Genomic DNA, 52,711 nt, shown 5'->3' with positions numbered 1-52,711 from the left:
TGCGCCGAACGACTTGTCGATGACGACGTTGCGGCCCTTGGGGCCGAGCGTGACCTTCACTGCGTCGGCGAGGATGTTGACACCGCGCAGCATGCGCTCGCGGGCATCGCGGGAGAATTTTACGTCTTTGGCAGCCATTTTTAGCTCCTGGCAGGGGCTTCAATCGAGCCCGGGAATTCAGTTGACGAAAGGGCCTGATATGAGCCGATGATGCCCATGATGTCGGATTCCTTCATGATCAGAAGGTCTTCGCCATTGAGCTTGACTTCGGTGCCCGACCACTTGCCGAACAGGATGCGGTCGCCGGCCTTGACGTCCAGTGGGACGAGCTTGCCAGCTTCGTCGCGGGCGCCGGAGCCGACGGCGATGATCTCGCCTTCCTGCGGCTTTTCCTTTGCCGTATCGGGGATGATGATCCCGCCAGCGGTCTTGGATTCGGATTCAACCCGGCGTACGACCACGCGGTCATGAAGCGGGCGGAACTTCGACTTTGCCATTTTCGGATTTTTCCCTGGTGCGGATGTTGAGGGGTTTTTGTTAGCACTCGCGATGGACGAGTGCTAACGCGATAGTGAGGTAGGCTGTAAGCGGGCACTCGTCAAGACGGACGAGGGCAGGCGAGGAGCTCTGGCCCCCTTCCCGGTGAAGCCCAACGCATACGCGGCATCCGCGTTGATGGCTCCGAGCCCCACATTTCCGTTGAATTCGGCGTCATGACGCCAACTTGCGCGCGCCGCTTCCAAGTCGCCAGTCGTGCTGCCGTCAGCACGAACATAGGGCTGCGCTTCACTTCCCGTCGAAGCCGCGGCAAGCAGCGCCGCCGTCAGCACGCTCCTTTGCAGATGCTTGCCAAAGGTGGAGAGTGAGCGCACCTGCGCCGGGCTGTTGGTGCGAACGTAAGACGTCATTGACAACTCCTTTTTGCAAGTCGAGCCCTTCTCCACCTTCGGCCGCCGTCGACGCGAAGAAGTCCGCATCGCGCTGAAGACGAGCGCTGCGAAAAAGAGAAAGATGTGTTTGATGGCTGCGGCCCCAACGGTGCCTTCCAGATTTGAGATCACTTCCGCCGCGATGCGGCTGAAGCTCCTCGCAACGTCACAATCGAATCTGCTGCCAAGCCTCCAGGAAAGGAGAGCATTGCTCATCTCGCGCTTGTGCATGCAGTCAACCTTCGATCCGTGTTGCCACATCTCAAGTGCAAACGCCGTGCCAAAGCTCACTGGGTAGTGAACGCATGGCTCTCCCTGAAAACCTCCACAAATCCAGCATGGTCGATTGTGCGGAACCCGACATGCGTCTTCTGCCACTGTCAGCTTTCGGACAGGCATGACGCGTTTCGCGCCGCCCACCGGTCGATCGATTAGGGGCCGGTCTGTTCGTCTCATAAGAGCGCGTCACGTTGCGTAGCGGCTTCCCGAGCGCCGCCGCCTGACACTGGACCTGCAGGTAGCACCGGCTTCTCATCCAGCCTTGCTTTGGCCCCTTCGCGTATCAGATTCCCGCTGGCGAGCCCTGCTTTCATCGATCGCACCATGCCGGATGTCTGCTCTGGCGCCCGACCCGCTGGCACGATCTCGATCCGGCATAAGGGCGCAGCATCTTTGCAGGCCGTTTCATTCCCGGCGTCCTGCTTGGCTGACAGACCGCACTTGGCGAGCGGTCTCCATGCTCTCTCCAAGGACCATCCCTGCGGCTGGCTTGTCGACCTATGGGCGGGTCCGGCCGCCCGAAACCCTCGCCATCAGCTTTTTTCCCCGCCGCCTGCGGCGGCTTCCTCGCGCCGCTTCGCTCACAAAAAAGCTGCCCGCTCGGGTCCTTCGCTGTCGCTGCGGCCCTGTCGGGTTCAGGCGGTCCTGACGCGCCCATTACGGTGCGCCATCGCAGGGGATGGTCCCCGGCGAAAGCAAAAAAGGAGACTTCGAAATGACCGCGATCGGTTACGTCAACAAGCAGGAAAACGGCGCCTACAAGGGCCAGCTCAAGACGCTCAGCGTCCGCGCCGACATCGATATCGTCCCCAACCAGGCCAAGAGCGCCGATAACCATCCCGACTTCCGGGTGCTTACGCAAGGGGTCGAAGTTGGCGCCGGCTGGATCCGCACCGGCGAGACTTCCGGCAAGGATTATGTGAGCCTGTCGATTGCAGCGCCGGAGTTCGGACCGCGCAAGCTCTACGCCAATCTCGGCCGCGCCGCCGGCCAGGACGATGACGACACCTACGCCATCATCTGGAACCCGGCCGACTGATCGGCCGAGATAGAGCCTCGCGCCGCAGCCCCGGCGTGGGGCTCATTCCCAGGAGTTCCACCCAAACCCCGTCCGCCCTAAAAGGGCGGCGAAAACTCTCCCCCGACTCTTCGCCCGTCCCCGAGACGATCTCCCTCGCCCATCCTCCCCCTCGCTTGTCCGAAGCGAAACGAGGATCATCATGGACGACGAAAACGAACGCGCGGCCCGCGCGAAAAAGGGCAGCCCGTTTCTCAGCACAGCCCAAGCCGCCTTCTATATCGGGCTCTCCCAGCGCACGCTCGAAAAGATGCGGCTCAAGGGCGGCGGCCCGAAATTCCGCAAGCACGGCCGCTATGTCCGCTATCACATCGACGAACTCGACCATTGGTCGAAAGGACACCCGCAGCACTCCACCGCCGGCGATGGCAAGGCCGGTTCCGGCCAGGGCGGCACGGGAGGCCGTTCATGAGGCGGCGCCCTTCCATCCATCTGATCGGCAGCCGCCTGAGGCGTGTTCGAGCCCGTAAGACGGTCGCCTTGGCCGCGGCCGGTCTCGGTCTTTTGGGCTTCACGGCGCTGGGAAAGCCCACCCCTTGGCTGGTCTGGAACGCCTCGGCCAGCGCGCCGATCGGCCTTTACCGCATCGCTGCGGGAGCGCTGGCGCGTGGCGATCTCGTGCTCGTGCGCCCGCCTGAATACGCGGCGTATCTCGCCGCCGAGCGCAGCTATCTGCCTCGCAATGTGCCGCTGGCAAAACGTCTTGCAGCGCTGCCGGACGATAATGTCTGCGCCTTCAATGACGCCATCATCATCGGCGGCGACATCGTCGCGCGCCGGCTCAAAATCGACGCCGAAGGCCGACCTTTGCCATGGTGGAACGGCTGCCGAGCGCTCGGGGATAACGAGGTTTTCCTGCTCGGCAGCGACAAAAACCGCTCCTTCGACAGCCGCTATTTCGGGCCTGTTCCCACTCAAAATGTCATCGGGAGGCTCGTACCGCTATGGACCGAGTGACCCTCCTCTTGTTGGGCATGATCGCCATTGCGCCATGCGCCTGTTCCGCCTCGACCGGCGCTGAGCCGGTCGCCATCTCCCAAAGTCCGCAGCTGCGAAAGTGGCAGACGTTGGTATCGGAAGCAAGCCGGCGCTTCCATATTCCCCAAGCCTGGATCTATGCCGTCATGGCTGCCGAAAGCGGCGGCAAGACGATGCGCGACGGCCGCCCCATCACCTCCCGCGCCGGCGCCATGGGCCTCATGCAGGTGATGCCCGGCACCTATGAGGAGATGCGGGTCGAACACGGCCTTGGGCCTAACCCGCACGATCCGCGCGACAATATCCTGGCCGGCACGGCCTATCTCAGCGCCATGTATGACCGCTTCGGATTTCCTGGCCTGTTTGGCGCCTACAATGCCGGTCCCGAGCGCTACGACGAGCATTTGAAGCGTGGCAAACCGCTGCCAGAAGAGACCGTCGAGTACCTCGACCAACTCAAGGCGGCCGGAGTTTCGGCGGCCGACATCGAGGCGTTCGAAAGCCAATCTGTCGCTCCAAAGGCGCAAATCGCTCCTCTCGGACGGTCGCTGTTCTTCATTCATGACGGTGTTCACTCAGGCGTGCGAAACGGCGATCTCTTCGTGCCGCTCGGCAAGGACGGCGCGCAGCCGAAGGAGCCGGTGCGTTAGCCATGGGCGGACGGGGGCGCGTCTGGCGGGGCTGGGCGCGTAAGGCAAGATAAAGGTACCGCCTCCAGGAGGCGGTTAAATCTTTGTCTGCACATCGTTTTTCCGGGAGGCTGCCGCCGGTGCCAAGAGGGTTGGACGTGTAAGTATCTGATTTTGCTTGATATGTCTGGGAGGCTCGCATTAAGGATGACGAGTTCAGGCCGAAGCTCGGCAAAATCGGGTCGCGCGGCTCGAAGGCCGGCAAACGCTATGCCGGCCAGGTTCGTGCGGCGATCAACCGGGCTGGCGGCCGGCCGCAACGCGGTGGTCGCTTCACCGGAAGCCGGACAGGGCGCGGCGGGGCGGCCGCCGCACTGCTGAAATCGCGCGACCGGTATGCCGCCTTCCGCCAGCGCCGGGTGATCGTCAAGGCGCGGGTCGTCAAGCTCGCCGGCAAGGGCGCGGACGGGGCGCGTGCCCATCTACGCTATCTTCAGCGCGACGGCGTCACCCGCGAAGGTGAACCTGGCGAGCTCTACGGCGCCGACAGCGGCCGCGTCGACGGCAAGGCGTTCATCGATCGCGCGGACGGCGACCGCCATCAGTTCCGCTTCATCGTCGCTGCCGAAGACGGCATCGAGTACGACGACCTCAAGGCGCTGACGCGGCGGCTCATGGCGCAGATGCAGGAAGACCTCGGCACGAAGCTCGACTGGGTCGCGGTCGATCATTTCAACACCGGCCACCCGCACAGCCACATCATCGTCCGTGGCAGGGACGACCGTGGCGAGAACCTGGTCATCGCGCGCGAATATATCTCATCTGGCATCCGCGAGCGGGCGGCCGAGCTGGTCAGCCTCGATCTCGGTCCGCGAACCGACCGCGAGATTGAGCTTCGCCTGCGCCGGGAAATGGAGCAGGAACGCTTCACCAGCATCGACCGTCGGCTGCTCAGCATGCGTGATGATGACGGCCTGGTCTCGCCGGGCGGTCCCGACGCCATTCGCCAGACGCTGCACCAGGGACGGCTGCGCAAGCTCGAGCGGATGGGTCTGGCCGCGGAGGTCGGCGCTGGCTCCTGGCGCCTCGACGATGAGCTCGAAGCCACGCTGCGCCGCACCGGCGAACGCGGCGACATCATCAAGACCATGCACCGCGAACTGACCGGCAAGGGGCTTGCCCGCAGTGCCGCCGACTGGGTGATCCACGATCGAGCCGGCGAGCCCGTCCAGTCTCTCGTCGGTCGCGTTGTCGCGCGTGGACTGGCCGACGAGATCAATGACCGCCATTACATGATCGTCGACGCCGTCGACGGTAAGAGCCATTGGATCGACATCGGTAGAGGCGAGGCGATGGAAACGATGCCTAATGGCTGCATCGTGCGTGTCGCGCCAAGGAACACCGAGCCGAGGCAGGTCGATCGTACCATCGCCGAAATCGCCGCAGCGCATGGCGGCCGTTACGACGTCGATATGCACCTGAAGCATGACCCATCCGCCACCGAGAGCTTTGCGCGAACGCATGTGCGGCGGCTGGAGGCGATCCGCCGCGCGACCGGCGGCGTCGAGCGAGAGCCGAACGGCACCTGGCTCATCGCGCCGGACCATCTCGATCGCGTCGCGAATTATGAGGGCCAGCGGGCCAGGGCCGAGCCTGTCGTTGCCGACAAGCTCTCCTCAATGGCGCTGGAGCGACACGTCAGCTTCAACGGCGCCACCTGGCTCGACCGGGAGCTGGTTGCCGATAGACCCGAGCCTTTGCACGGATCCGGCTTCGGCCGCGACGTGAGAGAGGCGCAAGCTCGCCGGCGGCAGTGGCTGATCGCGCAAGGCCTCGCGCATGAAGAACAGGATCGGATCGTCTATCGAGCCAACATGCTTTCGATCCTGCGCCAGCGAGAACTGAACCGTGTTGCTGGCCAACTGTCGGAGGAACTTGGCCTGCCCTATGCCGAAGCGCGATCCGGAGGACGAGTAGAGGGTACGCTCCGCCGCTCCGTCGAGCTTGCCAGCGGAAAATATGCCGTCGTTGAAAAGTCGCGCGAGTTCACGCTGGTGCCATGGCGGCCGGTGCTTGAGCGCCATGTGGGCAAGGAGGTCTCCGGTGTCGTGAGTGGGGAGGGGATTTCATGGACCGTCGGCCGGCAAAGGAGCGGACCTGGTGTTTCGTGAGATGGTGTACAGCTTTTTTAGCCAGCGGCGCGGGCAGCCATGCGAGCCCGCGTAGACCTTATGGCCGCACGACCGCAATCGGTCGCATGGACCTGCCAGGCGGGGCGGCTTTGGAGCGTTCGGACCCGACACGCTGCGTGAGTGGCCAGACTTCGAGCGCTCGAAGATGCGGACTGTTGTCTGCTGGCCGGCGTTATTCCGGCTGGCCTATGACCGCGGCGCAACAGTTCACCGCTGAAGTTGCCACGGGCGAACATCGGCAAGAGAAAAAACACCATTGCGCGATACAAATCGCCGTTGAAAGCGTTTAGGTTGCATGCGCTTCGCCAAGTAAACGGATACCCCAGAAGAGAGCCATGACCACGGCCCGCCATATCGTGACGCTGCTTAAAAGCCACATTGCCGGCGACGAGGATCGTTTCCTCTCTATCGCGATGCAGCTTGCTGCGCATGAGGCACGTCAAGGCCATGGCAAGCTTGCTCAGGAGCTCAAGGATCTGGTCGACGCAGCCAAGAGCAGGGACGCCCGGATTGCCAAGAGCAGTCGGCCGGTTCCCCTTTTTCAGCCAAAGGGCGAGCTCGCAGGGCTCCTGCATGTGCGCTATCCGGACCTGCGACTGACCGACATGATTTTGCCGGACAGTCTGCGCTCGCGCCTGCACCGCGTGCTGGGAGAGCAGCGCCAACAAGCAAGCTTGCGCGAGCACGGGCTTGTTCCCCGTCGCAAACTGCTTCTGGTCGGCCCGCCAGGATCAGGCAAGACGATGACCGCATCGGCATTGGCCGGGGAGCTTCATCTGCCCCTTTTCACGATCGTCCTCGATGGTTTGATCACCAAGTTCATGGGAGAGACTGCCGGAAAGCTGCGGCTTGTTTTTGATGCAATGCAGGCGACGCGGGGCGTCTACTTCTTTGACGAATTCGATGCCATCGGCGCGCGTCGAGGCGAACGCCAGGATGTTGGCGAGATTCGGCGCGTGCTGAATTCGTTTCTGCAGTTTCTCGAGCAAGACGACAGCCACAGCCTGATTATTGCGGCAACAAATCATCCCGAGCTGCTCGACAGAGCTTTGTTCCGCCGTTTCGACGATGTCATCGAATACGCCGTGCCCGATCGGCCGATTATCGAGGCGCTGCTTCGGGCTCGACTCGACCGCTTCGACACCAGAGGGCTTGCCTGGAACGAGGCGATCTCTCAGGCAGAGAGACTGTCGCAGGCCGAGATCACCCGCGCGGCCGACGACGCTGCAAAAACCATCATATTGCGGGGGGGAAAGCGGATCACCTCGGAAGCGCTCATCGACGCTCTGAAGGAACGCCGGCAGGCTTCGCTGTCTGAGTAGCGACAGCACAGATCATAATGGCAGACGATTTTCCGCGCGACCGCGCCCATATCCACCTTCGCAACAACGGCATTCGGGAAGCCTATCGGCGGCCCAACCAACTTATACATGCACCGCCGCTGCCGGCGCGTGATCGGGCGTCGCATGCTGCGGCCTTGACGCAATCCATCGAACAAGCGGTCGAAAGTGCACGCCAGCAGATTGCGGCGCGTGACCCCCAGCTGTCGGTCGGCACGCCTGGCTTTTATCTCGAGATCGATCTGCCCATGTCCGGACGGGCGGCCCTCGACCAGTTGGCCGATCGTCGCCAGCACATGGAGCTGGTCGCCGTCCATGAGCCAACTCAACCCGGTGCTCCCATCACAGCGTCGGTGTTCCTGCCGCAAAGCGCGCAAGCCTATTATTTGCGGAAAGTCGAGGCGTATCGAGACGTTGACACTGACCGCGGCAGACCGCGCAACGAGCCGCTCGTCTCCCGCATGGAGACAGTCAGGCTGGCGACTGCACGATTGTTGTTTACCGACCACGACGACCTCTTCCCCCAGGCCGCTGACGAGCAGGTGTGGTGGGAAGTCTGGCTGCGCGACGGTCGCCGCGAGAACTTCGAGCACATTGCCGAAGCCCTGAACATCACTTTGCGCACGCATGCGGTCAGGTTTCCGGAGCGGGTGGTCATGCTGGCACTCGCCAGCACGGCAATGCTCGACCGCATGATTGCGCACAGCGATGTCGTCGCCGAGCTGCGGCGCGCGAAGGATACGCCGTCCTTCTTCATGGGCCTTGGCGGCGCGGAGCAAAGGGACTGGAGCGACGAGCTTCTCGGGCGCGTCAGACCGCCTCAAACCGATATTGCGGTCTGCATTCTCGACAGCGGCGTGCGTCGCACCCACCCGTTGATCGAACCCGCACTTGCCGTTGAAGACTGGCACACCGTCAAACCGGCATGGGGCAGCGACGACACACCTGCGTGGAGCGGCCACGGGACGCGAATGGCAGGTGTCGGCCTGTACGGTGATCTGGTCCCGCTCCTGGTCGGAGGCGATCCAGTTCATTGCCCTTTCGGCTGGAGAGTGTTCGTATCCTTCCGCCAGAAGACGAGGCAAACGATCCAGAACTCTATGGCGCGATCACCGCGGAAGCGATCGCCCGCGCCGAGGTGCAGGCGCCGGAGCGCCGCCGCGCGATCGCAATGGCTGTGACAAGCGCCAGTCCGGCGCGTGGAAGGCCCACATCGTGGTCTGCCGCTATCGACCAACTCTGTTTCGAAGAGGAACAGCGACGCTTGATCGTTCTCTCTGCCGGCAACATCGGCGATGACCTCATGCCGGCCGAGCATTTGACGCGCAACGATCTGGAAGCAGTCGATGATCCTTCTCAGGCCTGGAATGCGCTGACGGTCGGCGCTTTCACAGAAAAGGTCGATATCATTGACACCGACTTTGCGGGCTACGCTCCGATCGCGCCGGTGGGCGAGCTCTCGCCGCGCAGTCGCACTTCGGTCGTTTGGGACAGGCAGTGGCCGGTGAAGCCCGAGGTCGTCTTCGAAGGCGGCAATCTCGCCCATGACGGTGTGTTGCCTGGCGAGCCGATCGACGATCTGCAGATATTGACCACTTTCTATCGACCCGAACTGCGCCACTTCACCACCCTCGGAGATACGAGCGCGGCAACGGCCCATGCCGCACGGATGGCGGGACTAATTCTATCAGCGCGCCCCGAGCTGTGGCCTGAAACGGTTCGCGCCCTGATCGTCCACTCGGCCGAATGGACTCCGGCGATGCGCGCACGCATCGATGCGTGCAACGGAGCGAAGGGCGAGATCCAGGCGCTCGTGCGGCGCTATGGTTATGGCGTGCCAGATCTTGGGCGCGCGCTTCTGTCAACGGTGAACGACCTCACGCTTATCGTTGAAGATGAGCTTCAGCCTTTCCAGCGCGAGGGCGGCGCGGCTGCCAAAACGCGTGACATGAAGCTGCATCGCCTGCCTTGGCCGAAGGAGCAGCTCGCGGCGCTCGGCGCTGCCCAGGTCGAGCTCCGCGTCACGCTGTCCTATTTCATCGAACCCAACCCCGGTGAACGCGGATGGACCCGCCGGCATCGTTACGCGTCCCATGGTCTTCGGTTCAGAGTAAAGTCAGCGACCGAGACAGTCGACGAATTCCGAGCCCGCATCAATCAGGCCGCTCGGGACGAGGAGGAAGGGGCGCCTGCTGGAGGCGGAGAAGAGTGGCTGCTCGGCACCTTCCGCGATCGCGGCTCGTTGCACGCCGATTTCTGGTCGGGCAGCGCCGCCGATCTCGCCGAGCGTGACGCGATCGGCGTGTTCCCGGTCGGGGGCTGGTGGAAGGAGAAGCCTTACCTGGAACGCGTCGACGCTCTGGCTCGGTACGCCCTGATTGTGACGATTCGGGCGCCTGGGGTCGATGTTGACATCTTCACACCCGTCGAAGCAGCCCTGACTGTCGAGACGTCGGTCGAGACCTGATGCAGCACTGTCCAAACCGGCCAACAACGGAGGTTTGACCAGCCTCTGGTGCCATGGCGGCTGGTGCTGGATCATCACGTCGGCAAGGAGGTGTCAGGGATCATGCGCGGAGGACGATAGGCCGGCAAAGGAGCGGGCCAAGCGTGTCATAATGGCGCCCATGGTCACGCCCACAAGCCGCGCCCCCTGCGTCCACGGAGAGGTGCGCGTCTGCTAAGGCGGCCGAGACATCGCTTACCTGATCAACGCGCTCGCCGTATTTGCGCCTATAAGCGGCAATGAAATCGTCGTCGCTACAGATGCAGCGGCCGCTGGAGTCCTTGGCCTTCGGATCGTGCAAGTGAGAGCCAAGGGGGCGCAGAAGATTCACCCGAGTGCTCGTCGTCGGGCTCATGGGAAACCCCGCACTATGTTTGACCAAATCCGCGGCAAGCATAATCCCGGCAAGCACCGACTGAAAGGCCATCGGAACCACAGTTCGAACGCGGCGACTTCCTTCGCTAAGCTGGAACACCAGACCGCCGCAGATAGCCTGCTGATAAAAGGAGCGCAGGGGCTGGCCGACAAACGGGGCTAGCGGTTCAAACGGCACAGCCATCGCTGTAGCCACGCGAACTACAAAGTCGTTGGGAACTCCGGCATTGGTCTGCAGGAGCGTTTTCACCTGCTCGTGTGCTTCCGGTATTCCGAGTTCCTCGGCAATCAGCTGGTGCTCGTCCTTGGATTTTCCGGATGGCAGGTACATGCAACAAAGGCAAGCCTGGCCGTCATCGAAACCATGCCGGGAGATACCGAGATCGTGCTCCTGCGTCCAAGCGTTTGCGATCCATCGCGGCAGTGCACCTTGGACAGCCAGACGGTCGGCGGCGGTGTCAAGCGCCACACCCACTTGGTCGAAGACCCAATTGCCCCGGCGCGCAACATATTCTGCCCACGTCAGAGGGTGCGCCTCGACCTCAAGGGCAGTCGATCTAAGGGCGGTGGCTGCAAGAACCGCCTTGGACATACCAATCTCCGCCTGGCCGGCCAATGCGTAGCGCTGCAGGTTTGAGAGTTCGATCGCTTCGTGATCGATTACATGCAGACGACCCTTGAGATCGGGTTGTCTCGCTAGCGCCCAAAGCGAGCCATGGCCTATCGCACCGAGCCCAACGAGGTGGGTTTCGCCAAGGTCGACTGGGAAGTCGATCGGGCCAGCCTCCCCGGCTTTGGTCTTGTCGTAGCTGCATAGCGAGAGGTCGATGGTTTCGTCCAACTCGGCGCCGGTCAACTGGGCGGCGAAGATAGTTCGAAAGACGTTGGCGGCGCCGAAGCAACTGGCGGCGCCAGCTCCATAAGGCAGCAGACTTGGGCCAGAGCCCACCGGGTCCGTACGCGACAGCTTTGCCGCCCAACCGTCCGATCCCACGAAAAAGATCGGGCACCGGAGTGATGGGCGCGTTACCCCTGCAACGACGCAGACGGTGGCAGACTTGCCGGAACGCCGGATGCCGACTTTTGGATTGATCGACTTTGCCAAGCGCTCCAGCGCTTGGGCTTGAGAGCTCGCCGCGCTGTCCAGCGGGAGTATCGCCAGAACCGGGTAGAGCCTAGCGAGCAATCTCACCGCAAGATCTAGTGTCGCCTGGCCTTCGGCGCAGGAAGCGGCCTGATGGTCGAAGGCGACTGCCACGACCTGCTTTTCAAGAGCTGCTTTGAAGTCTCCCAGATGAAAATCGGCCAGGACCTGAGATGCCGCCGTGGCGGCGCGATCGATGAAGTTAGCGAATGCCATTGTTCAACTCGATATCATGATCATTCGCGACAGTGCCGCGGGAGGGAGCGCATTCCATTTGGCCTTTTCGTCAAGCCGATAGGCGGCGACCCGAGCAAAATCGAAAGGCTCGCGGGCGAAATTCGGCACCACCAGCGACAGACACCCAACCGTGGTAGCAACCGCATAAGCGTCGTCCGTCGTCGAATGGTAGGCGCGGCCCGGATGGCTGTGAATCTGGGCCAAGAGTTTCAGGCCGCTTTTGTAGAGCCAGACATTGAGCCGGTGCAGTTCTTCGGCCGCAACGATCACGCAAACGCCATCGTTTGTTCGAATGTGACGCTGCGCCGGGATAACCGTCTCTGTTACGGCAAAGTGCCGGTCTTCCTGAACGCCGACCCAAAGTGCCATCCCCTCATTGCCCTCGCGACCAACTGAGCGCAGATGCCCATGCGTGGTCGAGATGCAGCCGCGCGGGAGAGTCACGATCGTTACATCTCTCAAACCAGTCATTCTTGTATCGCCTGAGGGGATACCACCATTCCTACGATTGTCGGTTGGAGTTGAATCTGCAACTGCTCTATAGGAACGATTCCGTACTTGATGATCTTGTCCAGGATGAAGGCCAAACAGCCTTCGCCAGAACCCCGATGAAGTAGCCATGGATCACCTGAATGGGCTGGATTGTCGTGGTATTCCCGGACGCCCGCCATGCACAGGAATGGTTCGTCCTCGGGACTGTTGGCCTGGATGAAGTCCGTCAGCGGCACGGCGTTCTGCTGGATGAGAGCTCCTATCATCTCCGGCGGCGTTCCGGGCAGCGGCGGACGTCTAAGCATTTTCAGGTATAGATCTTTCCGGGCAATCGGATCACGCGTAAACGGATCGACGAAGACCACGGACGGTGGTCTTAAGTCGTAGTCGGTGAAGTCGACCTCGCTCGCTGCGCTGACCACCCGTGGCTTTAACTTGGGGCTGGCGAAAATGAAGAAAGCGCGCGGAAAAGTCGCCTCGATCAAGAAGCAGCCCTGAGCCCGATAGACATCAGCATATGGCCGGAACCGGCCGATCTCCCGATCAAACTTCGCTCGGGAGACCTCCGGATCCACACTTTGGGGTTTAGGCACCTGCGACGCCCGCCTTCAGGCTGAGGAACAGGGTCACAGTATTCGGGAAACCGAAATCGCCAAGCTTCTTGTCGACGTCGAGCAAGTTGCCGGCCTCATCCTTGAATTCCCAATTCTCGGCTGGTTGGGCGACATTCTGCGTGTTCTCAAGGGCTTTGGTACGAATGACGTGAAGCGGCTGGTTGGGATTGGCTTCGACCTGCGTGGGCTGGCCGTTCACCACCACCGTGATCTCGATCTTGCCCGGTCCGCCGCCGTGATTATCGCCCTTACCCGAATCCTTCGACATTGTCCTACTCCTGTGGCTTGCCAACCGCCCCACGCCCTGGCACCCACCTGCGAGTGAGACCGGCGGTCTTCAATCGTTCACCCGGCGCCACGGCCGCGAGTACGCGAAAGACAGGGGATAAGCTACCGAATCGGTGCTTGCCTTCTTTTATGGGTGACTTGAGCCGCAAGTAAATGGTCTCAAATTGCTCCTCACAACTATAATCGATTAGAGCAATGCGAAAATATTGGCGACACGCCTATTCATCTGCTCTCTCACTCGCCTGCTCCGTGCTCGGCAAGGGGAGCTTTGATCTGCGTCACGCGTCCCCAAGCAGCTGATTGCGCCGGCAGCGCCATAGGAACCGTCGTTCAGAGTCTTCACCACTCAAGCACCCGCATGGATGCATGCCGACGCTCGTCTCCACAAAACAGCGCAAGTGGTGCCTTGTTGGATAAGGTCGCCTCGTACCTGGTGCAGCATCTCTCGGAACGCATGCCGCTGCGAGACCAGGCCTCATCATCGCGCATGCGCAGCAGCCGGCGGTCGATGTTCGTAACGCGTTCTGCTCATTTCGTGGCGCAGGCGCTGCTCGACTCGCGGACATATGCGGGCACCGAGGCGGAGGCTGACCAGTCGGCGCCGCGTTCGCGGATGTCGCTTGCAATGTGCTCGCGTGCGTTTGCCGCCGGCGACCTTCGTCCTCGCCTGCTAATGGCGAGCCGGCGCAAGCGGCTTGCTCGATACTGCCGGCGGGGCTGCGGGCCGGCTCCAAACGGCCGTTCACAAGAGCTTGCATCAGCAACTGGCAATCGGATCGATAACTTCGCGATCGCCGTTATGGCGCGGAGATGCGGCCTGATGGTCTGCAAGCCGCCTGGGGCGCCCTTGCCGAGCGTGCTCACGGGCTTGGGTGGGCGGCGCGCGAAACGCGTCATGCGTGAACGAAAGCTGACACTGGCAAAAGCCGACATGTCGGGTTCCGCATAGTCGACATGCCGGGATCGTGGAGGTTTTCGGGGAGAGCCATGCGTTTACTGCCCAGTGAGATTTGGCGCGGCCTTTGCAATTGAGATGCTAGCAACACGGATTGCCCTTCCATCGGTTAGAAAGTGAAGTGCCACGACGTCCGAACAACCGCTGCCGACGCTGCCGATGTGGCGCGTAGATCATATCGAGCCCTCGCCCGAGATGTTGGCGTTACGCGCCAACGGTCCGATCCACCGCGTGCGCTTCCCGTCCGGGCACGAAGGCTGGTGGGTGACAGGCTACGACGAGGCCAAGGCGGTGCTGTCCGACGCGGCGTTCCGGCCCGCGGGAATGCCGCCGGCGGCTTTCACCGGATTCGGTGATCCTCGGTTCGCCGGGGTGGCTGGTTTCACACGAGGGGAGCGAGCATGCCCGGTTACGCACGATCGTGGCACCGGCCTTCAGCAACCCAAGGGTAAAGCTGCTCGCGCAGCAGGTCGAGGCGATCGCCGGGCAGTTGTTCGAGACCCTGGCGGCCCAGCCCCAGCCCGCCGACCTGCGGCGCCACCTCTCCTTTCCCCTTCCGACCATGGTCATCTGCGCGCTGATGGGCTTGCTCTACGAGGATCACGATTTTTTTGCCGGGCTGTCCGACGAGGTGATGACGCACCAGCATGAAAGCGGCCCGCGCAGCGCGTCGCGCCTAGCCTGGGAAGACCTGCGCGCCTACATTCGCGGCAAGATGCGGGACAAGCGCCCGGATCCGGGCGACAACCTGCTGACGGATCTGCTGGCGGCGGTCGACCAAGGCAAGGCGACGGAGGAAGAGGCGATCGGCCTGGCTGCGGGCATGCTGGTGGCCGGGCACGAGAGCACCTGCGCACAGATCGAATTCGGCATGTTGGCCATGTTCCGCTATCCGCAACAGCGCGAACGCCTGGTCGGCGATCCATCTCTAGTGGACAAGGCGGTGGAGGAAATCCTGCGCATGTACCCGCCAGGCGCGGGCTGGGACGGCATCATGCGCTATCCGAGGACCGACGTAACCATCGCGGGCGTGGATATTCCTGCGGAGAGCAAGGTGCTGGTCGGCCTGCCGGCGACCTCGTTCGATCCGCGCCATTTCGACGACCCGAAAATCTTCGACATCGGACGCGACGAAAACCCGCACCTGGCATTCTCCTACGGGGCGCACTACTGCGTCGGCATGGCGCTGGCCAGGCTGGAACTCAAGGTGGTGTTCGGTTCGATCTTCGAGCGCTTTCCCGCGCTGCGCTTGGCCGTGGCGCCCGAAGAACTGAAGTTGCGCAAGGAGATCATCACTGGCGGGTTCGAGGAGTTCCCGGTTCTCTGGTGATGCGGACGCCGCCGGGATTCGCGATCTTCTCCGCAATTTTGCCGGCGCCCCTGGCGCACCGGTCTGATCAGCCAGCCAAGAGGTAACTAATATGGACGTCCAAGAAACCACGGCAGCATGCCGGGACGCCTTCGCCGAACTGGCGTCGCCAGCGTGCATCCACGACCCGTATCCGTTCATGCGGTGGTTGCGCGAGCACGATCCGGTGCATCGCGCGGCGTCGGGCCTCTTTCTGTTGAGCCGACACGCCGACATCTACTGGGCGCTCAAGGCCACGGGCGATGCGTTTCGGGGACCGACGCCGGGCGAGCTGGCGCGCTATTTCCCGCGTGCGGCGACCAGCCTGTCGCTCAAACTGATGGCGTCCACGGTGGCGATGAAGGATCCACCGACGCATACGCGCCTGCGGCGGCTGATCTCGCCCGATTTCACCATGCGCCAGGTCGACAACCTGCGGCCGAGCATCGCGCGCATCTTGCAGAGCGCCTGGACGGCATAGCGCCCGCGCTGGAGCGCGGGGATGCGGTGGACCTGCATCGGGAATTCGCGCTGGCCTTGCCCATGCTGGCCTTCGCCGAATTGTTCGGCCTTCCCCAGGACGATATGTTCGGGCTCGCCGCCGGCATCGGCACCATTGTGGAGGGCCTTGGCCCGCACGCCAGCGATCCCCAACTCGCCGCGGCGGACGCGGCCAGCGCCAGGGTGCAGGCCTACTTCGGGGACCTCATACAGCGCAAGCGAACCGATCCCTGCCACGACATCGTGTCGATGCTGGTCGGCGCACACGACGATGATGTCGACACGCTGTCGGATGAGGAGTTGATCAGCATGCTCTGGGGCATGCTGCTGGGCGGCTTCGCCACCACTGCTGCGACCATCGACCATGCGGTCCTGGCGATGCTGGCGTATCCCGAACAGCGGCACTGGGTGCAGGAAGACGCCAAGGGGGTGAAGGCATTCGTCGAAGAAGTCCTGCGCCGCGACTCGCCCGTCCTGTTCAGCGTCACTCCGCGTATCGCCCAGCGCGACATCGAACTGGGCGGCGTGGTAATCCCCAAGAACGCGGACGTGCGCGTGCTCATCGCGGCCAGCAATCGCGACCCGGACGCCTTCGCCGATCCCGACCGCTTCGACCCTGCGCGATTCTACGGCACCAATCCTGGCATGTCGACAGACGGGAAGATCATGCTGACCTTCGGCCACGGCATCCACTTCTGCCCCGGTGCGCAACTGGCCCGGATGCAGTTGGCCGAGAGCCTGCCGCAGATCCAGGCGCGCTTCCCCACGCTGACATTGGCCAAGCAGCCGACCCGGGAGCCCTCCGCGTTCCTTAGGACGTTCCGCGCGCTGCCGGTGAGGCTGCATGCGCAGCGGGGGGCTTGAGATGCGCGTCGTGGTCGACCAGGATCTGTGCGGAACCACCGGGCAATGCGTGCTGACGCTGCCGGGCACCTTTCGCCAGCGCGAACCGGACGGCGTGGTCGAAGTATGCGTGGCGACAGTGCCGCAGGCGCTGCACGCCGCCGTGCGGCTCGCGGCCAGCCAGTGCCCGGTCGCTGCAATTCGGGTCATCGAAAGCGACGCTTGCGATGACGAGCGCGCCAACGCCGACCCTGCGCCTTCTCCGGCGGAGCCCGAGCGGCATGCCGCGAAAGACCAACGCAATCCAGGAGGACACGATGGGACGGTTTGAAGACGTGGTGGTGGCCGACATTGATGGCTCGGCGGCCATCGCCTTCACCGCGCAGATCGCGGCAGAAGCGGGCCAAGCGCTGGCCCTAGCCCTGGACATCGCCGACGCGCAGGCGGTGGCAGCGCTGTTCGAGACGGCGCAGCGGCACTTCGACGCGAGGGCCATGTATCTGACCCCGCACGACCGCGCGATCCTCGACCTGGACCCGGCGGTCTGGGATCAGACCATGGTGACCAAACTGCGCGGCGCGCTGTTCTGCTGCCGGCAGGCCATCCCACGGATGATCGCCCGCGGCGTTGGCGTGATCGTCAACATGTCGTCGTGCCAGGGGCTCAGCGGTGACACCGCGCAGACGTCCTACGCCGCGTCGAAGGCGGCGATGAACATGCTGTCGGCCTCCCTCGCAACCCAGTACGGTCATGCGTAAATCCGCTGCAACGCGGTTGCTCCGGGTCTCACCATGACCGAGCGTCTGCTCGCCAAGCTGGACAAGTGCATGCAACGGCATCCGCGCCGACACCAGGTCCTGCCGCGCGTCGGCCGCCCTGAGGACGTGCCCGCGCTGATGGCGTTCCTGCTCTCCGACGATGCGGCGTTCATCACCCGCCAGGTCGTGTGCATCGGCGGCGACATGCTGGTGCATGTGCCGACATACGCCGACGGTGGCAACAGCCGCGCCATGCCGCCTGCCGGCGACACCGCCGAAGCGGCCGCGGCGCCGCGCTGCTGATGGAGTTGATGGACATGCTGCTCAACCCGCTGAACCGTCGCCACCGGCTTTGGCACGACATCCCGGTCGTGCCCGGCGCGTTCCCCCTGGTCGGGCATTTTCCCGCCATGGTCCGCGACCTGCCGCGCCTGCTGCGGCGCGCGGAACGGACGCTGGGCAGCCATTTCTGGCTGAATTTCGGCCCTGCCGGACACCTGATGATCTGCGTGGATCCGGATGCGTTCGCATTGCTCCGGCACAAGGACGTGTCCTCCGCGCTGATCGGAGAGATGGCGCCCGAATTGCTCGGCGGAACGTTGGTCGCCCAGGACGGCGGCGCGCACCGGCAGGCGCGCGATGCGATCAAGGCGGCGTTGCTGCCCAAGGGACTGACCCAAGCCGGCATCGGCGACCTGTTCGCGCCCGTCATCCGGGCGCGGGTGCAGGCGTGGCGCGACCGCGGCGACGTAACCATCCTGTGCGAAACCGGCGACCTGATGCTCAAGCTCATCTTCAGCCTCATGGGAATCCCCGCCCAGGACCTGCCGGGATGGCATCGCAAGTACCGGCAACTGCTGCAGTTGATCGTCGCGCCCCCGATCGACCTGCCCGGCCTCCCCTTGCGGCGCGGCCGCGCCGCCCGCGACTGGATCGACGCGCAGTTGCGCCAGTTCGTCCGCGACGCGCGCTCGCATGCCGCGCGCACCGGGTTGATCAGCGACATGGTGAGCGCCTTCGATCGCAGCGACGATGAGCTCTCCGATGACGTTCTGGTCGCCAATATCCGCCTGCTGCTGTTAGGCGGTCACGAGACCACCGCCTCGACGATGGCCTGGATGGTGATCGAGCTGGCGCGGCAGCCTGTGCTGTGGGACGCCCTGGTCGAAGAGGCGCAACGCGTGGGCGCGGTGCCGACCCGGCACGCGGACCTGGCGCATTGTCCGGTCGCCGAGGCGCTGTTCCGCGAGACGCTGCGCCTGCATCCTCCTGTCACGCTCCTGCCGCGTCGCACGCTGCAGGAACTGCAACTCGGCCAACGACGCATTCCCGCGGGCACCCATCTAGGCATCCCGCTGCTGCATTTCTCGACCTCGCCGCTGCTGCACGAGGCGCCTGATGAGTTCCGACTCGAGCGGTGGCTGCAACGCACGGAGCCGATCCGGCCGGTTGACATGTTGCAGTTCGGTGCCGGCCCACACGTCTGCATCGGCTACCACCTGGTATGGCTGGAACTGGTGCAGTTCTGCATCGCGTTGGCGCTGACCATGCACAAGGCCGGGGTGCGGCCACGGTTGCTGAACGACGCCGAAAAAGGCCAGCGCTATTACCCGACCGCACATCCGTCCATGACAATCTGCATCGGATTCTCATGAGCTTCCATCGCATGTCCCGTGTGGCTCGCCGTGGCCGCCTCCTGTCAGGTACAAGGAGATGAACAATATGCAGGCCGGTCCCACGCCAAACGACGATCGAACTGGCATTTCCGCGCTCGTCGAATTTGGCGCGCAGGCGCGCGGCGCACCCGGCAGGCTGCTGCCGGAAATCTGGGTGCAGGACAGCGCAAAGCGGGTCGAACAGGCGCTGGCGCGTCTTCTCTGCGCCGAAGGCGACTGTGAGACCGAGCTGATGGCGGCGATGCGCTACGCCACCTTGCATGGCGGCAAGCGAACCCGCGCCTTGCTCTGTCTGGCTGCCGGCGCACTGGCCGACAACTCGGCGCACATGATCGACGACGTCGGCGCCGCCATCGAGATGATGCATGCCTGTACCCTAGTCCACGATGACCTGCCCGCGATGGACGACGACGTGCTTCGCCGCGGCCTTCCGACCGTGCACGTCAAATTCGGCGAAGCCACCGCGATCCTGGTCGGCGATGCGCTGCAGGCGCACGCCTTCCTGACCCTGGCGAGCCTGGATGCGCCGGGCGGATAACCGTATCGCGCTCGTGCGCGAACTGGCGCAGGCGGTGTCCGCCGAGGGTGCCGCAGGCGGGCAAGCCATGGATCTGTCGCTGGTCGGAAAGCACGTCGAGCTAGACAAGATCGTGGCGATGCACCGGATGAAGAGCGGAGCGCTAGTGCGCGCGTCCGTTCGCATGGGTGCGCTATGCGCCATCGCGGAGGATTCTGCGCACGCTGCGCTGTACGATGCGCTCGATCGCTACAGCGCCTGTTTCGGCCTGGCGTTGCAGGTGGTCGACGACATTCTCGACGCGACAGCGGATACCGCGACGCTGGGCAAGACCCCCGGCAAGGACGCGGCGGCGCAGAAGCCGACCTGCGCGTCGATCATGGGGCTGCAGGCTGCGCGCCAGTTCGCGCTTGATCTGTTGCGCGACGCCGGGGAGGCCATCGCCCTGCTAGGGCCACGTGCGGAACGATTGGCGCAGATGCTGCAGCGGGCCAACACGTATCTGTTGGAGCACGCGCCATGCGCTTGAGCGCCCGTCCGAATGGAGTCGCCCCTGTGCCGCTGCGATCGGCCGGCGGCAACGGTGCATGCTGCACTGTTTCCGACTCCGGCGCGCCGATCGCAGCGGTTGCCCAGCACGGCCGCGGCGCACGCGGCGCGCTGCGCCAAGCCTATGCGGCGGACCGGCGCCAGCATCGGGCGCGGCGTCGAGCCGCAGCAGGGCGGCCGTCCGGCGCTGCCCGCGGCCTGGCCGCGACGGGCCTGCGGCGACGTGCGCGGCGTCTGCCCGATCCTGGTTCTCGTCAACCGTCTGCAGAAGGAACATCCCACGTGAACGCGCTGTCCGAACAGCTCCTTTCCGAATTGCGCCACCTGCTGAGCGAGATGAGCGACGGCGGCAGCGTCGGTCCGTGCGTCTATGACACCGCGCGAGCTCTGCAGTTCCACGGCAACCTCACCGGTCGGCAGGACGCATACGCGTGGCTCATCGCGCAGCAACAGGCCGATGGCGGATGGGGAAGCGCGGACTTCCCGCTGTTTCGCCATGCGCCCACGTGGGCGGCGTTGCTGGCATTGCAACGTGCCGATCCTCTTCCCGGCGCTGCCGACGCAGTCCAGGCTGCAATCCGGTTCCTCGAGCGCCAGCCCGATCCGTACGCGCATGCCGTGCCAGAAGACGCGCCGATCGGCGCTGAGCTGATCCTGCCGCAGTTGTGTGGCGAGGCCGCATCCTTGCTGGGCGGCGTGGCGTTTCCCCGCCACCCGGCGCTGTTGCCATTGCGGCAAGCGTGCCTGCTCAAGCTGGGTGCGGTGGCGACGTTGCCGAGCGGCCATCCGTTGCTGCACTCCTGGGAAGCCTGGGGGACGTCGCCGGCCACCCTATGCCCGGATGACTACGGTAGCATCGGCATCAGTCCGGCGGCCACCGCCGCGTGGCGTGCGCACGCCGTGAAACAGGGGAGCACGCCGCAGGTCGGGCGCGCCGACGCGTATCTGCAGGCGGCATCGCGGGCGACGCACAGCGGCATCGAAGGCGTCGTTCCCAACGTCTGGCCTATCAATGTGTTCGAGCCATGCTGGGCGCTGTACACCTTGCATCTGGTCGGGCTGTTCGCGCATCCCGCGCTCGCCGATGCGGTGCGCGTGATCGTCGCCCAGCTCGACGCCCGCCTGGGCGTGCGCGGTCTGGGGCCGGCCTTGCACTTCGCGGCCGATGCGGACGACACCGCCGTTGCGTTGTGCGTCCTGCGCCTTGCAGGCCGCGCCCCGGCGGTCGATGCGTTGTGCCATTTCGAAATCGGCGAGCTGTTCGTCACCTTTCCCGGCGAGCGCAATGCCTCGGTGTCGACCAACATCCATGCCCTGCATGCGCTGCGACTGTTGGGAAAGCCCGCCGCCGGCACCAGCACCTACATCGAGGCCAAACGCAACCCGCATGGTCTTTGGGACAACGAAAAATGGCACGTTTCGTGGCTGTATCCCACCGCGCATGCGGTCGCTGCGCTGGCGCAAGGCAAGCCCAAGTGGCGCGACGAGCGCGCGCTGGCGGCGCTGCTGCAGGCGCAGCGCGACGACGGCGGCTGGGGCGCCGGTCGCGCGTCAACATTCGAGGAAACCGCCTATGCGCTGTTCACGTTGCACGTGATGAACGGGAGCGAAGAGCCAACAGGGCGCCGGCGGATCGCGCAGGCGGTAGCGCGTGCGCTGGAGTGGATGCTCGCCCGCCATGCGGCGCATAAAATGCCGGAGGCGCCGCTGTGGATCGGCAAGGAACTGTATTGCCCTACCCGGGTCGTGCGCGTGGCCGAACTCGCCGGGTTGTGGCTGGCGCTTCGTTGGGGGCGGCGCGTCGTAGCCGAGGGAGCAGGAGCGGCGCCATGATCCAGACCGAACGCGCGCTGCAGCAGGTCCTGGAGTGGGGGCGTACCCTGACCGGTTTCGCCGATGAGCATGGTGAGGAAGCGGTAAGGGGCGGCCAGTATATCCTGCAACGCATTCACCCGAGCCTGCGCGACACCAGCGCCCGCACCGGCCGCGATCCGCAGGACGAAACGCTGATCGTGGCGTTCTATCGCGAACTGGCGCTGCTGTTCTGGCTAGACGATTGCAACGACCTTGGCCTGATCGCGCCGGAGCAGCTCGCCGCCGTGGAGCAGGCGCTGGGGCACGGCGTACCGTGCGTGCTCTCCGGATTCGAGGGCTGCGCTCAGCTGCGCGCTTCGCTGGCTGCGCTCGCCTACGATCGTCGCGACTATGCTCGGCTTCTCGACTATACCCGGTGCTACTGCGCGGCGCTGCGCGCCGGACACGCGCAGGCGGCAGGGGCGCGACGCTGGTCTTACGCCGAGTACCTGCACAACGGCATCGATTCGATCGCTTACGGGAACGTGTTCTGTTGCCTGTCGCTGCTGTGGGGGCTGGACATGGCGACCTTGCGCGCGCGTCCAGCGTTTCGCCAGGTCCTGCGGCTCATCTCAGTGATAGGGCGCCTGCAGAACGATCTGCATGGACGCGACAAGGACAGGTCGGCCGGCGACAACGCGGCGATCCTGCTTCTGCAGCGCTATCCGGCTATGCCTGTGGTTGAGTTCCTCAACGACGAGTTGGCCGGCCATACGCGCATGCTGCACCGGGTGATGGCGGAAGAATGCTTTCCCGCGCCGTGGGGACCGTTGATCGAGGCGATGGCGGCGATCCGCGCGCAGTACTACCAGACTTCGACCAGCCGCTACCGCAGCGACGCTGCAGGGGGAGGCCAGCGTGCGTCGGCCTGAACGCGCCGGAGGCGGCGGCTTGGGCGCCCTGCCGTCGGTTCGATCCGACGCAACGCCGTCGCCCGCTGCTACGGATGGAGCGAGCATGAGCGACACCGCCCTGAGCCGGCGAAAGGACGAACATCTGGACATCGTGCTGGATCGGCGAACGGCGCCGGCCACGGTGGCCGCTGGCTGGGAGTACATCCGTTTCGAACACTGCGCACTGCCCGAGTTGGACCTGACGCAGATCGACCTGCGCGCCTCGCTGCTGGGCAAGGCTATGCGCGCGCCGCTGCTGATCAGCTCTATGACCGGCGGCATGCCACGGGCCGAGGCCATCAACCGGTATTTGAGCGAGGCAGCGCAAGCCTTGGGGATCGCCATGTGCGTCGGTTCGCAGCGTGTGAGCCTGCAATCCCGCAACTCCCAGGGGCTAACGCGCGCGCTGCGCCGCCTGGCGCCAGACATTCCCTTGCTGGCCAATATCGGCGCCGCGCAACTGCGGGAGGCCGACGGCCTGGACCTGGCGCGTCGCAGGTGGACGCGCTGGAGGCCGATGGGCTCATCGTCCATCTCAATCCGCTGCAGGAAGCGGTACAGCCGGAGGGCGACCGCGACTGGCGCGGCGTCCTGGCGCTGATCGCTGGCGCCGCGCGCATCGTGGGGGTGCCGATCGTGGCCAAGGAAGTGGGGGCGGGCCTGTCCGCCTCGGTGGCCTGTGCGCTCGTCGAGGCGGGCGTGGCGGTAATCGATGTCGCCGGCGCCGGCGGCACCAGTTGGGCCGCAGTGGAGGGCGAGCGCGCCCGCAATGCCGCCGACCGTGCAGTGGCGATGTCGTTCGCCGATTGGGGGATTCCCACCCTGACCAGCGTGCAGGCGGTGCGCCGGGCGCTGCCAACGGTGAAGCTGATCGCGTCGGGCGGGATCCGCGATGGCGTCGACGTGGCCAAGGCCATCCGCCTGGGCGCGGACATCGCCGGGCAGGCGGCCAGCGTGCTGGGCGCGGCGACAGTGTCCACCGAGGCGGTTGTCGCGCATTTCGAGATCGTCATCCGCCAGTTGGCCGTCGCCTGCTTCTGCACCGGCTCGGCTGATCTGGCGGCGTTGCGTCAGGCGCGCTTGTTGCCCTCGGCGCATTTGTCCGCCGGTTGATGTCGGCGTCGTCCGCACGCTAGCAGCAGGCTGCTGAAATACCTACGCCAAAGACAGACTATTGATCCCCCTGGCGAGACGGCTCGATGCACGGGAGCGATGTGTTCATGGAGCAGCTGTTCACGATGAAGCTTGGAAGATTTCGTTCCAGCCGATCATCCTTGTGCCCGCACCGGCTGATGATCAATGGAGCGCTGGTGCGGCTAGACGGCATCCTTTCCGGCATGTACGCCTGCAGTGCCAAAGGCGGTCGCCCCAGCGTTGCGCCGGAGAAATTGCTGCGGGCCGTGTGTTGCAGGTGTTCTACAGCGTCCGTCGGAATTGATGCAGCAGGTGCTGCTGTGGCAAGGCCAAGACCCGGGAATGCCGTCAGCTTTGATCAGGCGCTTCGGGTCGCCGGAAACGCGCGAAGAGTCCGGCTCTCGAAAAAGGCCGAACGCCTCAGATAAGGCCAGAACTCCTTGGGTCACCATCAAAACCAATTTGACGCCCCGGGACAATTTCGTCCGGCATTGTCCGGTGTACGACGATGTTGGGGATGCGACATAGGCGGATTGCCGTGTATTTAAACCGCTTTTCCTTTGGCACGCATATTGCGCCCTATCGGTAAACCTCGTCATGGGCCGGCGGCAATCGCTCGGAGATTGTCGAAATAGCACAATGATTTCTGCCGGGGTGACATCCGGCCCGACTAGAGCAGGACCTTTCAGATGATGTAGAAAAGCAAGCGGCCATACTCGCGGAGGAAATAGTCGCGTCAGGGCTGCATGGACGCTCTTTCCTGGTTGTTTCGGCGGCGGACGCCAACTCTTCAATCGGCACCCGACCAGTGCCTGGATGTCCAAGGAGCGCCCCTGTTGCGCGGCCTGGCTGCACCCGCGTGCTGGCTCTCCTCCAAGGCGACGCTCGGCGCTGCTGCAGACCGGCGACGAGAACCCAACTTCAAAATTCGCATTCCGAAAACCGAAAGAAGTGAACAGGTATGTCCAGGATCGGCGCTTTGACGCGCGCGGCACGGGGATCGGCAACTCAGACGCTGGCCAAGGGTTCGAAAAGTTTACACCCGCCGCTAGCGCCGGCCGATTTCAAGCGCGCACTTACGATCAACGATCGATATGGCGGGCTCACTGTCAATGTCCCCAAAATGCCTTTCTGGCTGACCGGGGGTGAAGCCTTAGTCTACCGCCGGACTAGCCACGGCGAGCAGCAGTTCATGCAGGTCGATGCTGCCACGGGTTTCAAGCGGCCCGCTTTCGATCAGGCGCGTCTGGCGGCAGCGCTAAACAAGGTGAGCCATGAGAGCTATCAAGCCGGCAATCTTCCGTTCGACCGTTTCGAACTGAGTGAGGATGGTCGCAGGCTCGACTTCCAGATTGAAGACACCCGGTGGAGCTGCGACCTTGCAAGCTACGACTGTACCAGCACCACGTTCGATGCAAGGAAAGGGGACCCTAGGGAGCTCAGCCACCGCTACACGCCGCCAGCGGAGAACAACCCCGACAAGAGCAACGCGTCGCCCGACGGCAAATGGATCGCCTATATCAAGAACTGCAATGTTTTCCTGCGCAGCGAGGACGGATTGCAGGATGTTCCTCTGAGCCGGGACGGAGCCGAAGGCAATTGCTACGTCTTTTCGACGCTGAGCTGGTCGCCGGACTCGCGCCACCTCGCCGCTTACCTTGTTCGCCCCGGCTATAGGCGGGAGGTCCGCTATCTCAATTCTTCGACGGACCAGTTGGAGCGGGAATATTCAACAATATTCTATCCCAGGCCGGGCGATGTCCTTCCGCTGCCCCAGCCGGTCCTGTTCGACATTGCCGGCCCGCGCCAGATCGTGATTGACGATGCCCTCTTCTCGAACGTCTTCGAACTTTCCGCTCTCCGGTGGTGGGCGGACAGCCGCGGCTTCACTTTCGAATATAACCAGCGCGGGCATCAGCTCTATCGCCTGGTCGAGGTAGACGCCGCCACGGGCCACGGGCGCTCCCTGATCGATGAGACCAGCGAGACATTCGTTGATTATTTGCCGCTGGGGCATGGCCAGGAGGATGCCGGAAAAATCTTCCGTTTCGATGTCGATGACGGGAAGGAGATCATCTGGGCATCCGAGCGCGACGGGTATGAGCATTTGTATCTTTTCAACGGCCGGACAGGCGCGCTCGAAAACCAGATCACCCGAGGTGAGTGGGTCGTCCGGAGGGTCAACCATGTCGATCCGGTCAAGCGTCAGATCTGGTTCGAGGCGAGCGGGATGAACCCGCAGGAGGACCCCTATTGGGTCCATGCTTACCGCATCGGCTTTGACGGCAAGGGACTGACTGCACTGACGCCCGAACCGGCCAACCACCATATCGAGTTCTCGCCTGACAGGCGCTATTATGTCGATCTCTGGTCACGCATCGATCTGCCCCCGCGCATGGCACTCTACCGCGCCAGCGACAATGCCAAGCTCCAGCAGATCGAGACGGCCGACATTTCCGAGCTCGTCGCCGCAGGCTGGCAGCCGCCGCTCAGTTTCCATTCCAAGGGGCGCGACGGCAAAACTGATATCTGGGGCGTGCTCCACCTGCCAGCCAACTTCGACCCGACGAAGAAATACCCGGTTGTGGAGAATATCTATGCTGGACCCCACGGCTCCTTCGTCCCGAAATCCTTCTCGCGGTGGACAGAGCCGCTCACGCAGCTGGGCTTCGTCGTTGCTCAGATCGACGGCATGGGCACCAACAACCGCTCCCGCGCCTTCCATGATGTTGCTTGGAAGAATCTGAAGGACGCAGGATTTCCCGATCGCATTCTGTGGCACAAGGCGGCGGCCGCGCAATATCCATGGTACGACATATCCAACGTCGGCATTTTTGGCGCATCCGCCGGCGGCCAGAGTGCAGTCAGCGCGCTGCTCTTTCACCCCGATTTCTACAAGGTCGCCGTCGCCAAAAACGGCTGCTACGACAACAGGATAGACAAGACCTGGTGGAACGAACTGTGGATGGGGTGGCCGGTCGGCATTGAATATTCGCAATCCTCCGCCGTTGACAATGCTCACAGGCTGCAGGGCAAGCTGATGATCGCGGTCGGCGAAATGGATGATAATGTCGATCCGTTTTGCTCGTTCCAGCTTGCCGATCGACTCATCAAGGCAGGAAAAGATTTTGACATGGTCTACGTTCCTGGTGCCAATCACCATACTCTAGGCACCTACACCGAGCGCAAACTCCTAGACTTCTTCGTTCGCAACATTCTCGGTCAGACCCCGCCCGACTGGAACACCAAACCGATCGAGCTGGAATAGCTTGTGGCTCTTGCAATTGTTAGCTCGCCTTATCGGCTGTAATCAGGGCGAGGCGCGAGCAAATCTTCACCGAAGGACGATCGTGGAGTCTAGGACTTGCGCTGCGTATTGAGGATCGGCTCGCCGCGACGTTGGTCTGCGCAAACTGCTTGATGGGCACGCCTGCAGACCGCGTGTGTGCGATTGCAAGATCCACTATCAGCCTCGTGTGAAGCGTTCAGGGGAAAAGCCGCACACCAACGCCGCTTCCGCTCGCCGTAACGCTACGGCGGTGCCGCCCACCCGATCCGCTCGACGAGCATTGGAACACATAGGTCCCCGAACGGACGATTGCCTTGGCAATAGAAGACCCTCGTCGGTCATCGCCGGTGTCGGTGGCAGCCCGCCGGTCTGGAGCTGCCACGATTCTCATCCTCGCGTCACATAGGAGCTGAAGCTTTCCGGATCGGGTATCCAATCGGCATCCAGTTGCTCGGCGATATGGTTGAATTCTGCCCTCAGGACAAGAGTGAGTAGAGCAGCCCCGCTACGAAAATCCCATCCTGGTTCGTTTGACGCATCGACTATTCAGATTGATTGGCGTGATACCCGGCGCGGCCGCAACACGCGAGGCCGTCAACCGCTGAGCAGAAAACCAGCCTTCGCCTTCCGCGGCGGCGGACCTCGTCAGCCTCTCGAAAGCTTGCCTGAGTAGGTTGCTCATGTGATCTGTGGAAGTGAGGATAGCGTGCACCCGTACAAACTAGACATTCATCGTGGCAGCTTGGCTGCAGGTGCAGCACGCCGTACCGCACGAGCAAGCGGACAGGCCGGCCAAGCCGGTTTTGAGCAGCACTTGGGCGAACTGCAGGCGGCGGACGAGTTGATGGGTGCGCCAGGCGAGGAGGTCCTCGTCAATGGCTCGCATGGTAAAGGTGAGTTGAGACCAACGAAGAGGCAGAGGATCCAAAGCAATCTGCAGCATGCTGTCACTGAGCGGCAACCAGGTGAGGTTGGCAACTCAGGCGCTCGCGTGATGATGCAACTCCCCACCCATCAGGTGGGTACATCGGAACGGGAGGCGCAACTTGTGATGCAGGGGGACGAGCACGAATACACCCCAGCACCGCATCTCGACGGGTCGATGCCCTCGACAGTGCAGCCGGATCGTCCAATTGTGGTCCCCGACGGTGCCGACAAGCGTCCTGTTTATTCCAACGATGCCACCGCCATCGAAGGGCTGAAGTCAGCACTCCTTGCGGGTAAAGCCAGGCCGGACACGGTCACTCGCAGCACAAATTCTCTTTTCGGCTTTAGTCGTTGGCTCTTTCAAAACAACAAGCCAGGGCTTGCTGCTCGGCTTTACCATCCGTCGCTGAGCCAGGATCTCGAGGAGTACGAGAGTAGGGGTGGTTCCTCCACCGTGGCTGGCGCACTGCGTCAATTGATGAAGTCGATGGGCGGAGCCGGCCCGATTGTGGGTCGCGCTGTCCTGAACCCCCATCCTGACGACGCCGCGCTCACCAGACATTTCAGATCCGCGAGCGGCTACGCAACTGCTCTTAACCATTTCAGTCATTACCTACGTCAAAATGACAAGCTCGGAATTGCGGGTCGCATTTACGATAAATCGCTGGATAAAGATGTTGAGAGCTACAAGGCCGCCTCCTCTAATGGTGGAGCTCCGATCGAATCTGCGCTGGTTTATCTCCGCAAGAACCCGCCGCGCGTTATACTCGGGAATCATCTGGAAAACGCGGTCAGCATGGAGGCTCGTCCCCGTGGCGACGCTGCTCAGCATACCGCACCACAGCAGGGATTCGATTGGCCAGAGGAGCTCCTGCCGGTAGGTTATAAGGAGGGCACCGATCTACCATTGTCTCTCGCCCCAACCGCGCACCAACACCAAGCGCCCGACTTTGGAGAGGCCGTCCCTCACTTGAACTGGCGCCACGGCGACCAGGGCGCCCCGGAGGAGCTGGTAGCTGCACGGGACAGGAGCAGCCCGCTGCCAAGCGAGGCGGTGCCACATAAATCTGGACGGGGACTCGCTACGCAGCCCAGATTGTGGGCGGAGAAATCCGCCTCGCCAGAGCTCTTTCGACGGCGGGCGGAGCAGGCTCTGCCGGCGTCCGCCAGAGGTGTGGAGACATCCTCCGCGGTTGATGAAGCCGCGCAGGCCGCTCGCCAAGCTTTGGCTTGGTTGCAGCAGGAGATGGAGGGGATCGAACCGATGCAGGATCCTCATAAGGTGGCTACACCGGAATGTGAGGCGCAGCTCGTCAGGCAGAGGGATGAGCACGAATCCACCCCAGCACCGCATCCCGGAGGTGGTGGGTCGATGCCCTCGACAGTGCAGCCGGATCGTCCAATTGTAGTCCCCGACGGTGCCGACAAGCGTCCTGTCTATTCCAACGATGCGACCGCTATCGAAGGGCTGAGGGCAGCATTCCACGCGGGTAAGGCCAAAGCGAACACGGTCACTTACAATGTAAATTCTCTTTTCGGCTTTAGTCGGTGGCTCCTTCAAAACAACAAGCCAGGGTTTGCTGCTCGGCTTTACCATTCGTCGCTGGATCAGGATCTCAAGGAGTACGAGAGTACGGGTGGTTCCTCCACCGTGGCTGGCGCACTGCGTTACCTCAAGAAGTCGACAGGCGGAGCCCCGATTATGGCTCGCCCTGTCGTGATCCCCTATCCTGACGATGCCGAGCTCATTAGAAATTACAGAGCCGCTTCGACCAAGGAGTACCTGGCAGCGCCTGCGACCGGACGGAATCCAGATACCGTGGGCGGCTATACAAATTTTCTTAGACATTTTAGTCAGTACCTGCGTCAAAATAACAAGCTTGGGATTGCGGCTCGGATTCACGACAAATCGCTGGATAAAGATGTTGAGAGCTTCAAGGCTGTCTCCTATGGTAATAGGCTAAGTATCAGTTCTGCATTGGCTCACCTCCGGGATATCCTGCCGCGCATTGTGCTCGGGCGCGAAACTGTCCTTTCTGCTCATCCGGCAGACGCAGTCACCAGGCGCGTTGGGGCCGCTGCTGAAGCTGGGCCAGCGGCACCGGCAAGAGCTCCCCAACCCGCCTCGCCAGCAACCGCTAGGCTGCCAGGCACCTACCGCGGCCTTCCACTGGTTGATGTGACCACACTGACTACCAGTTCCTCTGGGGCTCAGATCGGGGCGCTCGATCCGACAGCCCCGTCCAACGTTGCAACGGGGCGGGTGCTCGGCGCCGCCGAATGGCTGAGCGACGCCCATATCCAGAGAGATTACAATTTGCTGGAGGGGCAACTGCAGGGGATCAATCCGGCGCTCGCTGCCCGGACTCGGCTGGTGGATCCTTCCGTATCCCATCTACTGCGACACACGTCGCCGCAAGACGCTCGAGGCATATTGCAGTCCATCTATAATCAAAACAACGCCACAGCCGACTTCCTGTTCTTGCCAGTGAATAATGGCACGGCTACTAGCCCCGGCACCCATTGGTCGCTGCTGCTCGTTGATCGCCGCGACCCGGAAAGGCGGTTCGCCTATCACTACGACTCCCTCCAGCGAGAGGGATATAACGACGTGCCTGCAAAACAGCTCGCAGGACTGCTGAATGCCACCTTGGCGCCAGCCCCCATGGCCAGACAGACGAACCATTATGATTGCGGCGTATTTGTCCTGGAGGGCACGTGGGCGCTGGTTGAACGATTGGTGAAAGGGCAGCGGCCAGACCACGAGCCGCTGCCCCTCGACAACCTCGTTGCCGATCGGCAGGCGCTGCAAGACCGGCTAAGGAGGCGCTTGCCGCACGAGGAAGAGCCGCGGCAGCTGCTGGAGGATGAACCCGCCTCCCCACCGATGATGGCATTCGAGCCAGGGGAACTGCGGCAACTGTTGGAAGACGAGCCTGCCTCCCCACCAATGATGGCGTTCGAGCCAGGGGAACTGCGGCAACTGTTGGAGGACGAACCTGCCTCCCCACCAATGATGGCGTTCGAGCCAGGGGAACTGCGGCAACTGTTGGAGGACGAGCCTGCCTCCCCACCAATGATGGCGTTCGAGCCAGGGGAACTGCGGCAGCTGTTGGAGGATGAACCCGCTTCCCCACCGATGATGGCGTTCGAGCCAGGGGAACTGCGGCAACTGTTGGAGGATGAACCCGCTTCCCCACCGATGATGGCGTTCGAGCCAGGGGAACTGCGGCAACTGTTGGAAGACGAGCCTGCCTCCACTTGGGCACAAATCAATTCGACCCCACATGCGCGAGCGGACGGTGTTCATCAGCCAGCCCAGGCGCCGTGGCTCCCTGAACGCAGAAGATAACTTTGCGGAGGAGCGGTCACGCAACTGTCGGCGGCGCCGGGCCTCAGGGTGAATGGAAAGGATGGAGTGGCGGATGGTGTCGCGTGAAGGCGCAACACGCGTGCTGACCGACCTGCATACGTAGGAAGTCGTTCATTGCTCCCAAATCGTATGTGAGGAACATTCCTGTCCCGGCTGCGCCGCGCGATGCTAGGTCGCGTTGTTCAGCGGGCCAAGCCGATGACACCTACGAAGCTACTGATCGGGCAGATCGCCGTTGTGTGCGCAATTGTCATTATCGGCGTATGGACGGCAACCCAATGGTGCGCTCAAATGCTGACCTACCAGACGCCTCTCGGCGCACCATGGTTTCTCTTCGCCGGCTGGCCAATCTACAAGCCGTGGAAGCTGTTTGAATGGTGGTTCCACTTCGATGCTTATGCGCCGGAGGTCTTCGACAAAGCCGGTACGCTTGCAGGCGCCAGCGGATTCCTGGGCTGTGCCGCCGCAATCGCTGGCTCGCTTTTGCGCGCGCGACAGCGCGGGTCGGTTACGACCTATGGGTCTTCACGGTGGGCCACGACTCATGAGGTCGAGACGGCAGGGTTGTTACGGCCGGCGGGCGTTTTCCTCGGTAGGCTGAACGATCGCTATCTGCGCCATGACGGCCCGGAGCACGTCATGGCATTTGCGCCGACGCGTTCGGGCAAGGGCGTGGGGCTGGTTGTTCCAACGCTACTTTCCTGGACCGGGTCTGCCATCATTCATGATATAAAAGGCGAAAATTGGCAGTTGACCTCCGGCTGGCGGTCGAAATTCTCGTACTGCCTTCTGTTCAATCCGACCGACCCGAGATCGGCACGCTACAACCCGCTGCTGGAGGTGCGCAAAGGCCCAGATGAGATCCGGGACGTTCAAAACATCGCCGACATCCTCGTCGATCCCGAGGGCGCGCTGGAGCGACGGAACCACTGGGAGAAGACCAGCCATTCACTCCTAGTTGGCGCCATTTTGCACGTGCTCTACGCTGAAGAGGACAAGACGCTGGCCCGCGTCGCCACCTTCCTGTCGGACCCGCAACGCTCGTTTGCCGCAACGCTACGGCGGATGATGACGACAAACCATCTCGGGACGGGGCATAACCCTCAGGTCCATCCCGTAGTGGCCTCGGCGGCTCGCGAACTCCTGAACAAGTCGGAAAACGAGCGCTCAGGCGTCCTCTCGACCGCCATGTCCTTTCTCGGGCTTTATCGTGATCCAACGGTCGCGGCGGCCACTTCGTCCTGCGACTGGCGCATCGCTGACCTAGTGGATGGAGAGCGACCGCTGTCGCTCTATCTGGTCGTGCCGCCTTCGGATATCTCGCGCACCAAGCCTTTGGTGCGACTGATCTTGAACCAGATCGGCAGGCGGTTGACGGAGCGTCTGGAGGGGGACCCGAAGAAGAGCCGTAAGCATCAGCTGCTCATGATGCTGGACGAGTTTCCGGCGCTCGGTCGCCTCGACTTCTTCGAAACGGCGCTCGCCTTCATGGCAGGTTATGGCATTCGCTCCTATCTGATCGCACAATCTTTGAACCAGGTTTCAAAGGCCTATGGCGAGAACAATGCTATTCTCGACAATTGCCACGTGCGAATTGCCTTTTCCTCCAATGACGAACGCACGGCCAAGCGCATCTCGGATGCCCTCGGCACCGCAACCGAACTTAGGTCGATGCGCAACTATGCGGGCCATCGGCTTGCGCCCTGGCTTTCACATGTCATGGTGAGCCGCCAGGAAACCGCGCGCCCGCTCCTGACGCCAGGCGAGGTGATGCAATTGCCGCCGTCAGACGAATTGGTCCTGGTTTCTGGGTTGCCGCCGATCCGCGCCAAGAAGCTGCGCTATTATCAGGATCAGAATTTCACAGATCGGGTGCTGCCTGCGCCGGTGCTGCACGACGGGCCCTATGCGGACTGCCCTGCATCACGCCCGGACGGCTGGACTGGACAAGTGTGCAGCGTCGATAGCCGACTTGCTGCGGACGAGGAAAGCGCCGACGCGCCAGTTGAAGACGAGGGAGGCGTTCAGCAGCAACGCCATCCAAGCCTGCCCGAAGAAGACGTTGTTGTCTCTCAAGAGCCCGATCAGGCCGATCTGTACAAGCCCGCAGACGATGACAGCGAAGCGCTCGCGGACAAGCGTGTCATGGATCGGATTTCCACTGCGGCCCGCGCCTACGGTATCAACGAGGGCAGGGGCGACGATGTCATTCCCGGCTTCTGAAGTCCGCTGAGTTGCAGAGCGCACCTCAGCGTAGATAACGGCCATAAGCAATTTTGAGCGTCTGGCCGATGCTTCTCCCGTCGCCGGCGCAACGCCGGGCCGTCGGAACGAGCCGCATGAAGCCGCACCGCATTCGCCATCAGTTTCTGCTTGAGCCGGAGCTCAGCGAGAAGCTGGACAACCTCAGTCGCGATCCGTCAACGACCAAATCAGCGATCGTGGCGAAGGCGATCGAGGCGTTCATCGAGCGGCGTGGCGAGAGCGAGTTCGATCGGCGCTACGGCGTAAGGCTTGACCGGCTCTCCCGCGATCTTGCCCACGTCAGGCGCGATTCCGAGGTGATCCTGGAGAGCCTGGCGCTCTTCATCCGCTTTTCGATCACCCTTCATGCCCACACGCCGGTCCCGGATCGGGCAACGCAGGCTATTGCCCAAGAGCGTTTCGAGAAATTCGTTGAGAAGGTCGGCCGCCAGATCGCTTCCGGCAAAAAGTCGCTTAGCAAAGACAATGGTGGGGGAGGGGAAGGATGAGCTCTCATCCCGAGGCCGACCACCGGCGGCGTGTCATGCTACGCACCGCCATGGGTCCGGCAATCACCGAAGCCCTGGCCGATCCGTCCGTCATCGAGGTGATGGTCAATCCCGACGGCGCGCTGCGACTCGACCGGTTAGGCGAAGGTCGGGTCGATACCGACGTTCACATGCACCCGTCCGAGGCAGAACGTATCATCCGCCTGGTTGCTTCGCACGTGCGCGCCGAGGCGCACGCCGACAACCCGATCGTCAGTGCCGAATTGCCGTCTGGCGAACGCTTCGAAGGCCTGCTGCCACCTGTGGTGTTGGCGCCATGTTTTGCCATCCGCAAGCCCGCCGCGAAAGTCTACACCCTGGCCGACTATGTTGCCGAACGCATCATGCTGCCGCTGCAGGCCGATGCGCTGAAAAAGGCCGTCCACGAGCGGCGCAACATGCTGATCGCCGGCGGCACTTCCTCGGGGAAGACAACACTCGCCAACGCTCTGCTGGCTGAAGTCGCCGAATGCGACGATCGGGTGATCCTGATCGAGGACACACGCGAACTGCAGTGCGCGGCCAGGGACTGCGTTGCCCTGAGAACGAGGCGGGGCTCGGTCACCCTTGCCGATCTCGTGCGCTCGACGCTGAGGCTCAGGCCGGACCGCATCATCGTGGGCGAGGTGAGGGGCGCGGAAGCGCTCGACATGCTGAAGGCATGGGACACCGGGCACCCAGGCGGCATCGCTACCGTACACGCCAATTCCGCGCGCTCGGCTCTCTATCGCATTGAGCAACTCGCCCAGGAAGCGGTGGTCACCGTTCCCCGCCGGCTCATCGCTGAGGCGATAGATCTGATCGTCTTTATAGCGGGACGCGGCTCGTCGCGCCACATCGACGCAATCGCCGAGGTCACCGGTCTCGACGGCAGCGGCGATTACGCCGTTGCCCCGCTCACGCTTTCGCAACTCCAGCAGCTTTGAAAGGCCTTCCTCATGCGCAAGAAGCTTCGCTTTCTTTCGTCCACAGCGCTCGCGTTTCTTATCACGGCCCCGGTTTATGCGGCCGGCTCCGGCATGCCGTGGGAGCAGCCGCTGCAGCAGATCCTGGAGTCCGTGCAGGGACCGGTCGCCAAGATCGTTGCGGTGATCATCATTATCACCACCGGCCTGACGCTTGCCTTCGGCGACACCGCCGGTGGTTTTCGGCGCCTGATTCAGATCGTCTTCGGTCTGTCGATCGCCTTCGCGGCATCGAGCTTCTTCCTCTCCTTCTTCTCCTTCGGTGGTGGGGCGCTCGTCTGATGGCCGCCGGGGAGCAGCATATCGAGGGCTTCGCAGTACCGGTCCACCGGGCGCTGACCGAGCCGATCCTGCTCGGCGGGGCTCCGCGCGCGGTGGCGATCCTCAACGGTACAGTGGCCGCGGCCATTGGCTTCGGCTTGCAGCAATGGATTGCTGGTCTGGTGCTTTGGATCGCGGGCCACTCGTTAGCGGTCTTTGCCGCAAGACGCGATCCGGACTTCGCCAGCGTGCTTGTGCGCCACCTACGTCTGAAGGGGTGGCTTGCATGCTGAACCTTTCGGAATATCGAAGCAAAGCCGACCGGCTTGCCGACCATCTACCCTGGGCTGCCTTGGTGGCGCCCGGCATCGTGCTCAACAAGGACGGCAGCTTTCAGCGGACGTTGCGGTTCCGCGGCCCGGATCTCGAAAGTGCGACGGAGGCTGAACTCGTCGGCATTTGCGCCCGGGCGAACAATGCTCTCAGACGCCTTGGCTCTGGCTGGGCATTGTTCTTTGAGGCCGAGCGCATAGAAGCGCTGGGCTATCCGAACTCGCATTTTCCTGACGCCGCGTCGTGGCTGGTCGACGAAGAACGCCGCGCTGCTTTCGAGGGGAAGGTAGCGCACTACGAGAGCCGCTATCATCTGACCTTGGTGTTTATGCCACCGCCGGACGCCCAGGCGCGCGCAGAAAGCGCGCTCGTCGACTCTCATTATTCCCAAGGAGAAAGAGACTGGCGCCAGGATCTGGCGAGGTTCCGTGACGAGACCAACCGCGTGCTCGATCTCTTCTCGGGTTTCATGTCCGAAGTACGCGTCCTCGATGATGCTCAGACGCTGACCTACCTCCACGGCACGATTTCGCCTCGCCGCCATCCTATCATGGCCCCCGAAACGCCGATATATCTGGATGCAATACTGGTCGATGCGCCGCTTACCGGTGGCCTGGAGCCGATGCTGGGTGAGCAGCATCTTCGCACACTGACCATCCTCGGCTTTCCGAACCTCACCCGGCCCGGGATCCTCGATACCCTCAATCATCAGGATTTCGCCTATCGCTGGATGACGCGCTTCATTCCGCTCGAGAAAACGGAAGCCACGAAGACGCTGACGCGGTTGCGCCGGCAGTGGTTTGCCAAGCGCAAATCGATCGTGGCAATCCTACGCGAGGTCATTACCAACGAGCCGGTCCCGCTTGTCGATAGCGATGCCGACAACAAGGCGCTCGATGCCGACGAAGCCCTTCAGGCATTGGGCGGCGATCATGTGAGCTTCGGCTATCTCACCACCACCGTGACGGTGTGGGGCGAGGATCGCCAAGCCGCTGCAGAGAAGCTTCGCGCGGTCGAGCGCATCATCAATGGGCTCGGCTTCACCACGATCCGAGAAGGCGTCAATGCGGTCGAGGCTTGGCTCGGCTCATTGCCTGGCCATGTCTACGCTAACGTTCGCCAACCGCTCGTTCATACATTGAACCTTGCCCATCTCATGCCGCTGTCGTCGGTTTGGGCCGGTCCTGCGACAAACGAGCATCTCGCGAAAGTCACCCAAACCGAAGCGCCACCGCTTTTCGTTGCCGAGACCAGTGGGTCGACACCGTTTCGGCTTTCCACCCACGTCGAAGATGTCGGCCACATGCTGGTTGTTGGTCCGACCGGCGCCGGCAAGTCGGTTCTGCTTGCTCTGATTGCTCTGCAGTTCAGGCGCTATGCCGGCGCCCAGGTTTATGTCTTCGACAAAGGCAATTCGGCCCGTGCTGCAACACTTGCCATGGGTGGAGAACACCACGCGCTAGGAGCGGACGGTTCCCTTGCCTTTCAGCCACTGCGCAGCATCAACGACCAGGCTAGCCGAAGCTGGGCGGCCGAATGGATCGCCAGCCTTGTTGCCCACGAGAACGTCACCGTCACGCCGGAGGTGAAGGAGGCTATTTGGTCAGCGCTGGCCAGCCTTGCCACCGCGCCGGCGCAGGAACGCACACTGACCGGTCTTTCGGTCCTGCTTCAATCCAATGCGCTGAAGACCGCATTGATGCCCTACACGCTCGACGGTCCCTTCGGCCGCCTGCTCGATGCCGATCATGATGGGCTGGCCTTGTCGGATGTGCAGTGTTTCGAGACCGAGGAGTTAATGCACAGCCAAGGCGCTTTGCTGCCGGTGCTTACCTATCTGTTCCAGCGACTTGAGGAACGGTTCGACGGACGGCCCACGCTGATCATGCTCGACGAGGCGTGGGTCTATCTCGACAATCCGCTGTTCGCCGCCCGCATCCGCGAATGGCTGAAGGTGCTGCGAAAGAAGAACGTGTCGGTTGTCTTCGCTACGCAGTCGCTGGCTGATATCGCGGGCTCTGGCATAGCGCCGGCAATCATCGAAAGCTGCCCGCAGCGCATTTTCCTTCCCAATGATCGTGCCGTGGAACCCCAGGCGCGCACAGCCTACGAGCGCTTCGGTTTAAGCGAGCGGCAGATCGAATTGATCGCCCGCGCCACGCCGAAGCGTCAGTATTATCTGCAATCGCGCCGCGGCAACCGTCTGTTCGAGCTCGAGCTTGGCCCCATCGCTCTTGCGCTTTGCGGTGCTTCCGATCCGGCCACGCAGACTCTGATCGACAGGATCATGTCCGAAGACGGGCAAGGCAGCTTTGCCTCGCAGTTCCTGATCGCGCGCGGCCTCGATTGGGCCGGCGAACTTCTCAAGCAATTCCCTCAACCAGACAAGGAGCAATTTGCATGATGCGGCGACGCCTTCTCTCCGGCCTGATCACCGTTTCCCTGATCGCCAAGCCTATGGCCGACTATGTGCAGCCCGCCTACGCCCTTATCGTGTTCGATCCGTCCAATTATGCGCAGAACGTGCTGACGGCCGCGCGCGCATTGGAGCAGATCAACAACCAGATCCAGTCGCTGCAGAATCAGGCGACCATGCTGCAGAACATGGCGCGCAATCTTCAGCGTCTGGATTTCTCTTCCGTTGGCCAACTCACCGGTTCGCTCCATCGCATCGACGGCTTGATGGACCAGGCGAGTGGCCTCAGCTTTGATCTGGGCAAGCTTCAAGACCAGTGGCGCAGCCAATATCCGGAAAGCTACGACGCCACGATCAAGGTCAGCGATGTGGCGAGTGCTGCGCGCGAGCGTTGGCAAACCGCCATGCAGGCGTTCCGCCAGACCATGGGGGTCCAGTCGCAAATCGTCGAGAACGTCCGCGCCGACGGCGATCTGCTCGCCGATCTCGTCAACCGCAGCCAAGGGGCGGCCGGTGCGCTTCAGGCAAGCCAGGCCACCAACCAGCTGATGGCGCTTTCGACAAAGCAGCAGATGCAGATCCAGACGCTGCTCGCAACGCAGTTTCGAGCTGAGGCCGAGGATGCCGCCCGCAAGGCCCAGTCAGAGGAAGCCGCCCGCGAGATGACGAAGCGATTCTTGGGTACCGGCTCGGCTTATCCCGGCAATTAATCACGAGTTCATCACGACGAGGAAGGCAGCGGCATGAACGACCTTGGCGTCATCGATCGCTTCATGGAGACCTTCATCCGCTACATCGACAGCGGGTTCGGTCTGCTATCGGGCGACGTCGCCTTCCTCACTACCATTCTGATCGGCATTGACATCACACTTGCCGGCCTGGCGTGGGCGCTCGGCGACGAAACCAGCGTTCTCGGCCGGCCTGTCCGCAAGGTGCTCTATGTTGGCGTCTTCGCCTTCATCCTGAACAATTTCAAGAACCTCGCCGATATCGTTTATCGTTCTTTTGCCGGTCTCGGGATTAAGGCGTCGGCCGGCAATCTGTCGGCAGACAATCTCTTGCGCCCGGGCCGCATTGCCGCGACCGGTTTCGAAGGTGCTTGGCCAATGCTTGACCAAGCCAGTCAGCTCCTGGGCTTCCCGGAAATCTTCGGCAACGCACTGACCATCTTCGTGCTGCTGATGGCCTGGTTCCTGGTCATCATCGCCTTCTTCATCCTTTCCATCCAGCTTTTCATCACCATCCTTGAGTTCAAGCTCACCACGCTGGCAGGTTTTGTTTTGGTTCCATTCGCACTTTGGAACCGTTCAGCCTTCCTGGCCGAACGCGTGCTCGGCCATGTTATCTCGTCAGGCATCAAGGTGATGGTGCTCGCCGTCATTGTCGGCATCGGCTCCACGCTCTTCGGGGAGTTCGCTTCCGCATTGCAAGGCAAGGAGCCGGATCTGGCCGCTGCCATGTCCCAGGTACTGGGCGCACTGGCACTGCTTGGCCTTGGCATTTTTGGGCCGGGGATCGCGTCGGGTCTTGTCTCAGGCGCACCGCAGCTTGGCGCGGGCGCCGCCCTCGGCACGACCGCGGCGGCAGCGGGTGTATCACTCGTTGCTGGAGGCACGGCATTTTCTGGCGCGCGTATGGCAACCAGCGGCGGTCTCGCCGCCATCCGCGCCGGCACAACAATGGGATCGGCTGCTTCCACGTCCTGGCAGATCGGGCGCGCAACCTCGCCCGACGTTGGCCTCTCCGGTGTGGCTGCTGGAATGCATGGTGTAACCAGTGCCGCTGGCGGCGCCGCTATACGCGTAGCGCGATCCGCCACTGCAAGTGTTGGGCGCAACGCCGATGCCGGGCGCGATGCCGCGTGGACCGCGACCGGCGGCACGCCGACCGCGTCAATGACCGAACGCTCTGCCGGTTCGGCCACTGTTTCGGCGCCGACGTGGGCAAGGCGCCTACGTTCTGAACAGACCGCCCGTGCACATCGCCACGCTGCCATGCAAGCTGTCCGAGACGGAGACCGGCCGGGAGGCAGCGCCAACCCCTCTCTCAACGACAAGGATGACTAGATGCTCTTCAAGCGACCCGTGCACCGTTACGGCAAAACACCCGAACCGGTCACGCCCTATCAAAAAGCCGCCCAGCTGTGGGACGAGCGCATCGGCTCATCTCGACTGCAGGCCAGGAACTGGCGGCTCATGGCCCTTGGGTGCCTGGCCTTGGCGACCGGACTTTCCGGCGGACTCGTATGGCAGTCGATGCAAAGCCGTGTCGTGCCTTACGTCGTCGAGGTCGATGGCTTCGGCGAGACGCGCGCCGTCGCGCCGGCAATCCGGAATTATGAGCCCTCGGATGCTCAGATCGCCTGGCATCTCGGCCGCTTCATCCAGAATGTCCGTTCCGTTTCCACCGATCCGGTTTTGGTACGGCAGAACTGGTTGGCAGCTTACGACTTTGCTAGCGATCGCGCAGCGCTCTTCCTCAACGAATACGCCAAGGCGAACGACCCCTTCGGTCAGATCGGAACGCGCAGTGTCTCGGTACAGGTCACCAGCGTGGTCAGGGCCTCCGAAAGTTCATTCCAGGTCAAATGGACCGAGCAGGTGTTTGAGCGCGGAAGCCTTGCCAGCACGATGCGCTGGACTGCGATCCTCACGATCGTGATCCGCTCGCCAAGCAATACGGATCAGCTGCGCAAGAATCCGCTCGGCGTCTTCATCAACGCCATTGACTGGTCACGCGAGCTCGACAGCGCCGTCCCACCCCCCCTTTCTCCGACGGAGTCCACCAATGAAAGATAAAATGTCACCGATTCGTGCCGTGCTGATCCTATCGGTGTCGGCAGCGGTCGTTTCCGCTTGTGCATCGAAGAAGGTGCCGCCGCCTGAGATTTCCTATGACGCTGCTGACTTCAAACCGGCCGCGATCGAGAAGGCGCCGGAGAGGCCGATTAGAATTGTCGAGGTGCCAAAACCACTGCCGCTGCCTGGCCAATTGCAGCCCGAGCCCGGCAAGGCCGAGGACAAGCGCCCCCCTGAAGAACGCGTCGCTGATGCCAACAAAGCCGCGACCCAGCAACCCACCAAGTACGGGTATGTTAATGCCGTGCAAGTCTACCCCTTCACCGATGGCGCGCTTTATCAGCTCTATGCCGCGCCGGAGCGCGTGACCGACATCGCTCTGCAGCCGGGCGAGAAACTAACCGCCGTGTCGGCTGGCGACACCGTGCGCTGGGTCATAGGCGATACTGCAAGCGGCACCGGTGACAATCAGCGCACCCATGTTCTGGTGAAACCCTTCGCGCCGGGTCTTGCCACCAATGTCGTCATTACGACGGACCGGCGGACCTATCATTTGCAGCTTCAAAGCACCGAGAAGACAGCAATGGCGGCAATCTCCTGGACCTACAGCCAAGACCAGATCATCGCGCTTCGCCAGCGCAATGCTCAAGCCGAGGCAGTTACACCGGTCGCGTCGAATATCGCGCTCGAAAACCTTCGCTTTCGCTACTCGATCAGTGGCGACACACCGCCCTGGAGACCGACGCGAGCCTTCGACGACGGCAGCAAGGTCTATATTGAGTTCCCTCGTCGCATAGATCAGGGCGAGGCGCCACCACTCTTCATCGTCGGCGCAGATGGGAGCAGCGAGCTCGTCAACTATCGCGTGCGCGGCAACTATTACATCGTCGATCGGCTCTTCGCCGCGGCCGAACTTCGCCTCGGCACCAAGCAGCAGCAGGTGATCCGCATCAGCAGGATTGACGACAGCCAACCGCTACGGCGGATCTCGCTCTTTTCGCGTTCCAGCCGGTGAGGTGAGGGCTCATGATCGAAAATTCCCGCTCTGGCATCCCGCCGAAACTGGATCCCGAGGAACTGCAGCTTCGGGCCTCTCCCCGCCGCGTGGTGCGGTTCAGGCGCGGTGTGATCATCGCGATCGCAGCGCTCGGATCCGGCGCTGTGTTCGGCGTTGCCATGATGGCGCTCCAGGGGCCGGCCCTTCGCATCAGGGATCAGGCGGAAGATCTCTACAGCACTGAGCGCAAACCAACCGTCGAGGGACTCGATACGCTTCCCCATGACTATTCCGGCATGAAGCCGAAGTCTCCCGTCCTTGGGCCACCTTTGCCGGGCGACCTCGGTCGCCCCATCCTCGAGCGGCAGCGCCAGCTCGGCATCGTGCCGGGCCAAGACATCTCGGCCGAGGAGCAGCGTCTAGCGCAGCAGGCGATCGAAGCGCGTGAATCGCAGGTGCTTTTCCGCGTCGAAAATCGAGCTCAACAGACAGATGTCGGTGAGAGCGTGCAAACTGCTCAGCATCCATTTGAGGCACTTCCCCAATCCGAAGCAGCACGCGCGTCAGCCTCGGTGGCGCCGGCGGAAAGCGACCAGAACAATCAGCAGCGAAAGCTTGATTTCCTCAGCCAGCGGAGCACTGGCGGGATCTACAATCCGCATGCGCTGCAGACGCCGATCTCGCCGTATCAACTGATGGCTGGCAGCGTGATTGCCGCCAGCCTGATCACCGGCATCAATTCCGATTTGCCGGGCCTTGTCGTCGCGCAAGTCACCGAGAATGTGCACGACACGGTCACGGGCAACATATTGCTGATTCCGCAGGGCTCACGTCTTATCGGCGTCTACGACAGCGTCGTCGCGTTCGGGCAAAAGCGAGCGCTGCTGGTCTGGCAGCGCATTCTGCTGCCCGACGGCTCGTCGGTCGAAATCGACAATCTGCCCGCGAGCGACACCGCCGGCTACGCAGGGCTGGAAGACAAAGTCGATTTCCACACCTGGCAGCTGATCAAGGGGGTGGCGCTTGCCACATTGCTCGGTGTCGGCACGGAATTCAGCCTCGGCGAAAACGAGAGCGATCTGGTCAAGGCGATCCGGGAATCAGCCCAGCAGAACGCCAGTCGAGCCGGCCAGCGCATCACCGAAAAAAACCTCAATATCCAGCCCACCATCATCGTCCGCCCAGGTTGGCCACTGCGCGTCATCGTGCACAAGGACATCGTGCTGCGGCCATACGCGAGTTGATCAGGAGTTACCATGGCTGACCTGAAACTTGGAAAGCTTCCAGACCGAACAGCTTCGAAGATCACCATTACCGTCAGCGCGGAGCTGGGCCAAACACTCAAGGAGTATGCTGCACTTTACCGTCAGACCTATCGTCAGTCTGAAACCGTGGCAGAACTCATCCCTTTCATGCTGGCGGCGTTTCTGGAAGGCGACCGAGCCTTTGCCAAGGCCCGAAAAGAAGGTCTGCCGACGGAGCTTGCCGAAAAATCGTGACTCCTCCGCTAGAGGCAGCTGGAACATTGCCTAGCTGTCGCGGCCTACCTGCTCCTCGCGAAGCATAGGATCAAACACCTTGGAATGCAGGTATGCGTAAGAGAGGATGTGGAAGGAAATACCGCGCAACAGCCTAAGTTTGCATTTTCGATTGGATGCGGTAGTCGCCTATGAGCGGTCAAAATGAAACGCAGCTGGTTCGCGATCGACCAAACGGCGAGCGCACTGTGCTTTGCTCAGACCGCCACCGAGTGCCTCGCCGTTCCCCCTTTGAAATATGTATCGAACTTGGCCGCGATGGTTCGAACGAAGGGGCGACTTTCAGCCCGTACGACGAAACTGTCGCCATCGAATTCAAGCGCTCGGGCAGGATCGTGGAGGGCGATGGACCTTGAGCGATGAAGGAGCTTCTCGCCGGCTTTGCCGAACCGCTCCACCAGATCGACTGCCGAGAAGGCAAAATCACACATCAGCCGCTCGATTATCCAGCCACGGACGCGATCGTCGTCGGAAAGGGCAACGCCCCGGACGGCAGCCAACCCGCCATCCGCAACCATGCGCCCGTACCCGGCAGTCGAAGCCATGTTCTGCACGTAGCCTTGGCGAAAACGACCGATGGACGAAGGGCCAAGTCCGATCAGTGTCGGGCAGCGATCCTCGGTGTAGCCCTGAAAATTGCGATGCAAAACCCCTGCGCGGGCCGCTATGGCCAGCGCATCGTCGGGCTTCGCGAAATGATCGAGTCCTATTGCCTCATATCCCTTGGCGACAATTGCCCGCGCCGCGAGTTGAGATTGGGCGAAACGCTCGGTGGGACTCGGCAGCCATGCCTCGTCGATCATCGTCTGATGCTTCTTGAACCAGGGCACATGTGCGTAGCCGAACAGAGCCATCCGGTCTGGTTCCAAGGTCAGTGCCTGCGCCACCGTGGAACAGATCGTCTCGCGTGTCTGATTCGGGAGCCCGTAGAGCAGGTCCAGATTGACCGATTCAACGCCCCGCGAACGAACCCCGTCGACGACTGCCTTGGTCTGCAAAAAACTTTGCTCACGATTAATTGCTTTTTGCACTTGCGGATCGAAATCCTGCACGCCGAGGCTCGCCCGCGTTACGCCGATTTGAGCAAGCGCATCAAGGCGCGCCTTGTCCATGTCGTTGGTTCCGATTTCGATGCTGACCGTAGCATCCGGGAGAAGGTCGAAGCTGTCCCGCAAGGCCGCTCCAAGAGCAACCATGTCATCGGGCCTCAGCATCGTTGGCGAACCGCCACCGAAGTGGATTGCACGGACATGTGCCTTGCCGCTCACCAGACCGGCAATCGTGACGATTTCGGCATTCAGCGAGCGCAGATAAGCGGCCACCGGCTCATATTGGTGCGTCTGCTTGGTGTGGCAGGCGCAGAACCAGCAGAGCTTGTCGCAGTAAGGAATGTGCAAATACAGCGAGATTTCGTCGCCACTTTCCAGCGCCTCCAACCAGCCACGGTAAATGGCAGCATCGACCCCGGAATGGAAATGCGGCGCCGTCGGATAGCTGGTGTAGCGTGGGACGTTCTCGCTGAGTTTGACAGCTATTTCCGATTGCATCTCGCGTTCACCGTGTTGCCCGCCGAACACTGCACGCATCGCTGAAGCAGACCCTGATCTCGATCAGCCGCGCGCATGGACAAACCGCCGCAGGACTTCTCTACCCTGGATGGGTATCCTGCCGGCAGTTAGGATCGGGTAAAGCGAACGCATGACCTTTCGGCAAGACATTCATACTTCCGGCATTCCTGTTCTTTGCCTCCCTTGCGAGGCACGGCGTCGCGGTGTCTGCGGTGCGCTCGATCCAGACAATTTGGTTGGGCTCGCCAAGACTTGCTCGCGTCGCCGGATCGAGTCAGGAATGGAGTTGACCGGCGAGGCACAGAACGTCGACAGCTACTCGAACGTGCTTTCAGGCGTGGTAAAGCTATCAAAGAGCCTGTCGGATGGGCGCCAGCAGATCGTCGGTCTCCAGTTTGCACCGGATTTTCTGGGACGTCCTTTCAAGGTGGAAAGCTCGATCAATGCGGAAGCGGCAACAGCAGTCACGCTGTGCTCGTTTCCGCGAGCGGCCGTCGAACGGATGATGAAGGCGTCACGGGAATTCGAGCATCGCCTGCTCGAACAGACGCTGAATGAACTCGATGAGGCGCGCGAGTGGATGGTGACGCTGGGGCGCAAGACAGCTCCGGAAAAGGTGGCGAGTTTTCTCCTCATGATGGCCCGGAATATCGATTCCAGTCTCGACGCGGCTTCCAGGTCAGCGTCCTTCGATCTGCCGCTGACGCGTGCCGAAATCTCTGATTTCCTTGGAATTACCAACGAAACCGTGAGCCGCCAACTGACGCGATTGCGGGCTGACGGGGTGATTCGGATTGAGAACGCACGCCATGTGACGGTGGACAGCATAAGCCGTCTGGAGAAGCGCTGTGGCGGCGGACGCGAGCGGCCCTAAGCGGCGAGGCCCATGTCGCATGGCTCCGGGGCGGGCCGTGTTTGCCTTCTAATGCGATCTCGCCGCGCCTTCGAAGAAGCGGCGTCACGGTCGTGACAGCTTTCGGGCTTTGATAGGGACGATGACCAATCGCCAGGTGTATTTCGGCACATACCGGCGAAGCACGGTCCTTAAGCTGCCACGGCTCGGCCGAACGATCGCGTTCGTTTCCAATGGGATTCGAACAACGTTTGGTAGGGCATCGGCAATAGCATCCAACGCGTCGCAGAGCCTCAGCTTTCGCCTCAATCGATCGCGTCTGCGCCCGCCCAACCCAGGGAACGCCTCCCTTGTCCATGAGGGGGTGAGCCCGCGCTGCGTTCCTCGTTCNCAACGTTTGGTAGGGCATCGGCAATAGCATCCAACGCGTCGCAGAGCCTCAGCTTTCGCCTCAATCGATCGCGTCTGCGCCCGCCCAACCCAGGGAACGCCTCCCTTGTCCATGAGGGGGTGAGCCCGCGCTGCGTTCCTCGTTCATTCGCCACCTGCTGATTGCGCCGCCGACACAAAATCGTGCGGCCTGACATAGATCAGGGCGAGGGGGCGGCGGCTGCGCAATTAGTGCGCTGCGGATTTGGCATCCACCAGATTCGAGATCGGGATCTGCAATGAAATTCGGCACTGAGATCGTCCTTCTAAGCGTGTTCGCTTTTGCGGCCCTGGTGGCCGCCGGCTTCGGCGTGGATGAACCTTTCCGCCGACATATGTGGGTGTTGTTCTTCGCAGTGGCTGGTTTCACTGCGATCCTGTTGCGCAACACGGAGTTCAAGCCAGCAGCTCCGATCGACCCATCCGCTCACATGGACGGTCCGATCCGCTACGGCGCGATCGCCACCGTGTTCTGGGGTGTCGTCGGCATGCTGGTCGGCGTGGTGATCGCGCTTCAGCTCGCCTATCCCGATCTCAACATCCAGCCCTGGTTCAATTTCGGCCGTTTGCGGCCGCTGCATACATCCGGTGTCGTCTTCGCCTTCGGTGGCAACGCGCTGCTTTGCACGTCTCTATATGTCGTGCAGCGCACCTGCCGCGCCCGCCTCTTCGGCGGTGATCTCGCCTGGTTCGTCTTCTGGGGCTACCAGCTTTTCATCGTCATGGCCGCGACCGGCTATCTGCTCGGCATCACCGAGGGCCGCGAATACGCCGAACCCGAATGGTATGTGGATGTCTGGCTGACCATCGTCTGGGTCGCTTACCTTATCCTATTCCTTGGCACGATCCTGAAGCGCAAGGAACCGCACATCTACGTCGCCAACTGGTTCTACCTCTCCTTCATCGTGACCATCGCGATGCTGCATGTGGTCAACAACCTGTCGATGCCAGTCTCGTTCCTGGGCTCCAAGAGCTACTCCGCCTTTTCCGGTGTCCAAGATGCGCTGACGCAATGGTGGTACGGCCACAACGCGGTCGGCTTCTTCCTCACCGCCGGCTTTCTCGGCATGATGTATTACTTTGTGCCCAAGCAGGCGAACCGGCCAGTCTATTCGTACCGGCTGTCGATCGTCCATTTCTGGGCGATCATCTTTCTCTACATCTGGGCTGGCCCGCATCACCTGCACTATACCGCCTTGCCCGACTGGGCGCAGACGCTCGGCATGGCGTTCTCGATCATGCTGTGGATGCCGTCATGGGGCGGCATGATCAACGGTCTGATGACGCTGTCCGGCGCCTGGGACAAGCTGCGCACCGATCCGATCATCCGCATGATGGTGATGGCCGTCGCCTTCTATGGCATGTCGACCTTCGAAGGCCCGATCATGGCGATCAGGGCGGTTAATTCGCTGTCGCATTATACCGACTGGACCATCGGCCACGTCCATTCGGGCGCGCTCGGCTGGGTTGGCATGATCTCGTTCGGCGCAATCTACTACATGGTGCCGAAGCTCTGGAACCGTCACCGGCTCTACTCGCTGCGGCTCGTCACCTGGCACTTCTGGCTGGCGACACTCGGGATCGTCGTCTACGCCTCGGTCATGTGGGTGTCAGGCATCATGCAGGGCCTGATGTGGCGTGAATACGACCAGCAGGGCTTCCTGGTCTATTCCTTCGCCGAAACCGTCGCTGCCATGCACCCATACTACGTCATGCGCGCCATCGGTGGGGCCATGTACCTCTCCGGCGCCCTGATCATGGCCTGGAACATCACCATGACCATCCTCGGCCACCAGCGCGAGGAGGAGCCGATGCCGAGCCCCGTCGCCATCCGACCTGCGCGATCAGGAGCCAGGTGATGGGCTTGATGGACAAACACGCAATCATCGAGAAGAACGCCACGCTTCTTCTCGTTGGCTCGCTGCTCGTGGTGACGGTCGGCGGTATCGTCGAGATAGCGCCGCTCTTCTATCTCGACAATACGATCGAGAAGGTGGAAGGGATGCGCCCCTATTCGCCGCTCGAACTTGTCGGGCGCAACATCTATATGCGCGAGGGCTGCTTTCTCTGCCATAGCCAGATGATCAGGCCGTTCCGCGACGAAGTTGAGCGCTATGGCCACTACAGCCTGGCTGCCGAGTCCATGTACGATCACCCGTTCCAGTGGGGATCGAAGCGCACCGGGCCGGATCTCGCCAGGGTTGGCGACCGCTACTCGAATGCATGGCATGTCGCGCATCTTACCGACCCGCGCTCGGTGGTGCCGGAATCGATCATGCCGAGCTATGGGTTCCTGAAAGACACGCCGATCGACGTGAAGGATTTCTCGACGCATCTGATCGCCAACAGGCGTGTAGCCGTCCCTTACACCGATGACATGATCGCGCACGCCAATGCGGATTTGGCGGCGCAGGCCGATCCCAATGCCGACACATCAGGCCTTGAGGCGCGTTACCCCAAAGCCAAGATCGGCGACTTCGACGGCAACCCGCAACAGGTCACCGAAATGGATGCCCTGCTCGCCTACCTGCAGATGCTTGGCACACTGGTCGACTTCAAAAATTACGACGAAGCCGCCGGCTACCGCTGAGGAGAACGCTGATGACCTACAATTTGATGCGGGCGTTTGCCGACAGCTGGGGCCTGGTTGCGATGGCGCTGTTCTTCGTCGGGTGCATCGCCTTTGCCCTACGCCCCGGCAGCCGAAGGCTGGCCGACGAAGCTGCCCGCATTCCGCTCGAGGACGAGTGATCATGAGCGACGAGCACATCGATGAGGTCTCCGGCGTCTCAACCACCGGGCATGAATGGGACGGCATCAGGGAGCTCAACAATCCTCTGCCGCGATGGTGGGTGATTACCTTCTACGTCACCATAGCGTGGGCGCTCGTCTATACGACCGCATACCCGGCATGGCCGATGCTGACCTCGGCAACCAAGGGCATGCTCGGCTATTCAAGCCGTAAGGACGTCAAGAACGACCTTGCCGCGGCCGAGGCCGCCAATGGCAAGTATGTTGCAGCCATCCAGGCAAACAGCGTCTCGGAGATCTTGACTGACGATGACTTGCGCGAATTCGCGGTCGCTGCCGGGGCTGCCGCGTTCAAGGTCAACTGTACGCAATGCCACGGCTCCGGCGCTCAGGGATCGAAGGGCTTTCCCAACCTGAATGACGATGACTGGCTGTGGGGCGGCAGCCCCGACCAGATCCAGCAGACGATCACGCACGGCCTCCGCTTTGCTTCCGATCCGGACACGCGACTGTCAGAAATGCCGGCCTTCGGCGACATCATCGCCGCCGACCAGATCGCACAAGTCAGCGCCTACGTGGCCAGCCTTTCCGGCAAGGTCCGCGATGCAAGTCTGATCCAACCCGGCGCCAAGGTCTTTGCCGAGAACTGCGTCGCCTGTCACGGCGACAATGCAAAAGGCAACAGGGAATTCGGCGCCCCCGACCTGACCGACGCGATCTGGCTTTACGGGTCCGGCGAGACGGCCATCGCCGCCCAGGTTCGTGCGCCAAAGCAGGGTATCATGCCGGCCTGGGTTGGCCGTCTCGGCGAAATCAAGGTCAAGGAACTTGCAGTTTATGTCCATTCGCTTGGCGGCGGAGAATAGGAATGGAAGCCCTATTCTTCGGTCCCCCCTGCCAAGCGGACGAGGCCCGGCGTGAGCCGGGCCTCGACACCATTCCTAATGCGATCTGCACAACCCGCCAAGGCTGTCCTACCGCGAGGCTTTTCGACAGGTGCCCCTGACATTGGCTGGGAAAGTGGAGTTGCACGTGCGTGACAAGACGCAGTTGACACGGCTCGAAACAGAAACTGTCAATTCCGCCAAAACCCGCAAGCCCCTTTATGCCGCGCGTCAAAAGATCTTTCCGAAGCGCGCCTCGGGCAACTTTCGTCGCTTCAAATGGCTGGTGATGACGATCACCCTTGGCATCTATTACCTGGCTGCGTGGCTGCCTTGGGCTCGCGGTCCATTTGCCCCGGACCAGGCCGTGCTGCTCGATGTCGCCAATCGGCGCTTCTACTTCTTCTTCATCGAGATCTGGCCGCAGGAATTCTTCTATGTGGCCGGCCTATTGGTCATGGCCGGCGTTGGACTTTTCCTGATTACCTCGACTGTCGGCCGTGCCTGGTGCGGCTATGCATGTCCGCAGACCGTGTGGGTCGATCTGTTCCTTCTCGTTGAACGTGCGATCGAGGGGGACCGCAACGCCCGAATGAAACTTGACGCTGGTCCCTGGACCGCCCGCAAGCTGATGCTGCGCGTATCGAAGCATGCCGTCTGGCTGGTCATCGCTGCGGCGACCGGCGGCGCCTGGATTTTCTATTTCGCTGATGCACCGACACTTATGGGCGAGCTTTTCACCGGTACCGCCGCACCTGTCGCCTACATCACCATCGCCGTGTTGACGGCGACCACCTACACGTTCGGCGGCCTGATGCGCGAACAGGTCTGCACCTATATGTGCCCATGGCCGCGCATCCAGGCAGCCATGCTCGACGAGAATTCGCTCACCGTCACCTACAATGACTGGCGCGGCGAGCCGCGATCGCGCCACGCCAAGAAGGTGCAAGCCTCGGGGCAGTCCGTCGGCGACTGCGTCGACTGCAATGCCTGCGTCGCGGTCTGCCCAATGGGAATCGACATTCGCGACGGCCAGCAGCTCGAATGCATTACCTGCGCGCTGTGTATCGACGCCTGCGACGGCGTCATGGACAAGCTCGGCAAGGAGCGCGGGCTGATCTCCTACGCGACGCTCTCCGACTACAACGCCAACATGATGCTGGCGACCGCAGGCGGCTCCAGTTCAATCAATCCGTCGCTGGTCAGGACTGCTGTCGGCACCTTCTCCGATCAGGTGGCGCATTTTCACATTCGCAAGATCTTCCGGCCGCGCACCTACATCTACATGGGCCTATGGTCGCTGATCGGGCTGGGCCTGCTCTATTCGCTGCTGACGCGCGATCGGCTCGAACTGAACGTGCTGCATGACCGCAATCCGCAATTCGTCACGCTATCCGATGGCTCCATCCGCAATGGCTATACCGTGAAGCTGCTCAACATGATCCCTGAGCCAAGGACAATCGTCGTCACCATGCAGGGTCTGAAGGGTGCCGACATGGTCGTCGTCGGCGACGACATCCCGGCGGGCCGGTCTTTCGCCATCCCGGTCGAACCCGACCGCCTGAAAACGTTGAAGGTCTTCGTTCGCCAGCCCGCGGACCAGATCCACGCCCCGGCACAGACCTTCAAGTTCCGTGTCGAGGATAAGGCGAGCTTCGAGTCGAACGAATACACCGCCACATTCAACGCGCCAGAGGCCGCCAAATGACCGCCAATGCCCAAAAGCTTCGCGAATTCACCGGCAGGCACATGCTGGCCATCATTCTCACCTTCTTCGGGGTGGTCATCGCCGTCAACCTGACCATGGCCACGCTCGCCAATACGAGCTGGACCGGCCTCGTCGTCGAGAACACCTATGTGGCCAGCCAGCAATTCAACAAGGAGGCCGAGGCCGGCCGCGCCCAAGCAGCGCTCGGTTGGACCGGCAAGCTGACCATCGCATGGGGCGAAGTCCGCTACAGCCTCACCGACGCCGCCGGCAAGCCGGTTCCTCTGCACGGCGTCAAGGTGCTGTTTCGTCATCCCGCCTACGAGAAAGAGGACAAGTCCGTCACGCTCGCCCTCGCCTCCGGCCAGGAGTTCGCCGCCCAGCATATGCCGAAGGACGGCGTCTGGATCGTCGAAGTCGACGCCGATGCCGGCCTGACACGACCCTATCGCGACGTCCGCAGGATTATGATTTCCCATGGAGCGCTGCAATGAGCTGTTGTGCACCGGGCGCTGAAATGGCGCTGGATCTGAACGGCGCCACGTCGGTCCTGCCATCCAGCCAGGAGATCAGGTTGGCGAGCCGATCGCTTGGCGACAATCTTCGGCAGACCGATCTTTCAGTGCCGACGGTTCATTGCGCCGCCTGCATCCAGACGATCGAGGCGGCACTTGGAAAGCTCGATCACGTCGAAAGCGCGCGCGTCAACCTGTCGACGAA

40 protein-coding genes and 8 pseudogenes (1 of these 48 cut by a window edge) are annotated in these 52,711 nt (G+C 62.3%); 41 read left to right on the top strand and 7 right to left on the bottom strand.

Features of this window, described 5'->3' with window-relative positions; translation table 11 throughout:
- Positions 1-203: 203 nt before the first annotated feature.
- A pseudogene (gene groES / locus CIT25_RS28680) lies at positions 204-497 on the bottom strand (co-chaperone GroES); the annotation flags it as partial.
- Positions 498-560: 63 nt separating this feature from the next.
- A complete protein-coding gene (locus CIT25_RS28675; protein WP_127295616.1) occupies positions 561-1,160 on the bottom strand; it encodes a hypothetical protein in 600 nt (199 codons plus the stop codon).
- A gap of 763 nt (positions 1,161-1,923) precedes the next feature.
- Here CIT25_RS28675 and CIT25_RS28670 point away from each other — a divergent pair.
- From CIT25_RS28670 to CIT25_RS38725, 8 genes and pseudogenes are all read left to right on the top strand, one after another.
- Positions 1,924-2,247 carry a DUF736 domain-containing protein gene (locus CIT25_RS28670; RefSeq protein WP_008871905.1) on the top strand — a complete coding sequence of 108 codons (324 nt, stop codon included), beginning with the start codon at positions 1,924-1,926 and terminating at the stop codon, positions 2,245-2,247.
- A 181-nt stretch (positions 2,248-2,428) separates the two neighbouring features.
- The gene (locus tag CIT25_RS28665; protein ID WP_029354917.1) at positions 2,429-2,698 is read left to right on the top strand and encodes a helix-turn-helix transcriptional regulator; all 270 of its coding nucleotides are present in this window, start codon (positions 2,429-2,431) and stop codon (positions 2,696-2,698) included.
- Positions 2,695-3,243: a S26 family signal peptidase gene (locus CIT25_RS28660; protein WP_029354919.1), complete on the top strand. Its 549-nt coding sequence runs from the start codon at positions 2,695-2,697 to the stop codon at positions 3,241-3,243. Before CIT25_RS28665 ends, CIT25_RS28660 begins: the two co-directional genes overlap by 4 nt.
- Positions 3,231-3,914: a lytic transglycosylase domain-containing protein gene (locus tag CIT25_RS28655; protein WP_095488554.1), complete on the top strand. Its 684-nt coding sequence runs from the start codon at positions 3,231-3,233 to the stop codon at positions 3,912-3,914. Before CIT25_RS28660 ends, CIT25_RS28655 begins: the two co-directional genes overlap by 13 nt.
- A gap of 179 nt (positions 3,915-4,093) precedes the next feature.
- Positions 4,094-6,064, top strand: a complete 1,971-nt coding sequence (gene rlxS, locus CIT25_RS28650; RefSeq protein WP_095488553.1) for a relaxase/mobilization nuclease RlxS — start codon at positions 4,094-4,096, stop codon at positions 6,062-6,064.
- A 356-nt stretch (positions 6,065-6,420) separates the two neighbouring features.
- Positions 6,421-7,407, top strand: a complete 987-nt coding sequence (locus CIT25_RS28645; protein WP_095488552.1) for an AAA family ATPase — start codon at positions 6,421-6,423, stop codon at positions 7,405-7,407.
- Between the two features lie 17 nt (positions 7,408-7,424).
- Positions 7,425-8,363 (top strand): annotated as a pseudogene (locus CIT25_RS38730) (S8 family peptidase); the annotation flags it as partial.
- Between the two features lie 95 nt (positions 8,364-8,458).
- Complete coding sequence (locus tag CIT25_RS38725; RefSeq protein ID WP_363331711.1) at positions 8,459-9,892, top strand: S8 family peptidase; 1,434 nt, start codon at positions 8,459-8,461, stop codon at positions 9,890-9,892.
- A gap of 100 nt (positions 9,893-9,992) precedes the next feature.
- On the opposite strand, the gene CIT25_RS28635 is transcribed toward CIT25_RS38725, so the two are convergent.
- Genes CIT25_RS28635 through CIT25_RS28620 form a run of 4 tightly spaced genes read right to left on the bottom strand, consistent with a single transcriptional unit; the run spans position 9,993 to position 13,061 of the window.
- Positions 9,993-11,666 (bottom strand): E2 ligase fold family C protein, encoded by a 1,674-nt coding sequence (locus CIT25_RS28635; RefSeq protein ID WP_245330028.1) that lies wholly within the window; start codon positions 11,664-11,666, stop codon positions 9,993-9,995.
- 3 nt (positions 11,667-11,669) lie between these two features.
- Positions 11,670-12,158, bottom strand: a complete 489-nt coding sequence (locus tag CIT25_RS28630) for a Mov34/MPN/PAD-1 family protein (protein WP_091595801.1) — start codon at positions 12,156-12,158, stop codon at positions 11,670-11,672.
- Positions 12,155-12,754 carry a putative metal-binding protein gene (locus CIT25_RS28625; protein WP_370453329.1) on the bottom strand — a complete coding sequence of 200 codons (600 nt, stop codon included), beginning with the start codon at positions 12,752-12,754 and terminating at the stop codon, positions 12,155-12,157. The genes CIT25_RS28630 and CIT25_RS28625 overlap by 4 nt, the downstream gene beginning before the upstream one ends.
- A 10-nt stretch (positions 12,755-12,764) precedes the next feature.
- Positions 12,765-13,061, bottom strand: coding sequence for a DUF2604 domain-containing protein (locus CIT25_RS28620; RefSeq protein WP_024505654.1), 297 nt, complete (start codon positions 13,059-13,061; stop codon positions 12,765-12,767).
- 1,134 nt (positions 13,062-14,195) lie between these two features.
- Here CIT25_RS28620 and CIT25_RS28610 point away from each other — a divergent pair.
- The 25 genes and pseudogenes from CIT25_RS28610 to CIT25_RS28495 all read left to right on the top strand — a co-directional run bounded on the left by CIT25_RS28610 (position 14,196) and on the right by CIT25_RS28495 (position 43,759).
- A pseudogene (locus CIT25_RS28610) lies at positions 14,196-15,366 on the top strand (cytochrome P450).
- A 91-nt stretch (positions 15,367-15,457) separates the two neighbouring features.
- Positions 15,458-16,749 (top strand): annotated as a pseudogene (locus CIT25_RS28605) (cytochrome P450).
- Between the two features lies 1 nt (position 16,750).
- Entirely contained in the window at positions 16,751-17,059 is a 309-nt protein-coding gene (locus CIT25_RS28600) for a ferredoxin (protein WP_095488563.1), read from the top strand.
- Positions 17,010-17,789 (top strand): annotated as a pseudogene (locus tag CIT25_RS28595) (SDR family oxidoreductase). Before CIT25_RS28600 ends, CIT25_RS28595 begins: the two are co-directional and overlap by 50 nt.
- 8 nt (positions 17,790-17,797) lie before the next feature.
- Positions 17,798-19,141: a cytochrome P450 gene (locus CIT25_RS28590; protein ID WP_095488550.1), complete on the top strand. Its 1,344-nt coding sequence runs from the start codon at positions 17,798-17,800 to the stop codon at positions 19,139-19,141.
- Between the two features lie 67 nt (positions 19,142-19,208).
- Positions 19,209-20,208 (top strand): annotated as a pseudogene (locus CIT25_RS28585) (polyprenyl synthetase family protein).
- Positions 20,209-20,220: 12 nt separating this feature from the next.
- Complete coding sequence (locus tag CIT25_RS37215) at positions 20,221-20,514, top strand: hypothetical protein (protein WP_095488549.1); 294 nt, start codon at positions 20,221-20,223, stop codon at positions 20,512-20,514.
- Entirely contained in the window at positions 20,511-22,061 is a 1,551-nt protein-coding gene (locus CIT25_RS28575) for a hypothetical protein (protein WP_095488548.1), read from the top strand. Before CIT25_RS37215 ends, CIT25_RS28575 begins: the two co-directional genes overlap by 4 nt.
- Positions 22,058-22,954: a terpene synthase family protein gene (locus CIT25_RS28570; RefSeq protein ID WP_095488547.1), complete on the top strand. Its 897-nt coding sequence runs from the start codon at positions 22,058-22,060 to the stop codon at positions 22,952-22,954. Before CIT25_RS28575 ends, CIT25_RS28570 begins: the two co-directional genes overlap by 4 nt.
- Before the next feature lie 85 nt (positions 22,955-23,039).
- A pseudogene (gene fni / locus CIT25_RS28565) lies at positions 23,040-24,088 on the top strand (type 2 isopentenyl-diphosphate Delta-isomerase).
- Positions 24,089-24,174: 86 nt separating this feature from the next.
- Positions 24,175-24,404 (top strand): annotated as a pseudogene (locus CIT25_RS38580) (transposase); the annotation flags it as partial.
- 666 nt (positions 24,405-25,070) lie between these two features.
- Positions 25,071-27,377: a S9 family peptidase gene (locus tag CIT25_RS28560; RefSeq protein ID WP_095488546.1), complete on the top strand. Its 2,307-nt coding sequence runs from the start codon at positions 25,071-25,073 to the stop codon at positions 27,375-27,377.
- A gap of 835 nt (positions 27,378-28,212) precedes the next feature.
- Entirely contained in the window at positions 28,213-31,677 is a 3,465-nt protein-coding gene (locus CIT25_RS28555) for a Ulp1 family isopeptidase (RefSeq protein WP_245330027.1), read from the top strand.
- A 219-nt stretch (positions 31,678-31,896) separates the two neighbouring features.
- Positions 31,897-33,921 (top strand): conjugal transfer protein TraG, encoded by a 2,025-nt coding sequence (locus tag CIT25_RS28550; RefSeq protein WP_024502848.1) that lies wholly within the window; start codon positions 31,897-31,899, stop codon positions 33,919-33,921.
- Between the two features lie 116 nt (positions 33,922-34,037).
- Positions 34,038-34,451: a CopG family transcriptional regulator gene (locus CIT25_RS28545; protein ID WP_095488561.1), complete on the top strand. Its 414-nt coding sequence runs from the start codon at positions 34,038-34,040 to the stop codon at positions 34,449-34,451.
- Positions 34,448-35,416 carry a P-type conjugative transfer ATPase TrbB gene (gene trbB, locus CIT25_RS28540; protein ID WP_095488545.1) on the top strand — a complete coding sequence of 323 codons (969 nt, stop codon included), beginning with the start codon at positions 34,448-34,450 and terminating at the stop codon, positions 35,414-35,416. The genes CIT25_RS28545 and trbB overlap by 4 nt, the downstream gene beginning before the upstream one ends.
- 12 nt (positions 35,417-35,428) lie before the next feature.
- On the top strand, positions 35,429-35,737 hold the full coding sequence (locus tag CIT25_RS28535) for a TrbC/VirB2 family type IV secretion system protein (protein ID WP_024502851.1): 309 nt from the start codon (positions 35,429-35,431) through the stop codon (positions 35,735-35,737).
- Entirely contained in the window at positions 35,737-36,009 is a 273-nt protein-coding gene (locus CIT25_RS28530; RefSeq protein WP_024502852.1) for a VirB3 family type IV secretion system protein, read from the top strand. Before CIT25_RS28535 ends, CIT25_RS28530 begins: the two co-directional genes overlap by 1 nt.
- Positions 36,003-38,453, top strand: a complete 2,451-nt coding sequence (trbE, locus tag CIT25_RS28525) for a conjugal transfer protein TrbE (RefSeq protein ID WP_095488544.1) — start codon at positions 36,003-36,005, stop codon at positions 38,451-38,453. The genes CIT25_RS28530 and trbE overlap by 7 nt, the downstream gene beginning before the upstream one ends.
- Complete coding sequence (gene trbJ / locus CIT25_RS28520) at positions 38,450-39,175, top strand: P-type conjugative transfer protein TrbJ (protein ID WP_095488543.1); 726 nt, start codon at positions 38,450-38,452, stop codon at positions 39,173-39,175. The genes trbE and trbJ overlap by 4 nt, the downstream gene beginning before the upstream one ends.
- Before the next feature lie 33 nt (positions 39,176-39,208).
- Positions 39,209-40,531, top strand: a complete 1,323-nt coding sequence (trbL, locus tag CIT25_RS28515) for a P-type conjugative transfer protein TrbL (protein WP_095488542.1) — start codon at positions 39,209-39,211, stop codon at positions 40,529-40,531.
- Positions 40,532-41,263 (top strand): conjugal transfer protein TrbF, encoded by a 732-nt coding sequence (gene trbF, locus CIT25_RS28510; RefSeq protein ID WP_029354943.1) that lies wholly within the window; start codon positions 40,532-40,534, stop codon positions 41,261-41,263.
- Between the two features lies 1 nt (position 41,264).
- On the top strand, positions 41,265-42,278 hold the full coding sequence (gene trbG / locus CIT25_RS28505) for a P-type conjugative transfer protein TrbG (protein WP_164897493.1): 1,014 nt from the start codon (positions 41,265-41,267) through the stop codon (positions 42,276-42,278).
- 11 nt (positions 42,279-42,289) lie between these two features.
- Positions 42,290-43,504, top strand: coding sequence for a TraB/TrbI/VirB10 family type IV secretion system protein (locus CIT25_RS28500; protein ID WP_095488540.1), 1,215 nt, complete (start codon positions 42,290-42,292; stop codon positions 43,502-43,504).
- A gap of 12 nt (positions 43,505-43,516) precedes the next feature.
- Entirely contained in the window at positions 43,517-43,759 is a 243-nt protein-coding gene (locus CIT25_RS28495) for a DUF2274 domain-containing protein (RefSeq protein WP_029354949.1), read from the top strand.
- 236 nt (positions 43,760-43,995) lie between these two features.
- Here the strand turns inward: CIT25_RS28495 and hemN are convergent, their stop codons facing one another.
- Positions 43,996-45,345, bottom strand: a complete 1,350-nt coding sequence (gene hemN / locus CIT25_RS28490; protein ID WP_091595897.1) for an oxygen-independent coproporphyrinogen III oxidase — start codon at positions 45,343-45,345, stop codon at positions 43,996-43,998.
- 151 nt (positions 45,346-45,496) lie between these two features.
- Between hemN and CIT25_RS28485 the strand changes: the two genes are divergently transcribed.
- The 8 genes from CIT25_RS28485 to CIT25_RS28450 form a co-directional block, all read left to right on the top strand.
- Positions 45,497-46,240, top strand: coding sequence for a Crp/Fnr family transcriptional regulator (locus tag CIT25_RS28485; RefSeq protein ID WP_095488539.1), 744 nt, complete (start codon positions 45,497-45,499; stop codon positions 46,238-46,240).
- 647 nt (positions 46,241-46,887) lie between these two features.
- Positions 46,888-48,507 (top strand): cytochrome-c oxidase, cbb3-type subunit I, encoded by a 1,620-nt coding sequence (gene ccoN / locus CIT25_RS28480; RefSeq protein WP_095488538.1) that lies wholly within the window; start codon positions 46,888-46,890, stop codon positions 48,505-48,507.
- Entirely contained in the window at positions 48,507-49,238 is a 732-nt protein-coding gene (gene ccoO, locus CIT25_RS28475; RefSeq protein WP_095488537.1) for a cytochrome-c oxidase, cbb3-type subunit II, read from the top strand. Before ccoN ends, ccoO begins: the two co-directional genes overlap by 1 nt.
- Before the next feature lie 11 nt (positions 49,239-49,249).
- Entirely contained in the window at positions 49,250-49,399 is a 150-nt protein-coding gene (locus tag CIT25_RS28470; protein ID WP_024502864.1) for a cbb3-type cytochrome c oxidase subunit 3, read from the top strand.
- A gap of 2 nt (positions 49,400-49,401) precedes the next feature.
- Entirely contained in the window at positions 49,402-50,265 is an 864-nt protein-coding gene (gene ccoP, locus CIT25_RS28465) for a cytochrome-c oxidase, cbb3-type subunit III (protein WP_095488536.1), read from the top strand.
- 166 nt (positions 50,266-50,431) lie between these two features.
- Positions 50,432-51,991: a cytochrome c oxidase accessory protein CcoG gene (ccoG, locus tag CIT25_RS28460; RefSeq protein ID WP_095488560.1), complete on the top strand. Its 1,560-nt coding sequence runs from the start codon at positions 50,432-50,434 to the stop codon at positions 51,989-51,991.
- Complete coding sequence (locus CIT25_RS28455) at positions 51,988-52,485, top strand: FixH family protein (protein WP_095488535.1); 498 nt, start codon at positions 51,988-51,990, stop codon at positions 52,483-52,485. The genes ccoG and CIT25_RS28455 overlap by 4 nt, the downstream gene beginning before the upstream one ends.
- Positions 52,482-52,711, top strand: partial view of a cation-translocating P-type ATPase gene (locus CIT25_RS28450; RefSeq protein WP_095488534.1) — the 5' portion only. Its footprint extends 2,059 nt past the window's final position; 230 of the gene's 2,289 nt are visible here — the first part of the coding sequence; it begins with the start codon at positions 52,482-52,484; its stop codon lies beyond the right edge, outside the window. The genes CIT25_RS28455 and CIT25_RS28450 overlap by 4 nt, the downstream gene beginning before the upstream one ends.

The organism is Mesorhizobium mediterraneum (assembly GCF_002284565.1).
Classification (GTDB): domain Bacteria; phylum Pseudomonadota; class Alphaproteobacteria; order Rhizobiales; family Rhizobiaceae; genus Mesorhizobium; species Mesorhizobium mediterraneum.
Note: the sequence above shows the minus strand (reverse complement) of the source record. Positions and strands in the feature narration are given on the sequence as shown.

Excerpts from the sequence above, each read along its gene's own strand:
- CIT25_RS28675 (WP_127295616.1), bottom strand. The coding sequence starts at position 1,160 with ATGCACAAGCGCGAGATGAGCAATGCTCTCCTTTCCTGGAGGCTTGGC.
- CIT25_RS28670 (WP_008871905.1), top strand. The coding sequence starts at position 1,924 with ATGACCGCGATCGGTTACGTCAACAAGCAGGAAAACGGCGCCTACAAG.
- CIT25_RS28665 (WP_029354917.1), top strand. The coding sequence starts at position 2,429 with ATGGACGACGAAAACGAACGCGCGGCCCGCGCGAAAAAGGGCAGCCCG.
- CIT25_RS28660 (WP_029354919.1), top strand. The coding sequence starts at position 2,695 with ATGAGGCGGCGCCCTTCCATCCATCTGATCGGCAGCCGCCTGAGGCGT.
- CIT25_RS28655 (WP_095488554.1), top strand. The coding sequence starts at position 3,231 with ATGGACCGAGTGACCCTCCTCTTGTTGGGCATGATCGCCATTGCGCCA.
- CIT25_RS28645 (WP_095488552.1), top strand. The coding sequence starts at position 6,421 with ATGACCACGGCCCGCCATATCGTGACGCTGCTTAAAAGCCACATTGCC.
- CIT25_RS28635 (WP_245330028.1), bottom strand. The coding sequence starts at position 11,666 with ATGGCATTCGCTAACTTCATCGATCGCGCCGCCACGGCGGCATCTCAG.
- CIT25_RS28630 (WP_091595801.1), bottom strand. The coding sequence starts at position 12,158 with ATGACTGGTTTGAGAGATGTAACGATCGTGACTCTCCCGCGCGGCTGC.
- CIT25_RS28620 (WP_024505654.1), bottom strand. The coding sequence starts at position 13,061 with ATGTCGAAGGATTCGGGTAAGGGCGATAATCACGGCGGCGGACCGGGC.
- CIT25_RS28600 (WP_095488563.1), top strand. The coding sequence starts at position 16,751 with ATGCGCGTCGTGGTCGACCAGGATCTGTGCGGAACCACCGGGCAATGC.
- CIT25_RS28590 (WP_095488550.1), top strand. The coding sequence starts at position 17,798 with ATGGACATGCTGCTCAACCCGCTGAACCGTCGCCACCGGCTTTGGCAC.
- CIT25_RS37215 (WP_095488549.1), top strand. The coding sequence starts at position 20,221 with ATGGAGTCGCCCCTGTGCCGCTGCGATCGGCCGGCGGCAACGGTGCAT.
- CIT25_RS28570 (WP_095488547.1), top strand. The coding sequence starts at position 22,058 with ATGATCCAGACCGAACGCGCGCTGCAGCAGGTCCTGGAGTGGGGGCGT.
- CIT25_RS28560 (WP_095488546.1), top strand. The coding sequence starts at position 25,071 with ATGTCCAGGATCGGCGCTTTGACGCGCGCGGCACGGGGATCGGCAACT.
- CIT25_RS28550 (WP_024502848.1), top strand. The coding sequence starts at position 31,897 with ATGACACCTACGAAGCTACTGATCGGGCAGATCGCCGTTGTGTGCGCA.
- CIT25_RS28545 (WP_095488561.1), top strand. The coding sequence starts at position 34,038 with ATGAAGCCGCACCGCATTCGCCATCAGTTTCTGCTTGAGCCGGAGCTC.
- trbB (WP_095488545.1), top strand. The coding sequence starts at position 34,448 with ATGAGCTCTCATCCCGAGGCCGACCACCGGCGGCGTGTCATGCTACGC.
- CIT25_RS28535 (WP_024502851.1), top strand. The coding sequence starts at position 35,429 with ATGCGCAAGAAGCTTCGCTTTCTTTCGTCCACAGCGCTCGCGTTTCTT.
- CIT25_RS28530 (WP_024502852.1), top strand. The coding sequence starts at position 35,737 with ATGGCCGCCGGGGAGCAGCATATCGAGGGCTTCGCAGTACCGGTCCAC.
- trbE (WP_095488544.1), top strand. The coding sequence starts at position 36,003 with ATGCTGAACCTTTCGGAATATCGAAGCAAAGCCGACCGGCTTGCCGAC.
- trbJ (WP_095488543.1), top strand. The coding sequence starts at position 38,450 with ATGATGCGGCGACGCCTTCTCTCCGGCCTGATCACCGTTTCCCTGATC.
- trbL (WP_095488542.1), top strand. The coding sequence starts at position 39,209 with ATGAACGACCTTGGCGTCATCGATCGCTTCATGGAGACCTTCATCCGC.
- trbF (WP_029354943.1), top strand. The coding sequence starts at position 40,532 with ATGCTCTTCAAGCGACCCGTGCACCGTTACGGCAAAACACCCGAACCG.
- trbG (WP_164897493.1), top strand. The coding sequence starts at position 41,265 with ATGTCACCGATTCGTGCCGTGCTGATCCTATCGGTGTCGGCAGCGGTC.
- CIT25_RS28500 (WP_095488540.1), top strand. The coding sequence starts at position 42,290 with ATGATCGAAAATTCCCGCTCTGGCATCCCGCCGAAACTGGATCCCGAG.
- CIT25_RS28495 (WP_029354949.1), top strand. The coding sequence starts at position 43,517 with ATGGCTGACCTGAAACTTGGAAAGCTTCCAGACCGAACAGCTTCGAAG.
- hemN (WP_091595897.1), bottom strand. The coding sequence starts at position 45,345 with ATGCAATCGGAAATAGCTGTCAAACTCAGCGAGAACGTCCCACGCTAC.
- CIT25_RS28485 (WP_095488539.1), top strand. The coding sequence starts at position 45,497 with ATGACCTTTCGGCAAGACATTCATACTTCCGGCATTCCTGTTCTTTGC.
- ccoN (WP_095488538.1), top strand. The coding sequence starts at position 46,888 with ATGAAATTCGGCACTGAGATCGTCCTTCTAAGCGTGTTCGCTTTTGCG.
- ccoO (WP_095488537.1), top strand. The coding sequence starts at position 48,507 with ATGGGCTTGATGGACAAACACGCAATCATCGAGAAGAACGCCACGCTT.
- CIT25_RS28470 (WP_024502864.1), top strand. The coding sequence starts at position 49,250 with ATGACCTACAATTTGATGCGGGCGTTTGCCGACAGCTGGGGCCTGGTT.
- ccoP (WP_095488536.1), top strand. The coding sequence starts at position 49,402 with ATGAGCGACGAGCACATCGATGAGGTCTCCGGCGTCTCAACCACCGGG.
- CIT25_RS28455 (WP_095488535.1), top strand. The coding sequence starts at position 51,988 with ATGACCGCCAATGCCCAAAAGCTTCGCGAATTCACCGGCAGGCACATG.